General features: G+C 64.6%; 54 protein-coding genes. 21 read left to right on the top strand and 33 right to left on the bottom strand.

Features of this window, described 5'->3' with window-relative positions; genetic code table 11:
- Positions 1 to 22 precede the first annotated feature (22 nt).
- Entirely contained in the window at positions 23 to 736 is a 714-nt protein-coding gene (locus NKH49_RS08345; RefSeq protein ID WP_352925906.1) for a haloacid dehalogenase type II, read from the top strand.
- A 16-nt stretch (positions 737 to 752) separates the two neighbouring features.
- Here the strand turns inward: NKH49_RS08345 and NKH49_RS08340 are convergent, their stop codons facing one another.
- From NKH49_RS08340 to NKH49_RS08310, 7 genes are all read right to left on the bottom strand, one after another.
- The gene (locus tag NKH49_RS08340) at positions 753 to 1,721 is read right to left on the bottom strand and encodes an ABC transporter ATP-binding protein (protein ID WP_352470733.1); all 969 of its coding nucleotides are present in this window, start codon (positions 1,719 to 1,721) and stop codon (positions 753 to 755) included.
- On the bottom strand, positions 1,721 to 2,731 hold the full coding sequence (locus NKH49_RS08335) for an ABC transporter ATP-binding protein (protein ID WP_352613542.1): 1,011 nt from the start codon (positions 2,729 to 2,731) through the stop codon (positions 1,721 to 1,723). Before NKH49_RS08335 ends, NKH49_RS08340 begins: the two co-directional genes overlap by 1 nt.
- The gene (locus NKH49_RS08330) at positions 2,728 to 3,645 is read right to left on the bottom strand and encodes a dihydrodipicolinate synthase family protein (RefSeq protein ID WP_352470734.1); all 918 of its coding nucleotides are present in this window, start codon (positions 3,643 to 3,645) and stop codon (positions 2,728 to 2,730) included. Before NKH49_RS08330 ends, NKH49_RS08335 begins: the two co-directional genes overlap by 4 nt.
- 18 nt (positions 3,646 to 3,663) lie before the next feature.
- Complete coding sequence (locus tag NKH49_RS08325) at positions 3,664 to 4,569, bottom strand: ABC transporter permease (protein WP_502907855.1); 906 nt, start codon at positions 4,567 to 4,569, stop codon at positions 3,664 to 3,666.
- Entirely contained in the window at positions 4,566 to 5,525 is a 960-nt protein-coding gene (locus NKH49_RS08320) for an ABC transporter permease (protein ID WP_023678169.1), read from the bottom strand. Before NKH49_RS08320 ends, NKH49_RS08325 begins: the two co-directional genes overlap by 4 nt.
- A gap of 66 nt (positions 5,526 to 5,591) precedes the next feature.
- Positions 5,592 to 7,172 (bottom strand): ABC transporter substrate-binding protein, encoded by a 1,581-nt coding sequence (locus tag NKH49_RS08315; protein WP_352470737.1) that lies wholly within the window; start codon positions 7,170 to 7,172, stop codon positions 5,592 to 5,594.
- 32 nt (positions 7,173 to 7,204) lie between these two features.
- On the bottom strand, positions 7,205 to 7,918 hold the full coding sequence (locus NKH49_RS08310; protein ID WP_352470738.1) for a FadR/GntR family transcriptional regulator: 714 nt from the start codon (positions 7,916 to 7,918) through the stop codon (positions 7,205 to 7,207).
- A 96-nt stretch (positions 7,919 to 8,014) separates the two neighbouring features.
- On the opposite strand from NKH49_RS08310, the gene NKH49_RS08305 reads away from it, so the two are divergent.
- Genes NKH49_RS08305 through NKH49_RS08295 form a run of 3 tightly spaced genes read left to right on the top strand, consistent with a single transcriptional unit; the run spans position 8,015 to position 10,918 of the window.
- A complete protein-coding gene (locus tag NKH49_RS08305; protein ID WP_352613206.1) occupies positions 8,015 to 8,986 on the top strand; it encodes a Gfo/Idh/MocA family protein in 972 nt (323 codons plus the stop codon).
- Entirely contained in the window at positions 8,983 to 9,978 is a 996-nt protein-coding gene (locus NKH49_RS08300) for a Gfo/Idh/MocA family protein (protein WP_352613204.1), read from the top strand. The genes NKH49_RS08305 and NKH49_RS08300 overlap by 4 nt, the downstream gene beginning before the upstream one ends.
- The gene (locus NKH49_RS08295; protein ID WP_352613202.1) at positions 9,968 to 10,918 is read left to right on the top strand and encodes a dihydrodipicolinate synthase family protein; all 951 of its coding nucleotides are present in this window, start codon (positions 9,968 to 9,970) and stop codon (positions 10,916 to 10,918) included. Before NKH49_RS08300 ends, NKH49_RS08295 begins: the two co-directional genes overlap by 11 nt.
- 34 nt (positions 10,919 to 10,952) lie before the next feature.
- On the opposite strand, the gene NKH49_RS08290 is transcribed toward NKH49_RS08295, so the two are convergent.
- Positions 10,953 to 11,900, bottom strand: a complete 948-nt coding sequence (locus tag NKH49_RS08290) for an LLM class flavin-dependent oxidoreductase (RefSeq protein WP_352613200.1) — start codon at positions 11,898 to 11,900, stop codon at positions 10,953 to 10,955.
- Positions 11,901 to 12,030: 130 nt separating this feature from the next.
- On the bottom strand, positions 12,031 to 12,186 hold the full coding sequence (locus tag NKH49_RS08285; protein ID WP_023678176.1) for a hypothetical protein: 156 nt from the start codon (positions 12,184 to 12,186) through the stop codon (positions 12,031 to 12,033).
- A gap of 264 nt (positions 12,187 to 12,450) precedes the next feature.
- On the opposite strand from NKH49_RS08285, the gene NKH49_RS08280 reads away from it, so the two are divergent.
- Entirely contained in the window at positions 12,451 to 13,218 is a 768-nt protein-coding gene (locus tag NKH49_RS08280) for an SDR family NAD(P)-dependent oxidoreductase (protein WP_352925900.1), read from the top strand.
- 14 nt (positions 13,219 to 13,232) lie between these two features.
- Here NKH49_RS08280 and NKH49_RS08275 read toward each other — a convergent pair whose 3' ends face one another.
- The 10 genes from NKH49_RS08275 to NKH49_RS08230 form a co-directional block, all read right to left on the bottom strand.
- Positions 13,233 to 14,177 (bottom strand): ABC transporter permease, encoded by a 945-nt coding sequence (locus NKH49_RS08275; protein WP_023678177.1) that lies wholly within the window; start codon positions 14,175 to 14,177, stop codon positions 13,233 to 13,235.
- Complete coding sequence (locus tag NKH49_RS08270; protein ID WP_352540873.1) at positions 14,174 to 15,229, bottom strand: ABC transporter permease; 1,056 nt, start codon at positions 15,227 to 15,229, stop codon at positions 14,174 to 14,176. Before NKH49_RS08270 ends, NKH49_RS08275 begins: the two co-directional genes overlap by 4 nt.
- Entirely contained in the window at positions 15,229 to 16,719 is a 1,491-nt protein-coding gene (locus tag NKH49_RS08265) for an ABC transporter ATP-binding protein (RefSeq protein WP_502907861.1), read from the bottom strand. Before NKH49_RS08265 ends, NKH49_RS08270 begins: the two co-directional genes overlap by 1 nt.
- A gap of 211 nt (positions 16,720 to 16,930) precedes the next feature.
- Entirely contained in the window at positions 16,931 to 17,962 is a 1,032-nt protein-coding gene (locus NKH49_RS08260; RefSeq protein WP_352613194.1) for a BMP family protein, read from the bottom strand.
- Positions 17,963 to 18,114: 152 nt separating this feature from the next.
- Positions 18,115 to 19,320 carry a 3-oxoadipyl-CoA thiolase gene (gene pcaF, locus NKH49_RS08255; RefSeq protein WP_352613192.1) on the bottom strand — a complete coding sequence of 402 codons (1,206 nt, stop codon included), beginning with the start codon at positions 19,318 to 19,320 and terminating at the stop codon, positions 18,115 to 18,117.
- A gap of 140 nt (positions 19,321 to 19,460) precedes the next feature.
- On the bottom strand, positions 19,461 to 20,222 hold the full coding sequence (locus NKH49_RS08250; RefSeq protein ID WP_023678183.1) for an SDR family NAD(P)-dependent oxidoreductase: 762 nt from the start codon (positions 20,220 to 20,222) through the stop codon (positions 19,461 to 19,463).
- A gap of 12 nt (positions 20,223 to 20,234) precedes the next feature.
- The gene (locus tag NKH49_RS08245) at positions 20,235 to 21,047 is read right to left on the bottom strand and encodes an ABC transporter permease (protein ID WP_352540869.1); all 813 of its coding nucleotides are present in this window, start codon (positions 21,045 to 21,047) and stop codon (positions 20,235 to 20,237) included.
- On the bottom strand, positions 21,047 to 21,910 hold the full coding sequence (locus NKH49_RS08240) for an ABC transporter permease (RefSeq protein WP_352613189.1): 864 nt from the start codon (positions 21,908 to 21,910) through the stop codon (positions 21,047 to 21,049). The genes NKH49_RS08245 and NKH49_RS08240 overlap by 1 nt, the downstream gene beginning before the upstream one ends.
- Positions 21,911 to 21,986: 76 nt before the next feature.
- On the bottom strand, positions 21,987 to 23,150 hold the full coding sequence (locus NKH49_RS08235; protein WP_352470751.1) for an ABC transporter substrate-binding protein: 1,164 nt from the start codon (positions 23,148 to 23,150) through the stop codon (positions 21,987 to 21,989).
- Positions 23,117 to 24,262 (bottom strand): ABC transporter ATP-binding protein, encoded by a 1,146-nt coding sequence (locus NKH49_RS08230; protein ID WP_352925897.1) that lies wholly within the window; start codon positions 24,260 to 24,262, stop codon positions 23,117 to 23,119. The genes NKH49_RS08235 and NKH49_RS08230 overlap by 34 nt, the downstream gene beginning before the upstream one ends.
- Before the next feature lie 114 nt (positions 24,263 to 24,376).
- On the opposite strand from NKH49_RS08230, the gene NKH49_RS08225 reads away from it, so the two are divergent.
- The gene (locus tag NKH49_RS08225) at positions 24,377 to 25,189 is read left to right on the top strand and encodes a helix-turn-helix domain-containing protein (protein ID WP_352925895.1); all 813 of its coding nucleotides are present in this window, start codon (positions 24,377 to 24,379) and stop codon (positions 25,187 to 25,189) included.
- 8 nt (positions 25,190 to 25,197) lie between these two features.
- Here the strand turns inward: NKH49_RS08225 and NKH49_RS08220 are convergent, their stop codons facing one another.
- The 5 genes from NKH49_RS08220 to NKH49_RS08200 all read right to left on the bottom strand — a co-directional run bounded on the left by NKH49_RS08220 (position 25,198) and on the right by NKH49_RS08200 (position 31,896).
- Positions 25,198 to 27,267: a 3-hydroxyacyl-CoA dehydrogenase NAD-binding domain-containing protein gene (locus NKH49_RS08220; protein ID WP_352613185.1), complete on the bottom strand. Its 2,070-nt coding sequence runs from the start codon at positions 27,265 to 27,267 to the stop codon at positions 25,198 to 25,200.
- A 121-nt stretch (positions 27,268 to 27,388) separates the two neighbouring features.
- Positions 27,389 to 28,336 (bottom strand): ABC transporter permease, encoded by a 948-nt coding sequence (locus NKH49_RS08215; RefSeq protein ID WP_352613183.1) that lies wholly within the window; start codon positions 28,334 to 28,336, stop codon positions 27,389 to 27,391.
- 2 nt (positions 28,337 to 28,338) lie between these two features.
- Entirely contained in the window at positions 28,339 to 29,313 is a 975-nt protein-coding gene (locus NKH49_RS08210) for an ABC transporter permease (protein ID WP_023678190.1), read from the bottom strand.
- A 1-nt stretch (position 29,314) separates the two neighbouring features.
- The gene (locus tag NKH49_RS08205) at positions 29,315 to 30,808 is read right to left on the bottom strand and encodes a sugar ABC transporter ATP-binding protein (RefSeq protein WP_352925957.1); all 1,494 of its coding nucleotides are present in this window, start codon (positions 30,806 to 30,808) and stop codon (positions 29,315 to 29,317) included.
- A gap of 74 nt (positions 30,809 to 30,882) precedes the next feature.
- Positions 30,883 to 31,896, bottom strand: coding sequence for an ABC transporter substrate-binding protein (locus NKH49_RS08200; protein ID WP_352481006.1), 1,014 nt, complete (start codon positions 31,894 to 31,896; stop codon positions 30,883 to 30,885).
- 218 nt (positions 31,897 to 32,114) lie between these two features.
- Between NKH49_RS08200 and NKH49_RS08195 the strand changes: the two genes are divergently transcribed.
- The 6 genes from NKH49_RS08195 (at position 32,115) to NKH49_RS08170 (ending at position 40,095) form a co-directional block, all read left to right on the top strand.
- Positions 32,115 to 34,526, top strand: a complete 2,412-nt coding sequence (locus NKH49_RS08195) for a glucan 1,4-alpha-glucosidase (RefSeq protein ID WP_352683744.1) — start codon at positions 32,115 to 32,117, stop codon at positions 34,524 to 34,526.
- Between the two features lie 100 nt (positions 34,527 to 34,626).
- Positions 34,627 to 35,643 (top strand): phosphogluconate dehydrogenase (NAD(+)-dependent, decarboxylating), encoded by a 1,017-nt coding sequence (gene gnd / locus NKH49_RS08190; protein ID WP_352470756.1) that lies wholly within the window; start codon positions 34,627 to 34,629, stop codon positions 35,641 to 35,643.
- A gap of 22 nt (positions 35,644 to 35,665) precedes the next feature.
- A complete protein-coding gene (gene zwf, locus NKH49_RS08185; RefSeq protein ID WP_352481008.1) occupies positions 35,666 to 37,042 on the top strand; it encodes a glucose-6-phosphate dehydrogenase in 1,377 nt (458 codons plus the stop codon).
- 19 nt (positions 37,043 to 37,061) lie between these two features.
- Positions 37,062 to 37,766: an ROK family protein gene (locus tag NKH49_RS08180; RefSeq protein WP_352481009.1), complete on the top strand. Its 705-nt coding sequence runs from the start codon at positions 37,062 to 37,064 to the stop codon at positions 37,764 to 37,766.
- A 164-nt stretch (positions 37,767 to 37,930) separates the two neighbouring features.
- Positions 37,931 to 38,395, top strand: a complete 465-nt coding sequence (locus tag NKH49_RS08175; RefSeq protein ID WP_352481010.1) for a Ros/MucR family transcriptional regulator — start codon at positions 37,931 to 37,933, stop codon at positions 38,393 to 38,395.
- 458 nt (positions 38,396 to 38,853) lie between these two features.
- The gene (locus NKH49_RS08170) at positions 38,854 to 40,095 is read left to right on the top strand and encodes an MFS transporter (RefSeq protein ID WP_352481011.1); all 1,242 of its coding nucleotides are present in this window, start codon (positions 38,854 to 38,856) and stop codon (positions 40,093 to 40,095) included.
- On the opposite strand, the gene NKH49_RS08165 is transcribed toward NKH49_RS08170, so the two are convergent.
- From NKH49_RS08165 to hemC, 6 genes are all read right to left on the bottom strand, one after another.
- Positions 40,096 to 40,812: a glutamine amidotransferase gene (locus tag NKH49_RS08165; RefSeq protein WP_292657163.1), complete on the bottom strand. Its 717-nt coding sequence runs from the start codon at positions 40,810 to 40,812 to the stop codon at positions 40,096 to 40,098.
- An 18-nt stretch (positions 40,813 to 40,830) separates the two neighbouring features.
- The gene (locus tag NKH49_RS08160) at positions 40,831 to 41,310 is read right to left on the bottom strand and encodes a tellurite resistance TerB family protein (RefSeq protein ID WP_352470762.1); all 480 of its coding nucleotides are present in this window, start codon (positions 41,308 to 41,310) and stop codon (positions 40,831 to 40,833) included.
- A 39-nt stretch (positions 41,311 to 41,349) separates the two neighbouring features.
- Positions 41,350 to 42,960 carry a heme biosynthesis protein HemY gene (locus NKH49_RS08155; protein ID WP_352925892.1) on the bottom strand — a complete coding sequence of 537 codons (1,611 nt, stop codon included), beginning with the start codon at positions 42,958 to 42,960 and terminating at the stop codon, positions 41,350 to 41,352.
- Positions 42,961 to 42,968: 8 nt separating this feature from the next.
- Positions 42,969 to 44,459, bottom strand: a complete 1,491-nt coding sequence (locus NKH49_RS08150) for a COG4223 family protein (RefSeq protein WP_352613167.1) — start codon at positions 44,457 to 44,459, stop codon at positions 42,969 to 42,971.
- Positions 44,460 to 44,783: 324 nt separating this feature from the next.
- Positions 44,784 to 45,491, bottom strand: coding sequence for a uroporphyrinogen-III synthase (locus tag NKH49_RS08145; protein WP_352767423.1), 708 nt, complete (start codon positions 45,489 to 45,491; stop codon positions 44,784 to 44,786).
- Position 45,492: 1 nt separating this feature from the next.
- A complete protein-coding gene (gene hemC / locus NKH49_RS08140; RefSeq protein WP_352817356.1) occupies positions 45,493 to 46,419 on the bottom strand; it encodes a hydroxymethylbilane synthase in 927 nt (308 codons plus the stop codon).
- A 94-nt stretch (positions 46,420 to 46,513) separates the two neighbouring features.
- Here hemC and tsaD point away from each other — a divergent pair, with 94 nt between their 5' ends.
- The 6 genes from tsaD to NKH49_RS08110 all read left to right on the top strand — a co-directional run bounded on the left by tsaD (position 46,514) and on the right by NKH49_RS08110 (position 50,654).
- Positions 46,514 to 47,599 (top strand): tRNA (adenosine(37)-N6)-threonylcarbamoyltransferase complex transferase subunit TsaD, encoded by a 1,086-nt coding sequence (gene tsaD / locus NKH49_RS08135; protein WP_352540951.1) that lies wholly within the window; start codon positions 46,514 to 46,516, stop codon positions 47,597 to 47,599.
- Positions 47,596 to 48,606, top strand: a complete 1,011-nt coding sequence (locus NKH49_RS08130; protein WP_352920499.1) for an NAD(P)H-dependent glycerol-3-phosphate dehydrogenase — start codon at positions 47,596 to 47,598, stop codon at positions 48,604 to 48,606. Before tsaD ends, NKH49_RS08130 begins: the two co-directional genes overlap by 4 nt.
- Before the next feature lie 26 nt (positions 48,607 to 48,632).
- Positions 48,633 to 48,929 (top strand): YciI-like protein, encoded by a 297-nt coding sequence (locus NKH49_RS08125; RefSeq protein WP_352470768.1) that lies wholly within the window; start codon positions 48,633 to 48,635, stop codon positions 48,927 to 48,929.
- Between the two features lie 181 nt (positions 48,930 to 49,110).
- Entirely contained in the window at positions 49,111 to 49,536 is a 426-nt protein-coding gene (locus tag NKH49_RS08120; protein WP_023680473.1) for an EVE domain-containing protein, read from the top strand.
- Positions 49,491 to 50,189: a class I SAM-dependent methyltransferase gene (locus NKH49_RS08115; protein WP_502907853.1), complete on the top strand. Its 699-nt coding sequence runs from the start codon at positions 49,491 to 49,493 to the stop codon at positions 50,187 to 50,189. The genes NKH49_RS08120 and NKH49_RS08115 overlap by 46 nt, the downstream gene beginning before the upstream one ends.
- Positions 50,190 to 50,237: 48 nt before the next feature.
- Positions 50,238 to 50,654, top strand: a complete 417-nt coding sequence (locus tag NKH49_RS08110) for a DUF1761 domain-containing protein (RefSeq protein ID WP_352817345.1) — start codon at positions 50,238 to 50,240, stop codon at positions 50,652 to 50,654.
- 3 nt (positions 50,655 to 50,657) lie between these two features.
- Here the strand turns inward: NKH49_RS08110 and gcvA are convergent, their stop codons facing one another.
- The gene (gene gcvA / locus NKH49_RS08105) at positions 50,658 to 51,578 is read right to left on the bottom strand and encodes a transcriptional regulator GcvA (RefSeq protein ID WP_352925889.1); all 921 of its coding nucleotides are present in this window, start codon (positions 51,576 to 51,578) and stop codon (positions 50,658 to 50,660) included.
- Positions 51,579 to 51,743: 165 nt separating this feature from the next.
- Here gcvA and NKH49_RS08100 point away from each other — a divergent pair, with 165 nt between their 5' ends.
- Positions 51,744 to 51,989: a hypothetical protein gene (locus NKH49_RS08100; RefSeq protein WP_352925887.1), complete on the top strand. Its 246-nt coding sequence runs from the start codon at positions 51,744 to 51,746 to the stop codon at positions 51,987 to 51,989.
- An 84-nt stretch (positions 51,990 to 52,073) separates the two neighbouring features.
- Here NKH49_RS08100 and NKH49_RS08095 read toward each other — a convergent pair whose 3' ends face one another.
- The gene (locus tag NKH49_RS08095) at positions 52,074 to 52,610 is read right to left on the bottom strand and encodes a L,D-transpeptidase family protein (RefSeq protein WP_352925953.1); all 537 of its coding nucleotides are present in this window, start codon (positions 52,608 to 52,610) and stop codon (positions 52,074 to 52,076) included.
- Positions 52,611 to 52,754: 144 nt separating this feature from the next.
- Between NKH49_RS08095 and NKH49_RS08090 the strand changes: the two genes are divergently transcribed.
- Both NKH49_RS08090 and NKH49_RS08085 read left to right on the top strand, forming a co-directional pair.
- Entirely contained in the window at positions 52,755 to 53,438 is a 684-nt protein-coding gene (locus NKH49_RS08090; protein ID WP_023680479.1) for a response regulator transcription factor, read from the top strand.
- Positions 53,439 to 53,563: 125 nt separating this feature from the next.
- Positions 53,564 to 54,019: a Crp/Fnr family transcriptional regulator gene (locus NKH49_RS08085; RefSeq protein WP_352925885.1), complete on the top strand. Its 456-nt coding sequence runs from the start codon at positions 53,564 to 53,566 to the stop codon at positions 54,017 to 54,019.
- Between the two features lie 40 nt (positions 54,020 to 54,059).
- Here NKH49_RS08085 and NKH49_RS08080 read toward each other — a convergent pair whose 3' ends face one another.
- Positions 54,060 to 54,953 (bottom strand): sugar phosphate isomerase/epimerase family protein, encoded by an 894-nt coding sequence (locus tag NKH49_RS08080; RefSeq protein WP_352925884.1) that lies wholly within the window; start codon positions 54,951 to 54,953, stop codon positions 54,060 to 54,062.
- Positions 54,954 to 55,114 lie beyond the last annotated feature (161 nt).

The raw sequence follows: 55,114 nt of genomic DNA, 5'->3' as shown, positions 1-55,114 counted from the left end.
AATGAGGTCGGAGGAAAGCTCAATGACCACTACTCGAGTTCTATTCTTCGATGTTCTGGGAACCGTCGTTGACTGGCGCAGCGGTATCGCAAGAGAGGCCGGCGCCTTCCTCGCGCGAGTTGGTGCAGAGCAGGTCGATCCCGGTGAATTCGCCGATGCGTGGGCGTCGCGCTATGACGCCTCGACCGAGGCGGTGCGGACGGGGCACCGGCCTTTCGTGTCACTTGACGTGATCAACAGGGAGAATCTGGACGCCACCCTCGTCCAGTTCGGGCTGGCCCCGTCCGAGCTGCCGACCGCCGAACTTGAGGAACTCAACCTCGCCTGGCACCGGCTGGAGCCGTGGCCCGATTCGCTGAAAGGCCTTGCGAGGCTAAGGGAGCGCTTCATCATCGCGCCCTTGTCGGGAGGCAATACCCGGCTGTTGCTGGATATGGCCAAGCGCGCCGACCTGCCTTGGGACACCGTCCTTGGCTCGGATGTGTTCGGCACCTACAAGCCTGCGCCGCAGGCTTATCTCCGCGCAGTGGAGATCCTGGGGGTGCGACCTGCGGAGGCCGTGTTAATCGCCGCGCACAATGACGACCTGGCCGCGGCACGAAAATGCGGTATCGGAACCGCCTTTGTTGCTCGGCCAAAAGAGCATGGCCCGGCGCAGACGACCGATCTCTCGCCTCTTGAGAGCTGGGACTTTGTGGCCGACGACCTTGTCCATCTCGCCCAAGTTCTCCCGTAGGCCGAGGGCAGAAAACCTAAGCGATGTCGTCGCGAATGCAGGCCTTCAGATGGCCCTCGGCTGTCGCCCTCAGCGGCGGTACAGCCCCGGCGCAAGCTTCCAGCGCGAACGGGCAACGGGTTCGGAAAACGCAGCCCGACGGCGGGTTTGCCGGGCTTGGAATATCGCCTTTGAGCACCTGCCGGCTTTGCCTGGCCAGCGGATCGAGCGACGGAATGGCTGACAGCAGCGCGCGCGTGTAGGGATGCTGCGGCCGGGCATAAAGCTCGGCCGCCGGCGCAACCTCCATGATGCGCCCGAGATAGAGCACGATGACCATGTCGCAGATGTACTCGACGACAGCCAGATCGTGCGAAATGAACAGCATGGTCAGGCCGAGCCGGAGCTGCAGGTCGCGCAACAAATTGATGATTTGCGCCTGGATCGAGACGTCGAGTGCCGAGACCGGCTCGTCGGCAACGATGAATTCCGGCTCGAGCGTCAGCGCCCGGGCGATGCCGATGCGCTGGCGCTGGCCGCCCGAAAATTCATGGGCGTAACGGTCATAGGCGTCGACCGGCAATTCGACCGCGGCAAGTGCCTTCTCGGCCTTCGCCCGCCGCTCGGACTTCTTGCCGATGCCTTGAATGTCCAGGCCCTCGGTGAGGATCTGCCCGATCGTCATGCGCGGCGACAGGCTGGCGAAGGGATCCTGGAAAATATACTGCATCTTGCGGCGCTGGCGGCGCAACTGAGCGGCACCCAGCCTGGTGATGTCGGTGCCGTCATAGTTGATTTGGCCGGATGTCGGCTCGATCAGACGCAGCACCGAGCGGCCGATCGTCGTCTTGCCGGAGCCGGATTCGCCGACCAGGCCGACCACCTGGCCACGCCCGATATCGAAAGAAATATCCTCCAACGCCCTTACGACGGGTCCGCGCGAGAACGCTGTCGGCGCAAAATGCTTGGTCAGGTTTTTGACAGCGAGGAAAGGGGCGTCGGCCATCAGAGCTCCTCCCAGCGCAGGCAGCGGCTTTGCTGGGTCGGCGTCGCCGCAAACAATGGAGGGACCGCGGCGCGGCAGGCAGGGATAGCCATCGGGCAACGCGGCGCGAAGGAACAGCCCATGGGCAGCAAGGCAAGCGACGGAACATTTCCGGCAATGGTCGGCAGCGGCGTTCCCGCCGCCTTCAGCGCCGTGGCCTGGCCGAGCCGCGGCACCGAGCGCATCAACCCTGCCGTATAGGGATGACGCGGACGGGTGAACACTTCGCTCACCGGACCTGTTTCGACGATACGCCCGGCATACATCACCGCCACCCGGTCGGCGATTTCGGCGACGACGCCGAGATTGTGGGTGACGAACAGGATGCCCATGCCGCGCTGCGCCTGCAGGTCGGCCAAAAGATCGAGGATCTGGGCCTGGATGGTGACGTCCAATGCGGTTGTCGGCTCGTCGGCGATCAGCAAACCAGGATCGCAGGACAGGGCCATGGCAATGGTGGCACGCTGGCGCATCCCGCCCGAAAGTTCGTGTGGATATTGCCGCGCCCGCCGCTTCGGATCGGGAATGCCGACCTGTTCCAGCAGCCGCACCGCGTCTGCTTCTGCCTCGCGGTGCGATTTGCCGAGATGGATGCGGATCGGTTCGGCGATCTGCTCGCCGATCGTGTAGACCGGGTTGAGGCTGGTCATCGGCTCCTGGAACACCATGCCGATCTCATTGCCGCGTATCTTGCGCAGCGACTCGGCATCGAGGCTGGTCAGCTCGGTAACCGTGCCGTTCTTGCGCCGCAGCGCGATCGACCCCTCGGCGATATGTCCGACCCTCTTTGGCAACAGGCCGATGATCGACAGGCTGGTGACAGATTTGCCGGACCCGGATTCGCCGACAAGCGCCACCGTCTCGCCGGAGCCGATCGTCAGGTCGACATCCCTTACCGCCGCGATGTCGCGCCCCGCGATGCGGAACACCGCGCGCAGGCCGGAAATCGAGAGGATCGGCATGGCGCTCAGCGGAGCAGCCCCACATCGCGAAGGATCATGTCGATCTTTGCGGTTTCCTCGTCGTTCAGGCTGCGCTGCGGCCGCGCCATGGTGTTCGACGCGATGATGCCGAGGCTCTTCATCGCCGCCTTGAAGGCGCCGACGCCGGCCGAGCCGGCGCTGGTCCTGCCGAGCGAGATCCAGACGATCTCGAACAGTTTCAGCAACCGCTCCTGCTCCACGCGGGCTTCGGCATGCTGGCCCGCCTGCGTCAGCTTCCACAGCCTGACATAACCATGCGGGTCGACATTGGCGAGCCCCGGCACGACGCCATGCGCACCCATCGCCAGCACGCTGTCGACCAGGATCTCGGAGCCGGTCATGCCGAAGAAGCCGGGGTCGTCGGCCATGTCCTTGAGCACGTAACGCAGATTGCCGTCATCGCCGCTGGAATCCTTGATGCCCGCGATGGCGCCTTCCCTGGCGAGGCCGACCGTGGTCTTTCGCTCCAGCTTGACGTGGACACAGACCGGGATGTCGTAGGCGATGACCGGAATGTCGAGCGCATCCTTGATATAGCGGAAGTGGTCGCCGATCTCCGGCTGGCTGGTGCGGGTATAAAACGGCGCGGTGACGACGATGGCGTCGGCGCCGGCCGATCTGGCGATGCGGGCGTGGTTGATGACGCGGTCGGTCGTCGGGTCGATGACCCCGGCGAAGATCGGAACCCGGCCGTTATTGACCTTGACCGCGTGCTCGAGGACGGCCCTGCGGCCCGCCTCGTCGTGGAAGACCACCTCGCTGGTCGAGCCGAGCACGAACAGCCCGTGAACGCCGCCGTCGAGCAGGTTCTCGATGGTGCGGGTGAACGACGGAAAGTCGATGCTGAAATCGGCATTGAGCGGGGTGACGACAGGTGGCACGACGCCGGTAAACAGGGGCATTTTGATAAACCTTTGAGGTCAGTTGAGATCGGAGCGGGGGTCGAATGCGTCGCGCAGGCCGTCGCCGATGAAATTGATGGCGAGCACGGTGAGCACCAGTGCGGCGCCCGGGAACATCCATTGCCAGGGGTAATTTTCAAGCACCACGGTGGAGCGGGCGAGATTGAGCATGTTGCCCCAGCTGGCTTCGGGCGGTGCGATGCCGAGGCCGAGGAATGACAGGCCGGCCTCGAGCAGGATGGCGTTGGCGATCTGCAAGGTGGCGTAGACGACCAGGATATCGATGCAATTGGGCAGGCCATGCCGGAACAGCAGATGCGGCAGCCCCGCGCCCATGCCGCGGGCGGCAACGACGAAATCGCGCTCGCGCAGTTCGAGCAGCCGGGCGCGCACCATGCGCGACAGCACCGGCCAGGAGAGCAGCGAGATCACCAGGATGGTCGGGGCGATGCCGGTGCCGGCGATCGAAGCCAGCCCCAGCAGGAAGATCACCGGCGGCAGCGTCATCGCCAGGTCGACCAGGCGCATCACCGTGCCGTCGACAAGACGCCCGCCAAAGCTGGCGACGGCGCCGACCAGGAAGCCGATGACGGTCGATATGGCGACCGAGCAGACGGCGACCAGCAGTGAGATCCGTCCGCCTTGCAGCAGCCGGGCCATGACGTCGCGCCCGACGCCGTCGCTGCCCAGCCAATGAATGGCCGACGGCGCCTTGTTCATTGCTCGGAGGTCGATGGTGTTAGGACCGAACGGCCACCACAAAGGATACGTCGAAACCGCCAGCAGGATCGGGATGACGATCAAAAGCCCGGCACGCGCCGCGCGGTTTTCAAAAAAGCGGTCGAGCGCGCGGCGAAGCGGGCCTTTGGTTTGCGGCACGGCTGTCGGGTCAACTGTAGGATCTGGCGCCGTGATTGCCATCATGCCACCTGAATGCGCGGGTCGACGACGGCATAGACGACGTCGGTCAAGAGGTTGACCAGGATGACGCAAACGCCGATCACCAGGGTAGCGCCCATGATCACCGGGTAATCGCGGGTGCCGACGGCGTTGACCAGAAGCAGTCCCATGCCCGGCCAGTTGAACACGCTTTCCAGGAAGATAGCGCCGCCGATGGCGATGCCGACAGTAGAGCCGATCAAAGTAATGACCGGCAAGAGCGCATTGCGGGTCGCGTGCTTGATGATCACCCAGAACTCGCGCACGCCCTTGGCGCGCGCCGTCCGCACGTAATCCTGGTTGAGCACTTCCAGCAGCGAGGCGCGCATGTAACGCATGATCAGCGCGGCATGGCCGACGGACAGCAGGCAGGCGGGCAGGACGAGGTGCGCAAGCACATCCGTCGCCGAGAACGGCGCACCCGCGGTCTGCATGCCGCCGGACGGCGCCCAGCGCAGCAGCACCGAGAAGAAATAGAGACCGAGCAGCGCTGTCAGAAAAGCCGGGCTGGAGATACCGATAAACGACAGCACCGACAGCGCGATGTCGGATGGTTCGTTACGGCGCACCGCGCTGAAAATGCCGGCGGAAATGCCGAGCACGATGGCGATCGCCAGGCCCGTACCCATCAGCAGCGCCGTCGGGCCGATGCGTTCCATGACCAGTGGCAGCACGGCAACGCCGCTGCGCTGGATCGAATAGCCGAAGTCACCGCTCAGCGCCGCGCGCAGCCAGGCGAGATATTGCACGGGAAGCGGCCGATCGAGTCCGAGCCGTTCGCGCAGGCCCTCGAGGTCGGAAGCCGACATGGGGACCGATGGGTTGATATAGGCGTCGATCGGATCGCCCGGCGCCAGCCGCAACAGGATGAAGATGAGGACGCTGAGCGCGACCAGCATCAGCAATCCTGTGGCGCTGCGGCGGGCAATGAAGCTCAACATCGGCTATCCGTGGCGGTGGCAGGCGGCGCCAAAGTGGTCCCGCCTGCTCGCTTGCTTGCGGGTTTCTTACTGGATGTCCCAGCGCTCGGGGTGAGCTGCGTAGGGGCCGCCGCCCGGCGCCGGCGTCCAGACGAAGTCATGCAGCTTGGTCGACGCCACGCCATAGCGGTTGGCCACCCACAACGTCGCCCAGGGCAGGTCCTTGTTCATGACCTTGCAGACCTCCTGCCAGGATTGATCGAGCTTGGCCGGATCGGTCTGGCCTAGCGCGGCGTCCAATGCAGCGCTCAGATCGTCGAACCCGATGCGCATGGTGTTGAAGCCTGCCGGCGGGATCTGCGACTTGTTGAGGCCGGGATTGAGGCCGGCCGGGTTGGGGCCATTCTGCAGGCCGGCATAGACCATCGGAAAGGCGTTCCAGTCCGGCGTGCCTTGCTTGTAGACGATGCCATTGTAGGTCGGCGTATCGACGACCCGCGGCACCACATTGATGCCGACTTCGGCCAGCATCGACTGGATGGCGGCCATCACGTTGGCCGCTTGCGGCGAGCCGTAATAGGTCAGCAGGGTGATCGGTTTGTCGCCGTTGATCTTGTCCCAGCCCGCCTCGCTCAGCAGCGCCTTGGCCTTTGCCGGATCGTAGGCATAGGGTTCGAGGCCTGCGGGAACAAGGTGCGGCGCGACATAGCCGCAATTGGCTGGCTCGGCGGCACCGCCGTAGAGGCTGTCGATGATGGCGTTGCGATCGATCGCGTACATGATCGCCTGGCGGACACGGATATCCCTAAACAGGTCGACCTTCTGGTTCAGGCCGATATAGTTGACCACGTACGAGGCACCTCCGATCACCTTGAAATTGCTGTCGCTCTTGAACGATGCCGCATCGTCGGGCTCGACATAGGTGAACTGGATTTCGCCGGCACGGAGCGCGGCAACGGCCGCCGCCGGCGACTCGAAATAGCGGTTGATGAGCACGTCTACCTTCGGCTTGCCGCCGCGATAATCGTCATCGGCTGCCAGCTCGACATATTGGTCGCTCACGTAGCGCTTGAACTTGAACGGGCCGGTGCCGACCGGAGTGGTCGACCACCAGGTGCTGGTCGCCAGCGATTCCGGCGACAGTGCGGCCAGGGCATGCTCCGGCAGGATCATCAGCTGCGACAGGATCGATAGAAACGATCCGTTCGGTTTCGATAGCTTCACCACTGCGGTGTGGTCATCCGGCGCATCGATCGAGGCGATGTCGGCGAGGCGGGCGGCAAACAGGCTGCCGGAGGCCTTGTTCCTGGCAAGCTCGAGGGTGAACTTGACGTCCTTCGAGGTGAACGGCTTGCCGTCGTGCCAGGTCTCGTTGACCAGGTTGAACGTATAGCTCAGCTGGTCGTCGCTGATCTTGTAGTCCTTGGCGAGGTCGCCTTCGATCTCGGTCAGCCCGGCATTGTAGATGACCAGCGGTTCAAAATAGGTGCTGAGCCAGGTGTAGCCGCCGGTCGCGACCAGCGGGTTGAAGTTCTTGGGAAAACCGCCGGGGCCGACGTCGAAGCCGCCCGCAATGGTCTTGGCGCTTTGTGCCTGGACACTGGTCAATGGGGCAATGCTGGCGAGCAGCAGCCCGGCGACTGAGAATGCGATGGTCCTGATGCGCATGGTTTCCTCCCTTGGCATAGTCAGGTTGTTCTTCAGCTTGCTCGGTTTTTGGCGATAACCTGCTGGATCCCCCGGTAATGGTCATCGAGCCGCCGACGCGCCTGGTCGACATCCTTGGCGGCGACAGCCTCGACGATCTCGTGATGGTCGCGCCATGTCGCCAGCGGCGTCGGATTGTCGAGATTGGTGAAATTCGAGGCCTTGTTGAACGCCATCCAGAAGATGTCGATCAGCGCGCTCAGCATGCGATTGTTCTGGCAGCGGAACAGCAGCTGATGGAATTGCTGGTCCTCTTCGGCGAAGCTCTCATGGCGCTCGGCACGTTGCCGCATGCGCTCGGTCAACTGGCGCAGCGCTTCGATATCTTCGGCGCTGATCATCTCGATCGTCTTGGCGATGAGGCCGGTTTCCAGCACGCGGCGGATTTCGCGCAGCTCTTCGACGTCGCGCAGCGAATCCTGCAAACCGTAGGCCAGGTTGTCCAGCAGCGGCTTGAACGAGAACTCCTTGACGAACACGCCGATGCCGCGCCGTGTCTCCAGGATGCCAATCGATTCCAGCGCCTTGATGGCCTCCCGCACGGAGTTGCGGCCGACGCCGAGCCGCTGCGCCAGGAACGTCTCCGGCGGCAAGGGATCGCCGGCCTTGAGCTGGTTGCTTTCGATATAGGCCCTGAGGCTTTCCTGCACGGTGACGTGCAGCAGCGGTGGTCTGCTCAACGGTTCGATCGACTTCAGTTCCGCCATCCCACTGCTTTCATCATCCGCTGAAGCTTGCCCGCTGCTTGTCGTATAGCTACTTGTAGGATATCCTGCAAGCCCATAGCAACGTGTTACTCCCGAATGAAGATAATCCTCGCCGGCTCGAGCCACTGGCACGCCGAAATGCACCTCGACGCCGCACGCTTTTCCGGTGCGGAGATCGCCGGTATCTGGGACGAGAATCCTGGCCAAGCGCATGCGTTCGCCGCGCACCACGACCTGCCGTTTATCGAAGATTTCAAGGAGATACTCTCCAGCCCGCCGGATGTGATCCTGTTGATGGGGCAGCCTTCGATGGTGCCGGCGCGGGCACGTGCGATCATCGCGGCAAGGATACCGCTGATCCTGGAGAAGCCGGCGGCCAGCCATACGAGGGAACTGATGGCGCTGCGCGACCTTGCCAGGCAGTACCAGGCTTTTGTCGCTGTTCCCCTGCCCAACCGTTTCGGGCCGGCCGTTGCCGGCCTTGAACGGCTGCGCCGGCAAGGTCGCGCCGGCCCCGTGGCGCATTGCCAGTTCCGGCTGGTCAACGGCCCGCCTGGGCGCTACATCGCCGACGGTGTCGCCTGGGTGCTCGACCCGGCGGTTGGTGGCGGGGGTGCGTTGAGGAATCTCGGCATACACGGCGTCGACGCGGCACTCAGCCTCGCAACCGGCAAGCTCGGCCTGAAAAGCGTTTCGATCGCGAACCGCATCCATCCCGGCCCGGTCGAGGATCACGCACTTCTGGTGCTGGAAGACGAGGCCGGCGCGCTGTTCATCGTCGAGGCCGGTTACACCTTTGCTTCGATGCGCCCTGGCGGTGACTTCGAGTGGCGCATCGTCAGTGCCAATGCCACCCTCATCGATCATGGCGACCATGTTATCTGCGCAGCGCTCGACGACGCGGCAATCGTCGACTTGCCGGTCGAACTGCCGGCGACGCGCTATCGTCTGTTCATGCGCGATACGCTTGACCGGCTGGCCAGAAAGGCGCCTCCGCCGGTGTCCATCGAAGATTATGTTGCGGCGATGTCGCTGATCGACGCCGCCTATCAAAAGGCAGGACCATGATTGGAATAGGAATTATCGGCGCCGGCGATTTCGGCGCAGCCCATGCGCGGGCAATCCCTGAGGCTGGCGGCATTCGCCTCGTCGCCGCCTCTCGAGGAAATGCCGACGCACTGCAGCAATTCACCGCTGAACATGGCGGCCGCGGCTACGCGGACTGGCGAAGGCTGCTGGACGACAAGGAGGTCGATGCGGTCCTCATTGCCAGCCCGCACCATCTCCATGCCGAAATGGCCATCGGCGCGGCAAAGGCCGGCAAGCATATTCTGCTCGAAAAACCGATGGCGCCGACGGTGGCTGCCTGCGATGCGATCAACGCCGCCGTGGCCAAGGGCGGCGTCAAGCTGATGGTCGCCCACCTCATGCATTTCGCCCCGCCCTGCATGGCGGCCAGGCAAATTCTGGAGGAAGGCGAGCTCGGCCGGCCGCTCGCCGGATCGAGCTGGATCATCAAGCTGTGGATGGAGCACAATCGCCGCGACTGGCATCTGCGCAAGGCGACCGGCGGCGGCATGCTGTTGACGGCCGGCATCCACGCGGTCGATCGCCTGGTCTGGCTGATGGATGACGATGTCGTGTCGGTGAGCGGCATGCTCGGCGCCAAGTTCCATGACCAGGAAGCAGACGACAGCGCTCTGCTCGGATTGCGCTTCGCCGGCGGCGGCGTCGGCCAGGTGCAGAGCGTCGGCTATCGCACCGGCGCCACCACCTATGCCATGGATCTGGTCTGCGAGCGGGGAACGCTGCGCATCGACATGGACCGCGGCACCATGCTTGGCCGCGAGACGGTCTGGACCGAGCTGCCCGGGTCCTTTGAGCCGAACTGGATGCATAACGCGCTGGTGCGCGAATGGAGCGCAATGCGCGATGCCATTGCCGATGACACGCCGGTGCCGGTCGACGGCATCTATGCGCGCAAGATCATCGCCATTATCGAGGCTGCCTTCGCGTCGAACGAAACCCGCCGCGAACACGAGATCGCCGGTGGACGCTGACCTCGACGACCATCTGGCCCGCTTGCCCGCACACGCACCGCGCGGCATCTGGGGCGCGGTGATGCTGGCCATCGACGATCGCGGAGCGATCGACTGGCAGGCGACGGAAGAGACGATCGCCCGGCTCTGCGCCTCAGGCGTCGACGGCGTCTATTCCAATGGCACGGCCTGCGAATTCCATTGCCAGACCGAGCCCGAATTCGACCGGCTTTGTGAGTTGGTCGCAACCATAGCCGGCCGCGCGCGCCTTCCTTTCCAGATCGGCATCAGCCAGTCCAATCCGCGCGTCGCGCTGGAGCGACTGACGCGGGTCGCCGGACTTCGCCCGGCAGCGGTGCAGTTCACGCTGCCCGACTGGTGGCCGCCCAGCGACGACGAGGTCATGCGCTTTGCCGGCGGCCTGTGCGACGCCGCGCCTGAAACACCGCTGGTGCTCTACAATCCGCCGCACGCCAAGCGCCGCCTGACGCTCGACGGCATCGTCAGTCTGCGTGCGGCCGTGCCATCGCTGGTCGGCGCCAAGCTGCCGGGCGGCGACGCCGGCTGGTATGCCGACACGCGCCGCAGACTGGACGGATTTTCCGTCTTCGTCCCCGGCCACACGCTGGCAACAGGCTATGCCGGGGGAGCCCATGGCAGCTACTCCAACGTTGCCTGCCTCAACCCGAAGGGCGCGGTGCAGTGGTGGCAGATGATCCGCACCGACATGGCCGCAGCTGCCGAATTCGAGGCCCGCATACAGGCCTTCCTTGCCGTACATGTCCTACCGTTTCGCACCCGTTACAATGTCGGTGATGCAGCACTCGATAAGGCGATGGCGGCGGCTGGCGGCTGGGCGCCGCTTGGGCCGCGATTGCTCTGGCCCTACAGCTCCGTTCCCGATCAGGAAATACCGACGCTGGCCAGGGCGGCTCACGCGGCTTTCCCGGAATGGTGGTAGACCCGTCACCAAGGCGCGGGACGACGGTGGCTCTTCAGCAGCCGGCGCGTGCTCCCTGCGTCGCGCGTGACACAAACGCCCCCGGCTGAGGGACATCGGCCTCGCGCCGTGCCAGTGAATTGCGCAACAGCGCGATCGCCTCGCGGCCGGCGGTCGCAATCTCGCGTGGCCTGTCGACGCCGACGATCATGAACTCCTTGATCCCCAAAGCGGCGTAGGAAAGCAGCGACAGCGCGACCTGCGCCGGCGGCCCGGCAAGTTCGAGCGCCTTCTGGCAGGAAGCGGCCGATTTGTCTTCCGAACGGATTCGGACGGGAAGCGCGAAACGCAGCTTGCCGGCCCGGCCGTGTTCGGCAGCAGCGCCGCGTACGCGCTCCATTGACTGGTGAATTTCTGCAAGCGAGCCAGGCGCCAGCTCGAACACGTCCGCATGCCTGCCCGCGACCCTGAGCGCAGTGCCCGACTGCCCGCCCATGCGGATGGTCACATCGGCACCATGCGGCCCCTTGCGCGGCACATAGCCGCCTTTGATGCTGTAAAAGGTGCCTTCATGGTCGAACGGCCTGTCGTTCGACCACAACCGCTTCAGCAGCACCAGATATTCATCAATGCGTTGCCAGACCACTGTGTGGCCGGCCGGACGTGCCTCGGCATCGTCGTCGCTCAGCGGCTCGCTGAGCATCCTGAGCGACAGCCGGCCACCGCTTCTCGCGTCGAGGGCAGCGAACTGCCGCGCCGCCACGGTTGGTTCGATCACGCCTGCCCAATGCGTGAGCACGACCTCCAGGGACGAGGTCCGGTCCAGCGTCTGGGCGGCAAGGTCCATATTGGTCAGCAGCCCGGCCTGGTCGTCGATGACGATCCTCTGGAATCCAGCATCCTCGATCAGTGACAGCTTCGTCGCGGTCTCGACAAAGTCATAGAAAAAGCTGGCGTCGGCAGCGTGGATCTTACCGGGAACATGCGTGAACTCGATCGGCATTGCCATCTCCTCCATCACGGTGGAATCAGGGCGCGCAAATGCGCACCGGCATTCGGTTCATCAACTCCGGAATTTCTGCAAACGGCAGGTCGCTATCCCGAGGTAGCCTCGATGATCAGAGCCTTGACAATCAGGGGATCAGCCCCAGTACCACTGCCCCGGTGAATACAAACGCAAGGGCAAAGACGAGATAGGCGAAAGCACCGGCATAGGCCGGCCGCCACACCTGGTCGGAACCCAGCCTTTGGCCTTTGCGGGCAGTCTGAGCGTTCTGGCTATAGGACATATCGACCTCCGTCTCGGCGCTTAATCTATAAAATCAGTAGACTTTGTCGAGTGCTATTTTCGCGCGATCCTTAGAACAATTTTCTCCAAACGGCGGACAAGTTAGTGCTTTTACTGCTTAGCACTGCCTTTTGCGGCATGCCGGGGTGACGGCAGGAAACGTCAGGTCCACGTGTCTGTGGCTCCTTGGCCATCCAATGGATGAGGGATAGCATCGCTTTAGCGGAAAGCCGCGACGTCACGACAAGGCAGCAGGGAGCAAACCATGGGGACAAGACTGGCCGGCAAGGTCGCCATCATTTCGGGCGGCGCGACGGGAATGGGCGGTGCGGCCTCGGAGCTTTTCGCGGCCGAGGGCGCTAAGGTGGCGATCGTCGACCGCAACGGCGAAGCGGCGGCGGCCACCGCAGCGGCAATCAGGCAACGCGGCCATGTCGCCGAACACTGGGTCGCCGACGTATCGGATGAGGCGCAGGTCGAAGCGGCGGTGAAGGGCGCGACGGAAAAATTCGGCCCGGTCACGGTTCTGTTCAACCACGCCGGCACCCTCGTCATCAAACCCTTCCTGGAGACCACGCGGCAGGAATGGGACTGGCTGCATGCCATCAATGTGCGTTCGATGTTCCTGATGACGCGTGCTGTGTTGCCCGGCATGATCGCCGCCGGCGGCGGGTCCATCGTCTGCACCTCGTCGATCCCGGCGGTGGCGGCGACGCCGATGGAGGTGCTTTACGACACCACCAAGGGCGCCTGCCATATGTTCGCGCGTGCCATCGCCGTCGAGTTCCGCGACCGCAACATCCGCTGCAATGCGGTCTGTCCAGGCTTCATCAGGACACCGCATGGCCTGCGCGAGGTCGCCGATCTCGACAAACTCGGCGTCGATGTCTCCGACGCGGCAATGGCGGCGCAGCAAGGGCGGATCGGCGAGCCGGAAGAGGTCGCGAAGGCAGCCCTGTTCCTGGCCAGCGACGAGGCCAGCTTCGTCAACGGCGCCCATCTGTTCGTCGATAACGGCTTCACCGCGATGTGAAAGGCGAAGCGCCGCTACCGCTCTTCGCGCCGGAACGGCTTGAGCAGCGCCGACGGGGCCACCGCATTGCGCGACATCACCGCCATAGCGACGATGGTGAAGATGAACGGCAGCATCAGGAAGGCCTCGTAGGGGATATGGCCAAGCCCGCTCGCCTGCATACGCAACTGCAAGGCGTCAACGAAGGCAAACAGCAGTGCCGCGCCTGCCGATCGCCACGGATCCCAGCGGCCGAAAACGACGAGCGCGATTGCCACCCAGCCACGCCCCGAAACCACGCCGAAGGTGAAGGCGTTGAATTGCGCCATCGACAGGAAGGCACCGGCCAGTCCCATCAAGGCACCGCCGAGGATCACCGCCTGGAAGCGTGTTGCAATGACGCTGACGCCGGCAGAATCGGCGGCACGCGGGTTTTCGCCGACCATGCGCACCGCTAGGCCCCAAGGCGTGCGGTAGAGCACGAAGGCGGCCAGCGGTATGGCCAGCATCGCCATGTAGACCAGCGAAAACTGATTGAACACCGCCGGCCCAAGCACCGGTATGTCGGACAGGATCGGGATCGGCAGCGTCTCGAACCCCTTGATGTTCGGTGGCACCGATTGCTGTCCGAAGATCAGCCGGTAGAGGAAATAGGCAAGGCCCGACGAGAACAGCGTCACGCCGATGCCGCAGACATGCTGGCTGAGGCCGAGCGCTACAGTGAACAGCGCGTGCACGGCGCCCATCAGCGCCCCGGTCAGCACCGCCGCGAGCACGCCAAGCCAAAGGCTGCCGCTGAGGCTCGCCGCGGTGAAGCCGGTCATCGCCGACAAAAGCATGATGCCTTCGATGCCGAGATTGAGCACCCCGGCGCGCTCGGAGAACATCTCGCCCAGCGTCGCAAAGGCCAACGGCGTGGCGATGCGGATGATGGCGGCCAGGAAGCCGACTTGGAATATCTGCTCCAGCACCACGCTCATTTGGCTATTCCCACGCGACGGAGGCGATAGGCGGTGAACAGCAGCGCCACCAGCATGGCAAGCAATGCGGTTCCCTGAATAACATCGCTGAGGAAGGCCGGAACGCCGGTCGCCCGCGACATCGCCTCGGCGCCGGTCATGACGGCGGCAAGGAAGATCGCCGCCGGCACGACGCCGAGCGGATTGAGCCTCGCCAGCATGGCGACGACGATGCCGGAATAGCCATAGCCCGGCGAGATGTCGCTCATCACCTGGAAATGCACGCCGCCGACCTCGCCGACGCCGGCAAGGCCGGCCAATGCGCCAGACAGCAGCGCCGTCGAAATCAGCACCCGCTCGACATTGATGCCGCCATAGCGCGCCGCCTCGGGGTTTTCGCCGGTGACCCTGATGCGGAAGCCGAGCGTGGTGCGCGCGACCACGAACCAGATGACCGGTGCCGCGACCAGCGCCGCGACGACGCCGAGATGCAGCCGTGTGCCTTCGAGCAGCACCGGAAAATTGGCCGTATCCTCGATCGGCGGCGAGATCGGGTAGCCGCTGAAACTGTCCTTCCATGGCCCCTCGATCAGCGCCATCAGTGCATAGAAAATGACCGAGTTGAGCAGCAGTGAGCTGACCACGTCATCGACCCTGAATTTTACCCTCAGCGTGGCGGGGATCAGGGCGACGGCCGCGCCGGCGGCAGCGCCCGCCAGCGCCATCAGCAGCATGGCGAGCGGCCCCGGCATCGGGATTGCACCGACGGCACAGCTCGCCGCCGCACCAGCCAGCAATTGCCCTTCGGCGCCGATGTTCCAGAATTTGGCGCGGAAGGCGACCGCCACGGCCAGTCCGGTGAAGATCATCGGCGCGGCACGCACCAGCGTTTCGGTGATGGCGTAGCTGTCGCCCAAAGACGCCGAAAACATAACGCCATAAGCCTCGACGACGCCGGCGCCGGCCAGTGCGATGAGGCCGCTGCACAGGATCAGCGTCGCGCCGATAGCGAGCAGCGGCAGCGCCAGATTGAACCAGGCGGGCGTTGAGGTGCGGGCCTCGAGACGGAACATCAGGCATGGCCCTCCGCTCCGGTCATCATCAACCCGAGTCTGGCGATGCTGGCGTCGGCGCTGTTCAGCGTGCCGACGATGCGGCCTTCATACATCACCGCGATACGATCCGAGAGCATCAGCAACTCTTCCAGATCCTCGCCGATGACGATGATGCCGCAGCCCTTGGCGCGCATGTCGAGGAATTTTTCGTGGATGAAGCGCGCGGCGCCGATATCGAGGCCGCGAGTCGGCTGCGAAACGATCAGCACCTTCGGATCGAAAGCGAGTTCGCGCGCCAGAAGCGCCTTTTGCAGATTGCCGCCGGAAAGCGCCCCGGCGCGCGTCATCGGCCCCGGGCAACGTATATCGTAGGCCTTGATCTGCGCTTCGGCGAAGGCGCGGATCGCATCCGGCTTGAGCAGGCCGTTGCGGCTGAACGCCGCCGTGCCGATGCGCGGCAGCACCATCGAATCGGCGAGCGGCAGATTGGTGACCAGCCCTGTCGTCATACGGTCTTCCGGGATGCGGCCGAGGCCGAGCGCCTGCACTGTGCTCGGCGAGAACCGCGAAACCGTTTTGCCGGCTATGGTCATCTTCCCGGCATCGGGCGCACGCACGCCGGAGATGACCTCGGCAAGCGCTCGCTGGCCATTGCCGGAGACGCCGGCGATGCCGAGGATCTCGCCGCCACGAACCGACAGCGAAACATCGCGCAGCGCCATGCCGGAATGATGCGATGTCGAGATACCGTCGAGGGTCAGCACGGCCGCACCCGGCATCGACGGTCCTCTGGCCGGAGGCACGATCTCGTGGCCGCACATCAGCCGCGCCATCTCCGAGGACGTGGTGCTGGCCGGCGCATCGACGCGGCCGGCAACGCGCCCATGCCGGAGCACGACGCAGCGATGCGTCAGCGCTCGCACCTCGTTGAGCTTATGCGAGATGAAGATGATGCCGAGCCCTTGTGCCGCCATCGAGCGCAGCGCCGAAAACAGCCCGTCGACCTCGGTTGGTGCCAACACCGCCGTCGGCTCGTCGAGGATCAGCAGCCTTGCGCCGCGAAACAGCGCCTTGACGATTTCGAGCCGCTGTTGCTCGCCGACCGACAGCGCCGAGACGGGGAGGTCCGGGTCGAGCATCAGCCCGTGCTGGCGGCCGATCTCGGCGAGCCGCGCCAGCCCGCCGGCGCGGTTGATCCGGCCCGATCTGCCGGGAATGCCGATCAAGAGGTTCTCCAGCACCGAAAGCTGCGGTGCGAGATGAAAATGCTGGTGCACCATGCCGATGCCGACGGCCAGCGCATCGGCCGAACTGTTGATCGCCACCGACCGGCCCTGCACCAGGATCTCGCCGGCATCGGGCGCATAGGCGCCGAACAGCACGTTCATCAGCGTCGTCTTGCCGGCGCCGTTTTCGCCGAGCAGCCCGAGGATTTCGCCCGGCGCCACGCTGAGATCGACGGCCTCGTTCGCCTTGACGGCGCCAAAGCTCTTGGAGATGCCGCGCATTTCGATGAGAGGGGCAGGCGTTGACAAGGCGGGATCCTGGTGGCGTTGACGCCGATATCCCTCCCCCTTGAGGGGAGGGTGCCGAGCGAAGCGAGGCGGGGGGGTCCCCTCAGCTGCCTCGACGTTTAGACCGAAAAAGATGGCGCGCGTCGCCGAGGACCCCACCCGGCCCTGCGGGCCACCCTCCCCTCAAGGGGGAGGGATGCGCCGCTCAGTCCGAGACCGGCGTATTCTCATCGACGTCGACGCGGAAATTGCCATCGAGGATCTCGGCCTTCTTCTTCTCGACCAGTTCCTTGACCTCGGCCGGCAGCGTCTTGTCGAACTTGTGGTAGGGCGCGAGATAGGAGCCGCCCTTGGCCATGCGCGAGAAATCGCCGTAATCCTGCGCGGTGAAGACGCCGGCCTTGACCAGCTTGATCGCCTGCTCGACGGTCGGATACATGTCCCAGACCGGCCCGGTGATCACGGTGTCGGGGCCGAGGCTCGACTGGTCCGACATGTTGGAGATAGCGAGGATCTTCTTCTCCGCCGCCGCTTCGATGACGCCGAAGCGCTCGGCATAGATGACGTCGACGCCGGCGTCGATCTGGGCGACCGCCGCTTCCTTTGCCTTTGGCGGATCGAAGAACGAGCCGATGAAGGCGACCTTCTTCTTGATGTCGGGATTGACCTCCCTGGCGCCGGCAAAGAAGGCGTTGACCAGCCGGTTCACTTCCGGAATGCCCATCGCCGCGACGGCGCCGATCGTGCCCGATTTCGACATCTTTCCGGCGATCATCCCGGACAGATAGGCCGGCTCGTGAATCCAGTTGTCGAAAACGCCGAAATTCGGCTCGGCCGGCCCGGCGCCGGAGCCGAACAGGAAGGCAGTCTTCGGGAACTGCTTGGCGGTCCTGCGCGATTCGCGCTCGGCGGCGAAGGCATCCCCCAGCACCAGCTCATAGCCGCCCTGCGCATATTCGCGCATGACGCGGCTGAAATCGGCCGTCTGCACCTTCTCCGACCATTTGTATTCGATGCCGAGTTCCTTCTCGGCCTTCTGCAGGGCAACATGGATCTGGTTGTCCCACGGCTCCTCGATCGGCGTGGCGAAGATAGCCGCCACTTTCAGCTTCTTGGTCTTGGCAAAGGCGCTGCCCGGCAGCATCGCCGCCGCCAGGCCGAGCGCGCCCAGCTCCAGCACGTTGCGGCGCGAAAGCTCTGCGCGTTTCGATTGGATTCTGCTCTTCCCGTTGTCCATTGCATGCCCCTCTGATTGGCGCCGTGTCGAGCCGGCTCTCTTCTCTGGAATATCAGCGAAGGAACTATGGAACGGTGCCCGGCTTTTGTCCACATGGTCAAATTTGAGTGGGCGGAACGCGCCATTAAATGGTCCGGCAAATCGACGCTTGCTCACAATCTCTCCAGCGCCACCGCGATCCCCTGGCCGACCCCGATGCACATGGTGGCAAGTGCATAGCGGGCGCTGCGTTCGCGCAGCTCCAGCGCCGCCGTGCCTGATATGCGCGCGCCGGACATGCCGAGCGGATGGCCGAGCGCGATGGCACCGCCATTCGGGTTGACGTGCTCCGCATCCTCGGCAATGCCGAGCTGGCGCAGCACGGCGATGCCTTGCGAGGCGAAGGCCTCGTTGAGCTCGACGACATCGAACTGTTGTGGCTTCAGGCCGAGCCGGGCACACAGCTTCTGCGTGGCCGGCACCGGACCGATGCCCATGATGCGCGGAGCGACGCCGGCGGTGGCACCGCCGAGGATACGGGCGATCGGCGTCAACCCGTATCTTTTCGCGGCTGCTTCCGAGGCGACGATCAGCGCCGCGGCGCCGTCATTGACGCCCGAGGCATTGCCGGCCGTAACCGTGCCGCCTTGCCGGAACGGCGTCGGCAACTTGGCCAACGCTTCGATCGACGTGCCGCCGCGGGGATGCTCATCTCTGTCGACAACGACCGGATCGCCCTTGCGCTGCGCGATCGTCACCGGCGTGATTTCCTTTGCCAGCCGGCCATTGGCTTGTGCGGCTACAGCCTTGTCCTGGCTGCGCACGGCAAATGCGTCCTGGTCGGCGCGGGAGACAGCGAACTCTTCCGCCACGTTCTCGCCGGTCTCCGGCATCGAATCGACGCCGTATTGCTTCTTCATCAGCGGATTGATGAAGCGCCAGCCGATCGTGGTATCGTAAATCTCGGCATTGCGCGAAAAGGCGGTCTCTGCCTTCGGCAGCACGAACGGAGCGCGGCTCATCGATTCGACGCCGCCTGATATCATCAACTCCGCCTCGCCGGCCTTGATGGCGCGGGCAGCAATCATCACCGCATCCATGCCCGAACCGCAGAGACGGTTGACGGTCGAGCCCGAAACCTCCTTGGGCAGGCCGGCCAGCAGCAGCGCCATGCGCGCCACATTGCGGTTGTCCTCGCCGGCCTGGTTGGCGCAGCCATAGACGACATCGTCGATGGCGGCCCAGTCGATGCCCGAATTACGCTCGACCAGCGCCCTCAGAGGGATAGCGCCGAGATCGTCGGCACGGACCGCCGACAACGAACCGCCGAAGCGCCCGATCGGCGTGCGGATGTAGTCGCAGATATACGCCTCGGCCATTATGCCGCCTCTCTCTTGCACTGACGATTTCTTCTCCCGGCCCGCCATCTTGGCCGCATTCTCCTTGAGACGAAAGCACATCTCGCTGCCGGCCGTTAGGCCAAAGAGAATTTCAGCTGCCGCCCACCGGGAGCGGCGGATCAGCCGATGCTTTCTCCACCGTCGATCACCAGCGCCTGACCGGTCATGAAGGACGAGCGGTCGGAGACGAGGAACAGGATCGCTTCCGCGATTTCCTCTGCGCTGGCCCAGCGCTGCATGGGAATTTTGGTGCGGACATAGTTCTCGATCGCCGCCCGCCCGCCCATCTGCGCGATGAACGGCTCGTTGAAGGGCGTATCGACCCAGCCGGGGCACAGCGCGTTGATGCGGACATTGTGTTTGGCATAGTCGAGCGACATCTGCCGGGTCATCGCCACCACTGCATGTTTTGACGTTGCGTAGGCGATCATTTCGCGGTCGTAGAACACACCCGAATTCGAGGCGGTATTCAGGATCACCCCGCCGCCTTGCGCGATCATCGACGGCATGACCAGCCTGGCCGCGAGGAACTGCGCCCGCACATTGATCCGCCAGGAGGCATCCATGCCGTCGGCGCCGACTTCGGTCAGCGTGCCGCCGACCTGGATCCCGGCATGGTTGTGCAGGATGTCGATCCGCCGATGCCGGCCCAGCGTTCCCGCAATGAGCTGCTCGACCGCCGCATCCTCGCCGACGTCGGTGGCGACGGCCTCGGCCCGACCGCCGGCCGCACGAATGTCGGAAGCGGTTGCTTCCCCCGCCGCCTGGTCCCTGTCGGCGATCACCACGAGCGCGCCTTCCCTGGCCATCATCATGGCGCCGGCACGCCCGATCCCCGACCCGGCACCCGTCACCACGGCGATGCGATCTCTCAGAATCATGTTTTTTATCTTTCAGTGTGATGGTTTTCGTTGCCGCAGTTGCCATTGGGCAAGCACCACGAGCAGAACGGAGGCGACGAGCACGATCGTCGCGATGGCATTGATCTCCGGCGTGACCCCGCGCCGGATCGAGGCGAAGACATAGATCGGCAACGTCGTCTGTGCGCCGGCGACGAAGAACGCGACGATGAAATCGTCGAAGGAGAATGTGAAGGCGAGCAGGAAGCCGGCGATCACCGCCGGCATGATCTGCGGCAACACGATGCTGCGGAACGTCGTCAGCGGGGTGGCGTAAAGATCGCTCGAGGCCTCGACCAGATTGCGGTCGAGGCTGCCGAGGCGCGTGCCGACAATCATCGCCACCAGCGCCATCGAAAACAGCCCGTGCGCGGCGATGATCGAGCCATAGCCGAGCGCCAGGCGCGGTGGCTGGTCGTTCGGCCACAGCGAAGCGACAAACGGGTTGACCACCCCGAATAGCTGGACCAGCGCGACCAGCGTCGAGATGCCGATGACGACACCAGGAACGACGATCGCAGCACCCAAAAGCGCATCGAACACGGCTCGCGTCCGCGCCCCGACACGCGCCAGGCCAACCGCGGCGGCCGTGCCGCACAGCGCCGCCAGCAAGGCGCTGGTCGTGGCGATGAACAGGCTGTTCTTCAGCGCTTCGACCAGGAACGGGTTTGCTAGTGCCTTGCCGTACCATTGCACCGAGAAGCCAGTGAACTCGCTGGCGTGGTGGCCGGCGTTGAACGAAAACAGCACTACCAGCGCGATCGGCAGGTAGAGAAAGGCAAAGACCGCAACGACGAAGGCACGCATCAGATCAGGTCCACCCGGCGGGCACCCGAAAGCCGGATCGAAATGCGGTTCGCGGCAAGCAGCACGACCACTGAAACCGCCACAAGTGTGATGGCGATTGCCGATCCGAATGGCCAATTGCGCGATTGCAGGAACAGATCGACCAGCGCGTTGCCGATGAAGAAGACCTTGCCGCCGCCGAGTAGCGTCGGGATCAGATATTCGCCGAGCAGCAGGATCATGACCAGCGAGAAGCCGGTCATCACACCTGGCAGCGACAGCCGCAGCGTCACGCCGAGGAATGTCGAGATCGGCGTCGCGCCGAGATCGGCGGAGGCCTCCAGCAGCCGGCGGTCGAGCCGCTCGAGGCTGACATAGATCGGCAGGATCATCAGCGGCAGATAACCATAGACGATGCCGAGCAGAACCGCTCCCGGCGTGTTGATCAGCCGCACGTCCTCCATCCCGACATAGGCTAGGAGAGCTGGGATGCCGCGCCCGCCAAGCACATACATCCAGGCATAGGTTCGCATCAGCAGGCTGGTCCAGAACGGGATGACGACAAGCGCCAGCAGGATCAGCCGCCACCGTTCCGGCGCGCGCAAAGCGAGGTAATAGGCGACCGGATAGGCCACGAGAAGACAGGCCAGTGCGCCCGCCGGCGCCAGCACCATGGTGTTCCAGAAGGCGGTCGCCCGCGCCGGAAGATTGGCAAACTGCGCCAAGGTGAAAGCGGCCTGATAGCCGCCTTCCGGCGCCCGCTCGCCGACGCTGAAAACGGCAATCGCCACGAACGGCAAAACTAAAAACACCACCAGCCACGCAGTTGCTGGACCGAGCAGCAGGGCGGTCAGGAGATTGTGACGAAGGACATTGCTGCGCATTGAAAAAACCGCCCCCGTGCCGGCGGACATCTGTCCGCCGGGGAGTTGCCTGCATCGAGCCTGTAGCCTGCCAGGTTCAAGCCGACTTGAAGCGTGCCATCAATTCGGCCCGGCCCGGATCGGTTAGCGTTGCGGCCGCACCGAATTCGAGCGGCTTCAGCAGATCCGCCGCCGGATAGAGGATCGGATTGTCCAGCACCTCCTTGGGCAGCAGCGCATTGACCCGCGCATCGGTGGAAGGCGCGCCGTTGGCCAGGTGCTCCTTGACCGCGACTTTCGGGTTCATCAAATAGTTGAGCAAGGCATAGCCGGCAGGCTTGTTCGGCGCATCCTTGGGTATTGCGTAGAAGTCGGTCCAGATCTCGCCGCCTTCCTTGCCAAGCACGTAGGCGATTTCGGGGATGTCGCGGTGGAGCTGCGCCCCGTCATTGGTCCAGCACATCGTCATCCAGGCGTCGCCGGCACGCATCGACGGCTGGTAGTCGCTGGAGACCGCGAACAGATGCGGCTTGACCTTCAGCAGCAATTCCTCCGCCTTGGCGAGTTCGTCCGGCTTCAGCGAGTTGAACGAGAAGCCGAAATATTTCAGCGCGTTGCCGATCGTGGTCAGCTGGTAATCATGAACCATGGTCCGGCCGTCGCCCTCCGCCATGGCCGTGTCCCAGAATTCCTTCCAGCTTGTCATCGGCTTGGTCAGTTTCTTGGTGTTGACGGCAAAGCCGGTGGTGCCCCAATTCTTCGGCACCGCGTAGGTCACGCCATCGATCGTGCCTTCCCCAGTGAAGCGCGGGTCTTCTTGCGAGCCGTCATAATTGGCAAGCTTGGCCATATCCAGCGCCTCGATGATGCCAAGCTTCTTGTAAGTCGAGATCGTGTAGTTGGTCGGAACGAAAAGGCTCCAGCCCGAGGCGCCGGCCTGCAGCTTGGCCAGCATCTCCTCGTTTGACCCGAACACGTTCACCTCGACGGCAACGCCGGTTTCGGCCTTGAAATTCTCGAACGTCGCCGGGTCGTGATAATTGGGCCAGGTGGCAATCGACATGCGGTCGCCAAGCCCCTCCTGGGCGAAGGCTGGCGACGGCATGATGCCGAGTTCGCGGGCCATTACTGCCGTTGCGATGCCTAGGCCGGTGAGGCCAAGGAACTCGCGGCGGCCGATGGAACCGCGCTTGAGGCGCATCAACTGGTCGACGAATTTTTCAGGGCTTATCGGCAGTCCGTCACGATACGATTTCGACATTTTTGTTTTTCCCTCTGGTTGGTCCCGTTATTCTCCGGAAACGCCAGCGGCGTTCCGGCTGTAAAGCCGACGGCGACGGGTTCACCCGGCTTGAAGAGATTTCCACCGCCAACCAGATGATCGGCCTTGGCGAGCAGTGTCCCGATGCCTTGGACCTCGATTGCATATTCCGCGGTGGAACCGAGAAAGATCCGGTTGCGGACAAGCCCGTTCAGCCGGCCGCTTCCGGGCGCGCCGAGACTTAAGGATTCAGGACGCAGGCTGACCGAGACGGCTTCGCCCTGGGCTAGCGAAGTGCGCTTGCGCGCGGCGATGACGGTGCCGTCGGCAAGCGCTATCTCGACGAGCTTGCCCGAGAGCCCGACGACCTTGCCGCTCAAGAGATTGGTCTTGCCGACGAAATCGGCGACGAAGAGGTCGGCGGGTTCGTCGTAGATTTCGCTCGGCTGCCCAAGCTGGACGATGCGCCCGCCATTCATGACGCAGACGAAATCGCTCATCGACAGTGCCTCTTCCTGATCGTGGGTGACCAGGACGAAGGTGATGCCGATCTCGCGCTGCAGGTTCTGCAGCTCTATCTGCATGTCGGTGCGCAGCTTCTTGTCGAGCGCCGCCAGGGGCTCGTCGAGCAGCAGCACCGCCGGCTTGTTGACCAGCGCCCGCGCCAGGGCGACACGCTGCTGCTGGCCGCCGGAAAGCTCATGGATCTTGCGGCGTCCATAGCCCGCAAGCCGAACCATGGCGAGCGCCTCGCCTGCCTTCAGGCTGATCTCCCGCGACGACAGGCGCGGCCGCGCCTGGCGTAGGCCATAGGCGACGTTGTCCGCCACATCCAGATGCGGAAACAACGCATATTGCTGGAACACCATGTTGACCGGCCGCCGATAGGGCGGCGTGCCGGCCATGTCGCGGCCACGGATGAATACCACACCTTCGCTTGGCTGTTCGAAACCGCCGATCATGCGCAAACAGGTTGTCTTGCCGCAGCCGGACGGCCCGAGCAACGCGACAAAGGCAGACGGCGGGATGGCAAGATCGATGCCGCTGACCGCGATCACGCTGCCGTAGCGTTTGGTGACCCCGCGAAACTCGATGTCGGGCACTGCGGTCAAAGCTGCGGGCTCCAGCGGCTGGTTGGTCTCGAAACGCTATCAGAGCCAATGGCGGCTAGTATATACCTCCCAGGTGGTATATTTCGTCTATTTTCTCGTCTGAAGGGGTATGAATTGGGCGTTTCACGCAGCGATGAATACAGCCGGCTCGCTGCGCTCATCGCAGCGACGCGGGAGACGAGCGGCGAGCTTTTCGGCAAGGCGATCGTCGCCTGGCTCCGCCAGCATGTCAGCTTCGATCATTGCGTGATCTTCGGCTATCGCGGCGCCTCACGCCCGCCGCTGCTGTTCGAGACATTCTCGCCGGCCGAAAGCCACGTCTTCGTTGCGCTCTATCAGGAAGGGCCTTATCTGCTCGATCCGTTCCACCATGCGGCAGTCGAGCGCAAGGAAGGCTTTTGGCGCATGCGCGAATTGGCGCCGGATCGCTTCTATGCCAGCGAATATTACCGCTCCTATTACAGCCAGACCAGGCTTGCGGAGGAGGTCGGCTTTTTCGTGCCGCTGCCGGGAAAGGACGCGCTGGTGGTCTCGCTAATGCGATTGCGCGCTTCGGGGCCGTTCGGAACCGCCGATGCCAGGTTGCTGCGCGACATGGCGCCTGCGGTGATCAGCCTCGTCAGGCTGCGCTGGCCTACCCTTCCGGCTGACGGACCGGTTGGGACGAAGCAAGACGAGGCGATTGCTCCGGTCAGTGAGTTCGAACGTGCTCACATCTGGAAGAGCCTTTCGCTCACGCCGCGCGAACAGCATGTCGTCGATCTGGTGCTTCAGGGCCATTCCACGGAATCGATTGCCAGGGCGATGCGCATCGTGCCGGGAACCGTAAAAGTTCATCGCCGCAACATTTACCGCAAGCTCAAGATAAAGTCGCAGGCGGGTCTGTTCGCGCGTTTTGTCGAGATCATGGACGCACGGATTCGGTAGTCCCAAGTTCAGCCGGCAGCGCCGTCCCAGGAACCGGTTTCGGCCATTTGCCTGAGCCGGGGTGCCACTCGAAAGACATCCTTGCCGGTCTGCTGGTGCCAGTGATCCAGCCGCTGGATGATCTTGTCCACGCCTTCGAGGCTCGCCCAGAACATCGGCCCGCCCTTGCCGACCGGGAAGCCGTAGCCGTTGACCCAGACGACGTCGATATCGGAGGCGCGGGCGGCAATCTTTTCCTTGAGGATTTTGGCGCCCTCGTTGATCATCGGATAGAGCGTCCGCTCGATGATCTCCTCGGCGCCGATCGCGCGCGGTGCAACACCGCGCTCGGCAGCCTTGTTGCGGATCAGCGCCTCGACATCGGGATCGGGCAGCGGCGTGCGCGAACCGCCTTCATAGCGATAGAAGCCGCTGCCGGTCTTCTGGCCGAAATGTCCCTGTTCGCACAACGCATCGGCGATCACGGCCGTCTGGCCACGCGCCTTGCGGTTGCGCCAGCCTATGTCGAGGCCGGCGAGATCGCTCATCTCGAACGGCCCCATCGGCCAGCCGAAATCGGTGAACACCTGGTCGACCTGGCGCGGCATTGCGCCTTCGAGCAGAAGCGTCTCCAGTTCCGCACCGCGCGCCGCCAGCATGCGGTTGCCGACGAAGCCGTGGCAGACGCCGACAACGACCGGCACCTTGCCGATCCGCCGTGCCAGATCGACGATGGTCGCCAGCACGTCGGTCGAAGTCTTGTCGGCGCGGACGATTTCCAAAAGCTTCATGACGTTAGCCGGCGAAAAGAAATGCATGCCGAGGAGATCTTGCGGCCGCGACGTCGAAGCGGCGATTTCGTTGACGTCGAGATAGGAGGTGTTGGTGGCGAGGATCGCGTCCGGTTTGGCCACGGCATCGAGCCTGCCGAAGACCTCCTTCTTGACCGCCATCTCCTCGAACACGGCCTCGACGATCAGGTCGCAATCGGCAAGATCGGCATAGTCGGTGGAAGCCTTGAACAACCCAAGCCGTTGGCGCTTGGCGTCTTCGCTCAGCGAGCCGCGGATGACGGAAACGGCATAATTCTTGTTGATCGTCGCCAGCCCGCGCTGCAAGGCCTCGTGTGTCGCTTCCAGCAAGGTCACGGGGACGCCGCCGTTGGCGAACGCCATGGCGATGCCGCCGCCCATTGTGCCGGCGCCGATGACGCCGACCCGGGCGATCTTGCGCCTGGCGACGTCCTTGCCGGCAATCTTTGCCGCCTCACGTTCAGCGAAGAACAGATGCCGCTGCGCGCGTGATTGGTCCCCGGCGACAAGCTTGACGAACAGGTCGCGCTCCGCCGCCAGCGCTTCGTCGAAGGGCAGCGTCAGGGCGTTGCGGACCGACTGCGCACAGGCGATCGGCGCCTCGAGGCCGCGTGCTTTGCCGGCAAGCACTGCCGCTTCCTTGTCGAACGCCGGCAAGTCGGCCTGGTCGAGGCGATCATTGCGGTCGCGCACCGGCGTGAACGGACCGCCTTTCGCGGCCGTTTCGTTGGCGAAACTCACCGCTTGCGCGGTCAGGTCGCCATCGAAGACGGCATCCACCAGGCCGGCGGCGAGCGCCTCGGCCGCACCGATCGGCGTTCCCGAAACGATCATGCTGAGTGCCTTCAGCGGACCAACCAGGCGCGGCAGGCGAACCGTGCCGCCGCCGCCCGGCAGCAGGCCGAGCTTGACTTCCGGCAGGCCGAGCCTTGCCGTTCGGTCGGCAACACGGAAATGGCAGCCGAGTGCCAGTTCCAGGCCGCCGCCGAGCGCAGTGCCGTGAATGGCCGCGACCGTCGGCTTGGCGATGGTTTCCAGCATGGCGACTAGGGCGCCCAGGTCCGGTTGCCGCGCCGGCTTGCCGAATTCGGTGATGTCGGCGCCGGCGACGAAGGTCCGCCCGGCGCATGCTATCACGATTGCTCCGACCGACGGCTCGTCGCGCAGGGAAACGAGCGCCTGCATCAGCGGCTCGCGCACATGGAAGCTCAGCGCGTTGACCGGCGGATTGTCGATGCTCACCACCGCGACGTTGCCGTGCCTTGTAGTGCTGACGAAATCGGACACGCAAACCTCACGCAATGATGTTGGCCGATAGCGCGACGGGATTTACAGCGCTGGCATGCGGATGGGAACCACGTGTTTTGCAGGCCGGATCGATATCCCTTCGCCGCCGGGTGGCCTTGCTTTAGCGCAGCGCCTTCTGCCCGCCCGCGGCGGTGATGACGCCGACGATGATCAGCCCTGTCAGCACCAGGCGGACGCCGACGCTGACGCCGAACGTGTTGAGCATGGTCAACAGCAGCACCAGGAACAGCGCCGCGCCCCAGACCCCCGGCACATTGGCCTTGCCGCCCGCCACCGACGTGCCGCCGATGACGACGACCGCGATCGAGGCCAGCAGATACTCATTGCCGATATCGACATTGGCGCCGCGGAAATAGCCGGCGAGCAGTGCGCCGTCGAGGCCGCCGAGCGCGCCCGACAGCGTGTAGGTGAGGAAGCGGGTGCGGCCGACATTGACGCCGGCCAGCCAGGCAGCGCGGATGTTCTGGCCGATCGCCAGCACCGAGCGTCCGTAGATCATGCGCTGCAAAACGATGCCGGCGCCGACGGTGAACAGCACGGTGAGGATCGCCAGCACCGGGATGCCGAACACCTGCCAGTTGGTGAAGTCGGCAAAGCCCGGCGGCGGCTTGATCTGCAGGCCCCGCCCATAGCTGATATCGACCGACTGGATGACGAAGCTGGCCGACAGCGTCGCGATGATCGGTGGAATGCGCAGCGCCCATATCAGAAGGTAGTTGACGGCGCCGATCGCCATGCCGCAGGCAAGCGCTGCCAGCAGCCCGACCGCGATCATCGCATCATTGCCGTCCATGACCTTCATGGCGACGGCGCTGGCAAGGCCGATATTGGCCGGCAGCGACAGGTCGACATTGCCCGGCCCGAGCGTGATGACGAACATCTGCCCGACGCCGACGATGACCGTGAAGACGGCGAGCGACAGCGCCGCCGTGATCATGCCGCCGCCGCCATAGCCGCCGGTGAAGGCGATGGTTGCCAGCCACACCAGCAGCGCCCCGAAGAACGACCAGATCCAAGGTCTGGCGAGCAGTGTCCGCAGCGATGCCATGCTCACCTCTCCCTGCGGCTGATCAGCACCCGCGCCGCCAGCACGATGATCAGGATGGCGCCGTTGGCGGCGACCTGCCAGTCGGGCGGAATGTGCATGAACGTCAAGAGGGGCGATGCCGCCAGCGCCAGCGTCAGCGCGCCGATGACGGCGCCGATCGGCGACACCCGGCCGCCGACGAACTCGCCGCCGCCGAGGATGACGCCGGCGATCGAAAGCAGCGTGTAGCCATTGCCGATATTGGCATCGGCCGAGGTGGTGATGCCGATCAGCGCCATGCCGGACAAAACGCCGAACAGGCCGGTCAGCGCAAACAGCGCGATCTTGGTGCGCAGCAGCGACCAGCCGGCGCGCTTGAGTGCGGCTGAATTGCCGCCCGATCCACGCAGGATGACGCCGTAGGAGGTACGCATCAGGCCAAAGTGGACGACGGCTGCGATCAGCAATGCCGCGATGATCGGGAACGGAATGAAGGGTGGCTTGAAGGCCATCAGCGCCAGCAGCCAGTCCGGCGCCTTGCCGCCGGGCTTGGGCAGGATGAGGATGGCCATGCCCTGCCAGACAAAACTCATGCCGAGCGTCACCACGATAGAGGGCAGGTTGCGCAGATGGATCAGCGCGCCGAGCAGCGCGTAGACGCCGATCGACCCGAGCAGGATCACGACGCCGAGCAGCGGCGCGTCCTTCAGCCATGTCGCCGTCACGCAGCCGACGAAGCCGACAAAGGTGCCGATCGACAGATCGAGCTCGTTGCCGGCGATGACGAACATCTGCGCGATCGTCGCCAGAGCGATCGGGATCGCCAGATTGAGCATCAGGCTGAAACCGAAATAGCTGATGGCGCGCGGGTTGAGCCAGGCGATGGCGATGAGCACCAGCGCCAGCGACAGTGCCGGCAGCAGGCTGCGCAGCATGCGCGCCCGCCTCGTGGCGCGAGCCGAAGATTTTAGCCCATTCTCGACGGATACCGCTGTCATCTCAGGCCGCATCGCCGAACGACGACTGGATGATCTTTTCCTCCGTCAGTTCGTCGCGACGAAGGTTGGCGACGATCCGGCCGTTCTTGAACACATAGATGTGGTCGCAATTGTCGAGCTCTTCGGTTTCGGTGGTGTACCAGAGGAAAGTGCGGCCATGGCGAGCCTCCTCGCGCACCAGGTCGTAGACTTCGAGCTTGGTGCCGATGTCGACGCCGCGCATCGGATCGTCCATCAGCACGATCTTGGCGTCGGAGCCGAGCGCCCGCGCGAACAGCGCCTTCTGCTGGTTGCCGCCGGACAGCGAGAAGATGTTGTTGGTCATGTCGGGCGTACGGATGCCGATTTTCCGCTGCCACAACTCGGCGAGCTCGGCTTCGCGCTGCGGCGAGATCAAGAGGCCGTTGCGCAATCGCGCCAGCGAACGGATGCCGATGTTCTCGGCAATCGACCATTGCGGAAAAATCCCGTCCGACTGGCGGTCGCCGGCAACCAGCGCCACCGGCGCGGTGACCTCGATGCCGGTCTTGGCACGGGAAGCCGCAGCAAAGATAGCCAGCAAAAGATCGGTCTGCCCATGCCCGGCAAGTCCGGCAAGGCCGATGATCTCACCGGCACGGGCGACGAGCTCGTTGCCGTCCTGCTGTCGCGCCGGGCGCGCCCGGACCCGCAGCGGGCCGGGCTCCGGCTTGCCGCTCGCAATCTCTGCGGCGGTCTTCTCGCGCGCCTCCGCTCCGCCCATCGCCGTCACCAGCCTGTCGCGGTCGAAGGCGTCGGCCTGCCCGGCGGCGACCACCTTGCCGTCGCGCATCACCACGATCCGGTCGGCATTTCCGAGCACTTCGCCCAACACATGCGAGATCAGGATGCAGCTCTTGCCGGCGGCGATGAAGCGGCGCACGAACGCCAGCAGCTGGCCGGCGGTATGCGCGTCGAGCGAGGATGTCGGCTCGTCGAGGATAACCAGCTCAAGCGGCTCCTGCGTGACCGTGAAGGCGCGCGCCACCTCCACCATCTGCCGGCTGGTGATGGAAAGATCACCGACGATGTCGGATGCCGAGATGCTGTGGCCGGGGAAGATCTCGTCGAGCTTGGCAGCGATCAGATCGGCCGCCTTGCGCCGCCAGCCGAAGCCATGCAGCGACGCGTGGTTGATCCGCGTGTTCTCGGCGACGCTGAGGTTCGGGCAGAGCGACAGCTCCTGGAACACACAGCGTATGCCGAGCTGCTGCGCGCGCGGCACCGAATAACTTGCCTCGACACCGCCGCGGACCGCGATCTGCCCGCTGTCGGGGGCAAGCGTGCCCGCCACCATATGCATGAGCGTCGATTTTCCGGCGCCGTTATGGCCGACGAGACCGACGCATTCTCCGGCACGAACGCTGAAATCGACACCGGCGAGCGCCCTGACGGCGCCGAAATGTTTTTCGGCTCCGCCCAGTCTTATGATGTCCAAACTGACGGCGCCGAAAAGCTTTTCGGCGCCGTCCGGCATGATGATGTCTGCATCGGCCTCCGGCATCCCTCAACGATACCCGGTTATCCGTGGCGGCAACAATAGTGCCATGCTCACTTGATGTTGGCCTTGATCGCCGCGATGGCGTCTTCCTGCGTGTATTCGTGGCTGGCGACGCCGCCCTTCGGAATCTTCGGCAGCGCGGCCTCGAAATCGTCCTGGGTGAAGGCAAGATAGGGCACCAGCAGGTCGTGCGGCACGTCGGTGCGGCCGTCGAGCACCTGCTGCGCCACCCAGAAGGCAAGCGTCGATACGCCCGGTGCGATCGATGCCGACCAGGTCTTGTAACCGTCCTTTTCCTTCTGCTCCTTCCACCACTGCAACTCGTCCTGGCGATTGCCCATGATGATGGTCGGGCGTGGCTTGCCGGCGGCGGCGAAAGCCTGCGCCGCGCCGTAGCCGTCACCGCCCTGGTCGACGACCCCGACAACATCCGGCAGCGAAGGCAGGATCGTCGCTACGGCTTTCTGTGCCGTGGTCTGGTCCCAGTCGCCGGTCACCGAGCCGACGATCTTGAACTCGGGATGGGCAGCGACGCCTTCGAGGATGCCGGCATGGATGGCATCGTCGATCGAAGTGCCGGCGAGGCCGCGGATTTCCAGCAGGTTGCCGCCCTTGGGCTGGAACTTGGCCATCTGCTCGACTTCCTGCTTGCCCATGTCCTTGAAGTCGACGACGACGCGGTAGGCGCAGGGTTCGGTGACGATACCGTCGAAGGAGACGACGACGATGCCGGCGTCGCAGGCCTGCTTGATGGCGCCGTTGAGCGCATCCGGAGATGCCGCGTTGATGACGATGGCGTCATAGCCCTGCAGGATCAGGTTCTGTACCTGGGCTGCCTGCGTCGGCACTTCCTTGTCGGCCGTCGTGAAGACGTCCGCGGCGCCGACCACCTTGTCGGCAACCGCCTTCTTGGTAACGATGGCGTAGCTGTCCAGCATCGCCTGCCGCCAGGAATTGCCGGCGTAATTGTTGGAGAAAGCGATTTTCTTGCCGCTGGTGTCGGCAAGAGCGGTACCTGCGGCGAGCATCGCCGCAAGAGCTCCTAAAGCGAATATTTTCCTCATGTCATACTCCTCCCGTGAGTTGCTGTCTTACTGGTGGTTAATGGCTGGCTGGTGGGTATTGGCTGATACGCTCACAATCTTGTTTTTTATCTATTATCAGACAAATGCAGATAGGCGGCAAGCTGTCAACATCAAACCATGGCCGGCGATCAACTTGCGGTGCAATCATTGAAACCGGTTCGACTCCTGGTCTAGGGATGGCACTGGAGACCGATTGAATGGCGACGAACCTTGCCCCGGGTGCACCCGGCATTCCGGCACGCTGGACCTCGAGCGCCAAGAGCGGCGTCGGCACCGCGCTCTCGCCGGCCTGCCCGATCTGGTTCACCATCAGCCACGGTATCCTCAACGAGATCTACTACCCGCGCCTCGATAGCGCATGCACCCGCGATCTGGGGCTGATCGTCACCGGACCCGACGGCTATTTCTCGGAAGAAAAACGCGACGCCGAACACAGTATCGAACCCCTGGCGGACGGGGTGCCTGCCTACCGGCTGGTCAACACCGCAAGCGATGGAACCTACAGGATCGAAAAGCGCATCCTGACGGATCCGGAACGTCCCGTCTTGCTGCAGGAGATCATGTTCACGCCGCTCAAAGGCGCGGCCGCCGACTACCGCGTCTACGCGCTGCTGGCACCGCACCTCGTCAACGCCGGCATGGGCAACACCGCCTGGATCGACGACCATGAAGGACAGCCTGTCCTGTTTGCATCGGGACGCGGCACCTGCCTGGCGCTCGCCTCGTCGGTGCCGTGGAAGGCGTGCTCGGCCGGCTATGTCGGCGTCTCCGACGGCTGGCAGCAGCTTGGTCAAGGCGGCCGGCTCGATCCGGCCTGCCGCAGGGCCGAGGACGGCAATGTCGCGCTGACCGGCGAGATCGCCTTTTCGGCTGCGAACCCAAAAATATTGCTGGCGCTGGGCTTCGGCACGACGCCGCAACAGGCGGCGGAAACCGCTTTCGCCAGCCTGAGGCAAGGTTTTGAGCCCGCAGCCGGATCCTACGTCGACAAATGGCGCAAATGGCAGGCCGGATTGCTGCCGCTGGACCGGCATGCGGCGTCCGGCCTCAACAGCTACCGCCTCAGCACGGCGGTGCTGGCGACACACCGGTCGTCCGCCGGAGCAGCCGTTGCCAGCCTGTCGATCCCGTGGGGCTTCAACAAGGGCGACGACGATCTCGGCGGCTATCACCTGGTCTGGCCGCGCGATCTGGTCGAAACCGCCGGCGGCTTCCTCGCTGCCGGCGACCCGGCGGAAGCCTTGCGCATCCTTGGCTATCTGCGCTCGATCCAGCAGCCGGACGGCCATTGGCCGCAGAACGCCTGGCTCGACGGATCGGCCTATTGGCCGGGCATCCAGATGGACGAATGCGCCTTCCCGCTGCTGCTTGCCGACGCACTGCGCCGCGCCGGCCATTTGCCGCCTGCCGCACTCTCCTCCTTCATGCCGATGATCGAGCGCGCTGCCGCCTATGTCGTGCGCAACGGCCCGGTCACCGGCGAGGACCGCTGGGAAGAAGACGCCGGCTACAGCCCGTTCACACTTGCGGTCGAGATCGCCGCATTGCTTGCGGCTGCGGACATCTTCGATGCCGCCGGCAAAACAGAGCCGGCAAACTATCTGCGCGAAACCGCCGACGTCTGGAACGATCAGATCGAGCGCTGGACCTACGTGGCCGGCACCGCCGCATGCGAGCAAGCCAGCGTCGAAGGCTACTATGTCCGCATTGCGCCGCCCGACAAAGCCGGCGCGGCATCGCCGAAAGACGGCTACGTCCCGATCAAGAACCGCCCGCCGGCCGATACGGACCGGCCGGCCAAGGCGATCGTCAGCCCGGATGCGCTGGCGCTGGTCCGCTTCGGCCTCAGGGCGGCCGACGATCCGCGCATCCTCGACACGGTCAAGGTCATCGACGCGCAATTGCGCTGCGAACTGCCGCAGGGCCCGCTCTGGTACCGCTACAATGGCGACGGCTATGGCGAGCATGCCGACGGCGCGCCCTTCGATGGAACCGGCCGGGGCCGGCCCTGGCCGCTGCTGGTCGGCGAGCGCGCTCATTACGAGCTGGCGGCAGGCCGCAGGGATAGTGCGGCAAGCCTGCTCAGGACGTTCGAGAACTCTGCCGGACCGGGCGGCCTGCTACCGGAGCAGGTCTGGGACGGTCCCGACATGCCGGAGCGCGAATTGCGGCATGGCGGGCCCTCCGGCAGCGCCAAGCCGCTGGTCTGGGCGCATTCCGAGCACATCAAGCTGCTGCGGTCGCTGCGCGACGGCACGGTGTTCGACATGCCGCCGCAAGGCGTCAAGCGCTATATCGAGGGCAGGACGGTGTCGCGCTTCAGGGCATGGCGCTTCAACCACAAGATCCGTACCATCCCGGCAGGCAAGGCGCTGCGCATCGAACTTCTGGCCCGGGCGGTGGTTCATTGGAGCAGCGACAATTGGGCAACCGTCCATGACACCGAGACCACCGCGAATGCTTTCGGCATCCATCTTGCGGAATTGCAGGTTGCCGAGATTGCTCCAGGCAATAGCCCGGGCAATAGCATTGTCTTCACTTTCTTCTGGCCCGATAGCGGCCATTGGGAGAATGCTGACTTTTCTGTCGGCATCGGCGATACAGGATAGAGCATGACCCCGCAAAGTGGAGACCGGTTTTCGGACAAGATCATGCTTCAATCACGGCGCCACTAGATCATCGATCCCTCAAGTAAGGCAGGACGAGACCATGCAGATAGGAATGATGGGACTGGGCCGGATGGGCGCCAACATGGTTCGGCGCCTGCTGCGCGATGGCCACGAATGCGTCGTCTACGATATTAACCCGGCGAGCGTCGCCGCGCTTGTGAGCGCCGGCGCGGTCGGAGCCGCCTCGATGGAGGAGTTCGTCGGCAAGCTGGCGAAGCCGCGCAGCGCCTGGCTGATGCTGCCTGCGGCGATCACCGGCAAGATCGTCGACCAGGTGGCTGCCCTGATGGAGCCGGGCGACATCATCATAGACGGCGGCAATTCCTATTATCACGAGGCCGTCGACCACGCCGCGCGCCTCGCCTTGAAAGGCTTGAGCTATGTCGATGTCGGCACCAGCGGCGGCGTCTGGGGCCTCGAGCGCGGCTACTGCCTGATGATCGGCGGCCCCGACAGCGCGGTCCGGCATCTCGATCCGGTCTTCGCAACGCTGGCGCCAGGCGCCGACGCCGCTTCGCCCGCCCCTGCCAAGGATGCCGGAACCTCGCCCTTCGGCTATCTCCACTGCGGACCAAGCGGCGCCGGCCATTTCGTCAAGATGGTCCATAACGGCATCGAATATGGCGTCATGGCCGCCTATGCCGAAGGCATGAACATCCTGAAATCGGCGAATGCCGGCAAACGGCAGCGCACCGCCGATGCGGAAACCAGCCCGCTGGAAAACCCGCAATATTACCAGTTCGACATCGACATCGCTGAAGTGGCCGAGGTCTGGCGGCACGGCAGCGTCATCGGCTCGTGGCTGCTCGACCTGACGGCCGGCGTACTGAAGGCCGATTCGTCGTTGACGCAGTTCGGCGGGCGGGTCTCGGATTCCGGCGAAGGCCGCTGGACGCTGAAGGCGGCGATCGACACCGGCGTGCCGGCGCCGGTGCTGTCCTCGGCGCTGTTCGACAGGTTCTCCTCGCAAGGCGAATCCGAATTCGCCGACAAGCTTCTGTCCGCCATGCGCTATGCCTTTGGCGGCCATGTCGAAAAACCCAAGGCCGGTTCGTGACGGGCGACAGGGAGGCACGCCCATGAGCCAGGAACGATCGGACACGCTGGTGCTTTTCGGCGCCACCGGCGATCTCGCCCACAAGAAGATCTTCCCCGCCCTTTACGCCATGGTGGCCAAAGGGACGCTGAACGAGCCGGTGATCGGCGTCGCCTTCGATCCCTGGGACCCCGCCAAGCTGCAGGCGCGCGCCCGCGACGGCATCGTCAACGCCTTGGGCAGCATCGACGACAAGATCTTTGCCAGGCTTGCATCGCTGCTGCGCTATGTCAGCGGCGACTATCGGGCGCCTGCGACCTTCGAGAAGCTGAAGACCGCGCTCGGCAGCGCTGAGCGGCCGCTGCACTATCTGGCGGTGCCGCCGGCGATGTTCGAGGTGGTCGTCCAGGGGCTGGAGCAGTCGGGCGCCGCCCAGGGCGCGCGCCTGATGGTGGAAAAGCCATTCGGCCACGATCTGCAATCGGCGCGCTGGCTGAACCGGGTGCTGCATCTGGTCTTCGACGAAAAGTCGATCTTCCGCATCGACCATTATCTCGGCAAGGAGGCGATCCAGAACCTGCTCTATTTCCGCTTCGCCAATTCCTTCCTCGAGCCGATCTGGAACCGCAATTACGTCGAGAGCGTGCAGATCACCATGGCCGAGGATTTCGGCGTCGAGGGCCGCGGCCGCTTCTATGACGAGGTCGGCTGCATTCGCGACGTCGTCGAAAACCATCTGCTCAACATCCTCTTGCTGCTCGCCATGGAACCGCCGGTCGGCCGCTCGGCCGACGATCTCATCGACGAGAAGGTGCAGGTCCTGCGGGCGATCCGGACGCTGACCAGGGACGATGTGGTGCGCGGCCAGTTCGACGGCTATCTCAACGAGCCGGGCGTGGCGCCGAACTCGCCGGTCGAGACCTTCGCGGCGGTGCGCTTTTTCGTCGATACCTGGCGCTGGCAGGATGTGCCGTTCTTCATTCGCGCCGGCAAATCCCTGCCGGTGCACGCCACCGAGGTCATCGTGCAACTGAAGCGACCGCCGCTCGACGTCTTCGATCCGATCAAGCCCGGCGACTGCAATCACGTGCGCTTCCGCATCGATCCTCAGGTGGCGATCTCGATCGGCGCCCGTCGCAAGGCGCCCGGCGATGACATGGTCGGTGAGCAGGTCGAGCTCACCGCGCTGGACGATTCGAAGGGCGACATGCCGCCGTACGAGCGGTTGATCGGCGACGCCATGAACGGCAACGGCCAGCTTTTCACCCGCCAGGACGCCAGCGAGCTCGCCTGGCGCATCGTCGGCCCGGTGCTCGGCGACACCACGCCGCCCCCTGTCTACGCGCCAAAGACGTGGGGGCCGGCCGAAGCCATGGCTGGATTCGGGCCGCCGAACGGCTGGATCAATCCAGCGAAATGATTTCTGGAAGGTGAAAGCGATGGCCAAGGCGGTGAAGCAACCGGCATCGGAGGAAGAAAAGATCGTGCTTGCGATCGATATCGGCGGCTCGCACGTCAAGATCCGCACCAGTGCCGGCGGCGACGAGCGCAAGACCGCTTCCGGACCGGAGCTTACGCCGCAGCAGATGGTCGCGGCGGTGAAGACGCTCGCCGAAGGGCTGCGCTACGATGTCGTCTCGATGGGCTATCCGGGCCCGGTGCACCACAACCGGCCGCTGACCGAACCCGCCAATCTCGGCAAGGGCTGGGTCGGCTGCGATTTCGCCGCCGAGTTCGGCAAACCGGTCAAGGTCGTTAACGATGCGCTCATGCAGGCCATCGGCAGTTATGAGGGCGGCCGCATGCTGTTCCTTGGCCTCGGCACCGGCCTTGGGGCCGCGATGATCGTCGATAACGTTGCCCAGCCGATGGAGCTTGCCCATCTTCCCTACAAGAAGCGCGGCAGTTTCGAAGACTATGTCGGCGAACGCGGCCTGCAAAAGCGCGGCAAGAAGAAATGGCGCAAACACGTCTTCGACGTGGTCGACCGGCTTCGCGCCGCCATGCAGCCGGACTACGTGGTCATCGGCGGCGGCAATGTCGACGAACTCACCGACTTGCCCGCCGATTGCAGACGCGGCGACAACACACGCGCCTTCGAGGGCGGATTTCGACTATGGCGCGACAAATCCCTGATTATTTGATATTGCTGATTGTCTGATATTATCGAGCACCGGCTCAGGGTTGTTAATCCCGCGCTGCCGTTAGTATTATTATTCAAAATAATGTGTGACGTGGTGCGGCGTCATTGCATTGCGCAGATTTGCCGACTAGGAATTTCTGCGACCCCCATGGACGGAGAGATAGATTGACCGACGACAACAACAACGCTCGCAAAAATATCGACCTGCTCGAGCTGACCGCCCATATCGTGTCCGCCTATGTCGAGAAGAACCGCTTGCCGGCTTCCGGCCTCGGCGATCTCATCGCCAGCGTCAGCGCTTCCATAGGCGGCCTCGGGCAACCGGCTGTGCCGGTCGCCGCGCCGCTGACGCCTGCCGTCAATCCCAAGAAATCGGTGACGCCGGACTACATCATCTGTCTCGAGGACGGCAAGAAGTTCAAATCCTTGAAGCGCCATATCGGCGTTCATTTCGGGCTGACGCCCGACGCCTATCGCGCCAAATGGGGCCTGCCGTCGGACTACCCGATGGTCGCCCCCAACTACGCGGCCTCGCGTTCGCAGCTGGCCAAGGCGATCGGTCTCGGCCGCAAAGCCCCCCCGCCCGCGCCCGTCAAGGGCAGGGGCAGGAAGGCCAAGGCGACGGCCTAAAGCATCGTTCGAAGCCCTGCAAACGCAAGCCTCGAAGATTGGCGGGACAGCGCCCCCCTCTGTCCTGCCGGACATCTCCCCCTCAAGGGGGGAGATCAGCTGCCTCGCCGATGGCGCTACGCTTTAAACGTACAAATCTTTGAACGTACAAATTGCCTTCGAAGCCGGAGACTGGCGAAGGACGTCGCGACGTCCAATCTCCCCCCTTGAGGGGGAGATGTCCGGCAGGACAGAGGGGGGGCGCGAAGGAACTCGACCTGCGCGCCAAATAACCCTCTCCATCTCCGCCGAGCGTGGTTGCCGCCTGCAATTGGTATGGCAGCCTGAAAAAAGCTGGAGCCACGCCGGATTTTTGCGCGCGCCCTGCGCCGAACTGCGCTAAAGGCTTTTTTGGCCGGACCAGCGCCCATCGAGGAAGTGCCCCGCCGGCCGACATAGCCGCCACGGGGCCTTATTCCATGACCACAGAATCCCAAGTACCATCCGACCAGCGCTATGCCGCCTTTCGCCATCGGCCGTTCCTGAGCTACTGGGCGGCCCGCTTCCTCTCGACATTCTCCACCCAGATCGTGTCGGTCGCCGTCGGCTGGCAGATCTACGATCTCACCCGCGACCCGTTCGACCTCGGCCTTGTCGGCATCGTCCAGTTCCTGCCTTCTCTGCTGCTGGTGCTGGTCACCGGCGACGTTGCCGATCGTTTCGGGCGCCGGCTGATCATGGCGCTGGCGGTGCTGGTCGAGGCGGGCTGCGCCTTGGCCCTGCTGCTGCTGACGCTACGCGGCCTCTCCGGGCCGATGCCGGTCTTCATCGTGCTCGCCATGTTCGGCATCGCGCGCGCCTTCTTCGGGCCGGCCTCCTCATCGCTGTTCGCCAATCTGGTGCCGCCCGAGGATTTTGCCAACGCCATCGCCTGGAACTCGTCCGCCTGGCAGACGGCAACCATCGTCGGGCCGGTCGCCGGCGGCCTGCTCTACGGGCTTTCAGCCGAAGCCGCCTACACCACCGCCGCTGTGCTGATGCTGGTTGCCGCCGTGCTGATCTTCACCATCCCGAAGCCTGCCCAGCGCAGCCGGACCGACAGGCCGACGGTACAGACCCTGTTCGCCGGCTTCGGCTATATCTGGAGCGAAAAGATCGTGCTCGGTGCGATTTCGCTCGATCTGTTTGCGGTGCTCCTGTCCGGCGCCTCGGCGCTGCTGCCGGTCTACGCGCGCGATATCCTCGAACTCGGCCCATGGGGGCTCGGCCTGTTGCGCTCGGCGCCCGGCGTCGGCGCCATCTGCGTCGCCATCTGGCTGGCCGGACACCCGATCCGCAACCATGCCGGCCTTGTCATGCTCGGCTTCGTCGCGCTGTTCGGCGCGTTCACGGTTCTGTTCGGCCTCTCGACCATCACCTGGCTGTCGATTGCGGCCCTTGCGCTGCTCGGCGCCACTGACATGTTCAGCGTCTATATCCGCGAGACGCTGATCCAGCTGTGGACGCCGGACGCCGTTCGCGGCCGCGTCAACGCCGTCAACCAGGTGTTTGTCGGCGCTTCCAATGAGCTCGGCGAATTCCGCGCCGGTACCATGGCGGCGTTGATCGGCACGGTTCCGGCCGTGGTGGTCGGGGGTGTCGGGGCGATCGCTGTTGCCGGCCTATGGGCGGTGCTGTTCCCGCAGCTGCGCAAGGTGCGTCATCTCAGGGGGCGAAACTGATTACCGCAGCGCCGGCTTGCCGAAAATCATCGGCAGGAACTCGCCGAGCCAGCGCTTGAGGTGCATGTCCCAGATCAGCCGGCCGCCGAGATGATCGCGGCCGGGCTGCGCGCCGGGCAGTTCGAAGCGGTGCGCGCCGCGCACCACCCAGCGCTGCATCATCGCCCGGGTCAATTCGCCATGGAACTGAATGCCCCAGGCATTGTCGCCATAGCGGAAGGCCTGGTTGGGATAGGTTTCGGCCGTCGCCAAAAGCGTCGCGTCCTTCGGCAGCGAAAACCCTTCGCGATGGAACTGATAGACCATCTCCGGCCAATGCATCAGCCTGCTGCCCGCTTCGGTCGCCTTCAGCGGATACCAGCCGATTTCGACGAGGCCCTCGCCATGGCCCTCGACCCTGCCGCCAAGATGCTTGACCAGCATTTGCGCGCCGAGGCAGATGCCAAGCAGCGGCCGGTTCTCGTTGAGCGGAATTTTGAGCCAGTCGGTCTCGCGGCGGACGAACTCGTCGCCGTCATTGGCGCTCATCGGCCCTCCGAACACCACGGCGCCGGCATGGCCATCCAGCGTCTGCGGCAAGGCCTCGCCGAGCGGCGGTCGGCGGATGTCGAGGTCGAAGCCTTCCTCGATAAGCATATGGCCGACCCGTCCGGGGCTCGAATGCTCCTGATGCAGCACGATCAGGATCTTTGGTCTCGGACTTGGCTTGGGCGGCATTGGAAGGCGGGATCCTGTCTATTCGTCGCTTGAGGTTCCGGCAGCACCAGGCGCCGCGGCGGCCGCCTTGAGACGCGCCTCGACACGGTCGCGACGTTCGACGCCGATCAGCTCGGCGACCCGCCACACGGTATTGTCCTCGAGCTCGTGCAGCTCGCCATCGGCATAGACGATCTCCCACATCAGGCCGATGAAGGCCTTTCGCGCCTCGGCGTCGAGATGGCGCTTGAGCACGCTGGTGAAGGCGTAGAGGTCGATCGCCTCATTGTCGGCCCGCTCGCCGGCAGCCGCCAACGCGTCGAGTTCGTCACCGCTGATCGAGTAGCTTTCCGCCAGCACCTTCTTGAACCGTTCCCATTCGCTATCCTGGCGCACCCCGTCGGCGTTCATCACGTGGAAAAGCAGGGCGGACGCGGCAATGCGCGGATCGTCGGCGCTGGGGCTGGCGCCACCACCGGACGGCAGATCCCTTAGAAACGACAAAACGCGTTCGAACATCAAATCATTCCCAATAAGCCGGGGTCCACTTGACCCTGATCAGAATAAACGAAACCGGCGCGTCGATTTATCCGCCGCGTCGTCTGGATCGACGCCGGGGTCGTCGGGCAGCCGCGTCAGCTCCTGCGCCGGCTCGACGGCCTCGGCATCTTCCGGCACTTGGGCAAACGCCGCCGCGGTGATTGGTGTCACATGATCCTCGCCGGCGCGGTCGTCCGTCTTCTCCTCGGTCGCTGTGCCCGGTGTCTCCGCCGTGTGCTCGATCGACCCGGCCCTTTCCTGTACCGGCCTGGCTGGAGCCGCCGCGATGGCCGGCACCTGCACCTCCGGCGTATCCTCATGACCGTCGATCAACTGCCCGAGCCGCTCCATCGGCGCCCGCCATTCGAATGCATCGAGCCTGCCGGTGATCGGCGATACCGGAGCCCAGCGGTCGGAGACGACGCCGTCGGCAACCCAGGCCGGGTCGCGCGGCGCTCTCACCGCCTTCGACAGCAACTGCCGCACCTTGCCCTGGTCGCCGGTCTCGGCCTCCTCGATATCGGCCAGCAGCAGATAGGCGCCTTCGCGGCGATCGATGCGGATGGCGGCTTCCGCCTCGCGGCGGGCGGTTGAAAAATCCTGCGCATCTAGCGCGGCGCGCGCCACGGCAAGCGAGGACTCGGCATGGTTCTTCTTCAGCTCCTGCAGCTTCTTTGCCCGGTTCAGCCGGTCGAGCACGGCATCGCCCGGCCTGGCATGGGTGTAGAGCTCGGCGATCTCCGGATGGGGCTCGGCCTTCCACGCCGCCTCGAGGATTTTCGAGCCTTTGCGCACGTCGTTCTGTCTAAACAGCAATTTCGCCGCGACGACCGCCGCCGGTGCAAAATCCGGCCGCAGCCGATTGGCTTCGAGCGCCGCCGTCCTTGCGGCATTGGCATCGCTGTCGATCAGCGCCTGCGCCTTGGCGGTCAGCAGCACGACGCGGCGCCGGTTGGCGGCGTCACGCTCGATCTGCCGGGTCGACTTCTGGGCGTCGACCAGTTTCAGCGCGCCATCCCAGTCGCCGCGTTCGGTCAGGTCTTCCAGCGTCGATTCGGCCGCCCAGGCCAGTTGCGGCGCTACCGCCGCGGCACGGCCGGCATAGTGGCGGGCTGCGTTGCGGTCGCCGAGCCGCTCGGCCTCGAGATAAAGCCCGCGCAGGCCGAGCAGCCGCATTTCGGGATCATCGAGCATGGTCTCGAACTTTTCGCGGGCGCCTTCATGGTCGCCTTCGAGCAGCGAGGCCTGCGCGTCGAGCAGCTGGATCAGTGGCTCCTGATCGGAGCGGATCAGCTTTGCCGCTTCCTTGGTCTTCTTGCGGGCGAGCGCGCCGTCACCGGCGCCGGCGGCGATCATCCCGGTCGACAGCGCCTGGTAGCCGCGGTCGCGGCGACGCACGCGGAAATAGCGCGAGATCGTATAGGGGCTGTTCCACAGCGCCTTGACCAGCCACCAGACGATCATTACCGCGGCAACCACGGCAACGACCGCCACCGCCGCGACCATCAGGCTGACCTGGTATTTATAGCCGTTGAAGGTGACGAGCATTTCGCCCGGCCGGTCGGCCAGCCAGGCGAAGCCGAGCCCGAGCGCAAAGACGACGGCAAGGAAGGCGAGGATGCGGATCATCGGGTTCCTCACGCCTTCATCGCGCCTGCGATGAGCGAATCGATCTGCGTCTCGACCTCCATCCGCGCTTTCAACTTGCCGGCAAAGTCGGCGCCGGCGGCCTTGGCCGCCTCAGGCAGGGTTTCATATTCGCTGAGCGCCTTGGCGTAGTCGCCCTGGCTGACCGCGACCTCCATGCGAGCGACGGTTTCCGGGACGCCGGTGCCTTCGACGGCGCCGATCGGCCTGACCTTGACCAGCGATTCGGCGCTGGACAGCAGCTTCTGCAGGATGCCGGCATTCTGGTCGATGGGCGTCGCGGCAGCGACCATCGCGTTGGCGGCGGCGTCCGCTTCGGCGGCGATCTCGGAGCGCATCGAGACGCCCTTTTCGGCATAGGTGCGCAACGTCGCGATCTCGGGTGCATCGGGTGAGATCGCGGCAAAGGTTTCCAGCTCGGCGGCGAACGGTGCACCACGGTCGAGCGCTGCCTTGAGCGCCGAAGCGGCAATGGCCAGTGCGATCTTCGGCTGCGAAGCCTGTGCATCGACCTTGCCGGAGATCTGTGAAACCGACTGTTCCAGGGCCGCAAGCCGGCTGTCCTGCGCCTTTGTCGTCTCGCCGGCCGATTTCACCAGCGCATCGAGCGCGGCCAGCCTTTCGTTGAGCGGGCCGAGATCGACCGGCGCCGTACCGCCGGCTTTGCCGAGGGCCGCAACCGCCGTCTCGATCTGCCTTACCTTGTCGCCAAGTGCTGCCAGGCCGGCATTGTCGCCGGCACCGCCTTGCTCGACCGCCGACTTCAACGCCGCGACGTCCGCCCTGACCTGATCCAGCGCCGACGACAGCCCGTCCACCTTGGCCGATGCGTCATTGTTGGCGCCGGCCTGTCTGAGGTCCGCGACCTCGCGTTTCAGCGAAACGATCTCACCATTGATCGCGTCGAGCGACACGCCGCCCGTCCCCGGCGCACCGAGCAGGCCGGCAAATTGCAGCCCGCCGGCCGCGGCGAGGGCGATGACGCCGCCGATAATACCGGCGGCGATGCCGTTGATGCCGCTTCGCTTCGGCTGCGCTGCCATATGGTCGTCCCTCGTCTCAGCTGTCTTCTCGCCGGAACCTGGGATCCTCGGTTCGTTGGCCCCGGTTCCGCTGGATGCATCTTCGAAGCTGTAATCGGAAACCGCGGAGCGCCCGGCCGGCGCATCCGAACCGGCGGGATAGGGGGTTTCCGCTTCCCTGGCAGAATCGTCGCCGGCGTCCGCCGGCTCTTGCGTGCCGGCCGGCGCGGCTGCGTCGGCATGTTCCCATGGCTCGAGATCGGTCTGGTCCGCATGCACCGGCTCTTCAGGTGGCTCCGGCTGCGAGGCGTTCGCCGCTTCCTCGGCCCGCGCCTCGTCGGTCTGCGAGGTCACGGCATCCTGTTTGTCGGCGACTCGGGAGACGGCGCCAGGCTCAAGCTCGATGGTCACCGGCTCACGGCGGCTCTTGGAATGCCGCATCTTCGGCGTCTTGACCATGCTCGGGCTCCGCAAAATTCGCTTCGGGATGGTTGAAAGGGTCTAGCACATCACCAAGCGGTGAAAAGGGGCGGCGTGATGACGCCACGGCTTGGAGTTCAGTTTTGGCAAAACGCCGCAGGGCCGAATCCACGTTTCAAGCCAAGGCCCATGCTCGGCACACAAAAAACCCGCCTCGGCGGGCGGGTCGTTGGAGCCAATTGGCACCATAGCCAAATTAGTAGCATAGCTGCCGGCACAAAGCAAGAACAAAATGTGCCCGAGAGCAATCGCCTGAGTTTGGCGCCGCCCCTCGAGGACGGCACAGAGCCGCCGCTAATGCCATCAGCGCGGCGCCTGCAAAAGTCCCAGCAGCGCGTCCTCGCTGGGCTCAGGCGCAATCCGGATCTCGGCTACATCGCCCAAGGCCGCGGCGATGCGCCCCGATAATCCGAAAAAGCGCGTTTTTTCAAAAACACCGCGCAGCACCGGCCGGCTAGCCAGGGCCTGCATAGCGGTGGCCGCCTTGGCCGAGTAGAGCAGCACCGCCTCGACCGGCCGGGCGGACAGGCGCGCAAGAACGGCCTCGTCGGAGTAATCCAGGACAACGGTGTCGTAGGTCTCGACGGCGCGGATCTGAACGCCCGACGCCAACAGCCCTTCCTCGAAGCCGGGAAATCTTACCCGCCCGCAGAGATAGACGATCGTCTGCCCCGCGTAACCGCCAGCAAGCGCATCGGCCAGCGCCTCGGCATTGCCCGGGCCTTCGCTGACCGACAGAAACCCGGCAGCGCGGGCGGCTTCCGCCGTCTTCCTGCCGACGGCGTGGCACGGCAAGCCGGCGAGCGCCGCGATGACCTCTTTCGGCGCATGGCGAACGGCATTGGCGCTGGTGACCGCGACCGCCGCGGCGTCAGCGAGCGCGCCGGCATCGACCGGCAGCGTCACGGTTCCGGTCAATGGCAGCAGGATCGGCTGAAAGCCGGCATCCGCAAGCCGGCGCCCCGTGCGCGACGCGCCCGGTTCGGGCCTCGTCACCAGGACGCGGAGCATGTCAGGTCCAGCCATCGAAGAATGTTTCGCCGGCCTTGGCCCGAACGGTCGCCGCGGCTTCCGCGCCAATGCGCGCCGCCTCCTGCGCCGGCCCTTGCAGCCTGACTTCATGCGACTGCGTGCCATCGGGCGAGATGATCAGCCCGGCAAAGGAAACCGTTCCGCCCGATATCGTCGCATGTCCGGCGATCGGCGTGCGGCAGGACCCGTCGAGCGCCGCCAGGAAGGCGCGCTCGCAGGCCAGCGCCTCGCCGGTCGGCCCGTCGTGGATCGCTGCCAGCATCTGTTCTACGTCGCGGTCTCCGATGCGGCTTTCGATGCAGATCGCGCCTTGCCCCGGCGCCGGCGGAAAGACCTCGAGCGGCATCAGGTCGGTGACGACGTCTTCGAGCCCGAGCCGCTTCAGCCCGGCATAGGCGAGGATGGTGCCGTCGGCGATGCCGTCGTCGAGCTTGCGCAGCCGCGTCTGCACATTGCCGCGAAACATCACCACTTCGACGTCCGGCCGCATCCGCCGGATCAGCGCCTGGCGCCGCAGCGACGACGAACCGACCCTGGCGCCTTGCGGCAGGCCTGCAATCGTTCGCGCCGCCTTGCCGATGAAGGCATCGCGCGCGTCCTCGCGCGGCAGGAACGCGGACAGTTCCAGCCCCTCGGGCAACAGCGTCGGCATGTCCTTCGACGAATGCACGGCGATGTCGATGCGGCGCGCCAGCAGCGCCTCCTCGATCTCCTTGGTGAACAGGCCCTTGCCGCCGGCTTCCGACAGCGGCCGGTCCTGGATGCGGTCGCCGGTGGTCGAGATGACAACCACCTCGAAAGCTTCCGCCGGCATGCCGTGCGCCGCCATCAGCCGCGCCTGCGTTTCATGCGCCTGCGCCAGCGCCAGCGGGCTGCCGCGTGTTCCGATTCTCAAGGTTGTTTGCATGACGCGTCGTCCGTGATAACCCCCGGCAGGTTTTCGGGCTTTCTCCTATCGGGGAAAGGCCGGTTGCACAATCATCGAGGACAGCGACGAATTGATCCGCGTTCTGGGCATCGAGACGAGTTGCGACGAGACCGCCGCCAGCGTGGTGGCGCTGGACGGTCGCAGCACGCCGCAAATCCTGTCGAACATCGTGCTCAGCCAGATCGAGGAGCATGCTGCTTTCGGCGGCGTCGTGCCGGAGATCGCCGCGCGCGCCCATGTCGAGGCGCTCGACGGCATCATCGAGGCAGCGCTGGCCGATTCCGGCGTCGAGCTCGCCGACATCGATGCGATTGCCGCCACCGCCGGCCCCGGTCTTGTCGGCGGGCTGATCGTCGGCCTGATGACGGCCAAAGCAATCGCCGCGGCAGCAAAAAAACCGCTGATCGCCATCAACCATCTCGAAGGCCATGCGCTGACGGCCAGATTGACCGACGGCCTCGACTTTCCCTACCTCTTGCTGCTGGTCTCCGGCGGCCATACCCAGATCGTCGCCGTGCGCGGCGTCGGCGACTACCAGCGCTGGGCGACGACGATCGACGACGCGCTTGGCGAGGCCTTCGACAAGACGGCCAAGATGCTCGGCCTGCCCTATCCGGGCGGACCGAATGTCGAGAAGGCGGCGGCAACCGGTGACGCGACGCGTTTCGCCTTTCCGCGCCCGATGAAGGGCTCCGTGCAGCCCGATTTTTCCTTCTCCGGCCTCAAGACCGCGGTGCGCCAAGCGGCAACCGCGATTGCCCCGCTGAGCGACCAGGATGTCGCCGATATCTGCGCCTCGTTCCAGGCGGCGGTCGCGGATGCGCTGGGCGACCGTGTTGCGCGGGCGCTGACCCGGTTCCGTCAGCAATTCCCGGACAAGGCCGAGCCTGCATTGGTTGTCGCCGGCGGCGTCGCCGCCAATCGGACCATCAAGGCGACATTGCAGGGCCTGTGCGAGCAGGCCGGGTTCAGCTTCGTCGCGCCGCCGCTCAACCTCTGCACCGACAATGCGGCGATGATCGCCTGGGCCGGCATCGAGCGCTTGCGCGCCGGCATATCAGGTGAAAACGCCGCCGATTTCGTGCCGCGCTCGCGCTGGCCGCTGGACAGCGTCTCGGCCCCGATGGTCGGCTCGGGCCGGCGTGGGGCCAAGGCATGACCGGCAGCGAGCACAAGGCGCCAAGCGGCTGGCGCGTCGCCGTGCTCGGCGGCGGCGCCTGGGGCACGGCGCTGGCGCTGGCCACGCTGCGCGCCGGTCATTTCGTCCGCCTCTATGCGCGCGACCCGGAGACCGTCGCGGCGGTCGACCGTGGCGAAAATCCGCGCTATCTGCCGGGCATTGCGCTCGATCCCGGCATCGTGGCGACGAGCGACATCGAGGCGGCGCTCGACGGTGCCGACTGCGTTCTGGCGGTAGCGCCGGCGCAATCGTTGCGGATTATGCTGACGGCCGCGTCCAGCCATATGCCGGAAGGCGTCCCGCTGGTCCTCTGCGCCAAGGGCATCGAGCGCGACACCGGCGCGCTGCTGTCGTCCATCACCGAGGAAATACTGCCGGCAAATCCGGTCGCCGCTTTGTCCGGCCCAAGCTTTGCCACCGATGTCGCCAGGGGCCTGCCGACGGCCGTCGTGGTCGCCGCCCGCGACGAGGCTCTGGCCACCGAGCTTGCCGCCCGCTTTTCGGCGGAAAATCTGCGCTGTTATTCGAGCGACGATCTGATCGGCGTCGAGATCGGCGGCGCGCTGAAGAACGTCTTTGCCATTGCCGCGGGTGCCGTCACCGGCGCCGGGCTCGGTGCCAGCGCCCAGGCGGCGATGGTGACGCGCGGCTTCGTCGAATTGCGCCGCATCGGCGCCGCCTTTGGCGCCAGGCCGGAGACGCTGATGGGGCTTTCCGGCCTCGGCGACCTGCTGCTCACCTGCTCGTCCGCGCAGTCGCGCAATTTCGCCTATGGGCTGGCGCTGGGGCAAGGCAAGCCGCTTGCCGGCTTGCCTTTGGCCGAAGGCGTGCCGACGGCTGCAATCGCCGCCCGCATCGCCGGCGAGCGCCGGATCGACGCGCCGATCATCGCCGCCGTCGCCGCCATACTGGACGGCACCATAACTATAGACCAGGCTGTGTCGGCGTTGATGACAAGGCCACTCAAGACCGAAACCGACATGTAATCGCGAACGATTGCGGAGATGGAAAGATGCTGTTTGCGTTGATTTGCAAGGACAAGCCAGGAAGCCTGCAGGTGCGGCTCGACACGCGGCCCGAGCACATTGCCTTTCTGGAAGGGCTGAACGGCGACAAGAAACTGGGTTTCGCCGGCCCTTTCCTCGACGCCGACGGCAAGCCGGACGGCAGCCTCGTCGTTGTCGAGGCGCCCGATCTGGCGGCGGCAAAAGCCCTGTCGGCGGCCGATCCCTATACCAAGGCAGGGCTGTTCGAAAGCGTCGAAATCCGGCAATGGAACTGGAGCTTCAACAAACCTGTGAGTGAATGATCGTTCGTTCGCGCTGCCCCTCATCCGCCTGCCGGCACCTTCTCCCCGTGAAGAACGGGGAGAAGGGAGAAGCTCCAGCGCTGGCGACCCCTCTCCCCGTCCTTACGGGGAGCGGGTAAGGGTGAGGGGCAGCGCCAACGCTGGATAGCGACAAACCGACAACGGCAACGGGACAACTGAGATGAACTACTGGCTGTTCAAATCCGAACCTTCGGTCTTCTCCTTCGAGGACCTCAAGGCCAAGGGCAAGGCCGGCACGCAGTGGGACGGCGTGCGCAATTATGCGGCGCGCAACAACATGAAGGCGATGCAGATCGGCGATCTCGGCTTCTTCTACCATTCCAATGACGGGCTGGACATCGTCGGCATCGCCGAAGTCTGCGCTCTGGCCCATCAGGACAGCACCACCGACGATCCCCGCTGGGAGTGCGTCGACATCCGCGCCTTCAAGGCCATGCCGAAGCCGGTGACGCTGGAGCAGGCCAAGGCCAATCCAAAGCTGGCCGACATGGCGCTGGTGCGGCTCGGGCGGCTGTCTGTGCAGCCGGTGACGCCGGCCGAATGGCAAGAGGTTTGCCGCATGGGCGGCCTGACGCCGGCGCCATGACGGCGCTGACGCCGGACAGCGCCAGGAAATTCATCCTCGACAACACGGCGCTGATGGCGCCGCCGCATGTGCCGGAGATCCGCCTGCACCTGGCCGACGAGGCGCACGAACTGTGGCAGCGGACCGAGGACGAGCTGACCGAAATCGGCCTGCCGCCACCCTTCTGGGCTTTTGCCTGGGCCGGCGGCCAAGGCCTTGCCCGCTACATCCTCGACAATCCGGCGGCGGTGCGCGGCAAGCGCGTGCTGGACTTCGCCTCCGGCTCCGGCCTTGTCGCCATTGCCGCGGTGAAGGCCGGAGCTGCCGAGGTGATCGCCGCCGATATCGACCCATTCTGCGCGACCGCGATCCGCCTCAATGCCGAGGCAAATGGGACCGAGATAAAATTCCTCATCGGTGACTGCATCGGCAGCGATGCCGGCTGGGACGTGGTGCTGGCCGGCGACGTCTTCTACGACAAAACTTTCGCCGACAGGCTGATGCCGTGGTTCGTCGCGCTGAAGGCGCGCGGCGGCGACATCCTCGTCGGTGATCCCGGCCGTTCCTATCTGCCGAGGGCGGGACTGGAATCGCTTGCCGTCTATGAAGTGGCGGTGACCCGGGCGCTGGAGGACGCCGAGGTCAAGCGCACCACCGTCTGGCGCCTTGCTTGACGGCATCGCCGAACAGGCGTTCCATCGCGCAATCGACCGGAGGGAACCATGGATTTTTCAGCAATCAATTGGCTGGCGGTAATCGTCGCCGCCGTCGTGGCGTGGCTGTTCGGCGGGGCCTGGTACATGGGCTTGAGCAAGCCGTGGCTGAAGGCCGCCAAGCTTGATCCGGCGACCATGAGCAAATCGATGCTGCCCTTCGTCGTCTCCTTCGTCGCGGAGCTCGTCATGGCGCTGGTCATGTCGCTGATCATTGGCGCCGTGACCGGCGGCGAACCGAGCCTGCTTGCCGGGGTGATCTTCGGCTTCGTTCTCTGGCTGGGGTTCGTCGCCACGACGCTTTCGGTCAACCATCGCTACGAAGGTTTCGGCTGGGATCTGACGCTGATCGATGTCGGTCACTGGCTCGGCGTGCTGCTTCTCATCGGCGCGGTGATCGGCTGGTTCGGCGCGGCGGCGGGCTGAACGTCAGGTCGGGGTCCTTGCGATTTCGTCGAGGAGCCAAGCGCGAAAGGCGACGATGCGCGCATCGTTCGCCGCAGTCTCCGGATAGACCAGGAAATAGGCGAATTCGGGCGCGACCTTGATGCCGAGTTCGAACGGCCGGATCAGCCTACCTTCCGAAAGGTCGTTCGCCACCATGGCGAAATCGGCGAGCGCGACCGCGTTGCCGTCGAGCGCGGCCTGGACGGCATCGGTCGAATTGCCGAACACGATGGTCCGGCTGTCGTCGAAATCGTCGACGCCCGCTGCCGCCATCCACATGCTCCAGTTCGGCCAGGTGACGCCCTGGCGCGACCACTCGATATGGGCCAGCGTATGGTGGAACAGGTCGCGCGGCTCCTTGAGCGGCGGCCCTGACCGCAGCAAGGCCGGGCTGCAGACGGGGATGATGACGTTTTCGAACAGCCGGTGCGAGCGAAGCCCCGGATATTTGCCGGTGCCGAAACGGATGCCGAGATCGACGTCGTCGCGATCGAAGTCGCGCACCTCGTAACTGATGTCGAAACGCAGCTCGATTGCCGGATGCTGCTTGCGAAAATCGTCGACGCGCCGCATCAGCCACTTCGTCGCGAATTGCGCATCGAGGGTGACCTTCAGCAGCGCCGATCCGCGCGCCGCCTTCTGCGCCCGTGAGACGGCCCGGCCAAGCAGGTCGAGCGCATCGGTCGAAGCTTCGAACAGCACCGCGCCCGCCTCGGTCAACCGGATCGTGCGGCTGGTGCGTGTGAACAGCACGATGCCGAGCTGATCCTCGATTTCCTTGATCTGATGGCTGACCGCTGCCGGCGTCAGGCCGAGCTCGTCGGCGGCGCGGGTGAAATTGAGGTGCCGGGCCGCTGCCTCCAGCGTCCGCAGCGCACGGGTTCCAGGCAGCAGGCGCGCCATCAGTGCCAGACGAGGAGGGTTCGGTCGAGCATTCCAATCATCATCAAACAAAACTTGAAGATGCAGAAAAAACTACTCGTTTCCCGTTTGAATTTCAATCCGCCATGCTCTGAGCATCGAAGAAACATCAAACCGGATTTGATGTCCGGAGAAGCGGATTGCACCATGTCTGACATCGCCTTGCGCTCGGTAACCCTCCGCCCGGCCTGGCTGCGCGCCGTGCTTGAATGGCTTCGGCACGCAAAAATCGCGGTCAGTCTTCCCTACGAAAATGTCGAGGATCTCTCCGATCGCCAGCTTCGCGACATCGGCGGCGAACGCAAGGACATCGCACGCGCCATGGACCGCGAACTCGGCCGGCTCGGCCTTCTCGACATCGGGTGGCAAAGGAGTAGGGGAGTAGGGGAGTAGGGGAGTAGGGGAGTAGGAAAGCTAAGCGGCGCGCCCGCCCTTGTCTCTACTCTTACTGCCCTACTCCCCTATTCCCCTATTCCCTCACCTCACCACCCTTACCACCGTCCGCTCTGACAGCAGCGGCAGCAGCCGTGCCATGGTGCGGGCCGTTACCGCGACGCAGCCTTGCGTCGGCGTGAAGCCGGGGCGCGCCAGGTGGAAGAAGATGGCGCTGCCGCGCCCGCGCCGGCGCGGCACAATGTTCCAGTCCAGCACCAGGCAGGCGTCATAGAGATCGTCGGTGCGCAGCATCCGCTCATGGCTGGCGCCATAGGGGATTTTGACCGGGCGGTTGTAGTTGCGGTCCCCAGGCACTTCGCACCAGCCGAGGTCGGGGCCGATCGGCGTCATCGCCAGCCGCGTCCGGCGGCCGCCGGCAAAACGGTCGCCGCGAAAATATCCCGACAATATCCGCATCGAGGCAAGCGGCGTGGCGCCGTCGCCCTCGCGCTTGCCGGCCGAGATGCCGCCATGCCCCAGCGCACATGGAAACACCAGTTTGCCGGCCTGCAGAAAGCCCTGGCTGGGTTGGCCGGGGCGCGCGCGCACGGTGAGCACGGTGAGCCCTTTAGGCAAAATTGCGCCGACTGCATTGCGATCGTGTTTTTTCTTGTATGATCGTGCCACGGAACAAATCACTGTGAACGGCTGTTGTGCCGGTCAGCTTCCGCATAAACAGGCAGCGGTCAACTGAAATCTCTTTTCAAAACAACGGATTGATCCATGACTTCACGCACCATTCTGATCGTCGACGACGATGACGACCTGCGCGGCACCCTTGTCGAGCAATTGTCGCTTTATGAGGAATTCGATGTCCTGCAGGAAGCGACCGCCGCCAAAGGCGTCGCCACGGCGCGTGGCGGGCTCATCGACCTGCTCATCATGGATGTCGGCCTGCCCGACATGGATGGCCGCGAGGCGGTAAAGATATTGCGCAAGGGCGGCTACAAGGCGCCGATCATCATGCTGACCGGCCATGATACCGATTCCGACACCATCCTTGGCCTCGAGGCCGGCGCCAACGACTATGTGACGAAGCCGTTCCGTTTTGCCGTGCTGCTGGCCCGCATCCGCGCGCAGTTGCGCCAGCACGAACAGAGCGAGGACGCCACTTTCTCGGTCGGCCCCTACACGTTCAAGCCCAGCCAGAAGCTTCTGATCGACCCGCGCGGCGCCAAGGTGCGGCTGACCGAAAAGGAAGCCTCGATCATCAAATATCTCTACCGTGCCGACCAGAAGGTGGTGACCCGCGACGTGCTGCTGGAGGAAGTCTGGGGCTACAATTCCGGCGTCACCACGCATACGCTCGAAACTCACGTCTACCGGCTGCGCCAGAAGATCGAGCGCGATCCTTCCAACGCGGAAATTCTCGTGACAGAAAGCGGCGGCTACAAGCTGGTTCCTTAAACATTTCATTATTCAAATAAGCGATCCGGGCGGGGCGCTTTTCGGGTACGGTCCTGAGGCTGGAGGTGGTTTTGGATCGGCCTCGTAGGGGAGGAGTCGGACTAACGGTTCGGGGACATAGCTAGATGGCGCTGGATGACGACATCCGCATCCTGTCCACCGTGAGGCTCTTCGAGGGCTTTACGCAGGAACAGCTGCGTCTGCTCGCCTTCGGCGCCGAAACCACCATGTTGAAAGCCGACCACAAGCTTTACCGCGAGGACGACGAGGCCGATTCAGCCTACATCGTCGTCGGCGGCCGCATCGTGCTCTACCGCGAGCACGACGGCGAGCGCATCCCGATCGGCACCGCCGGCCCCGGCACCATACTCAGCGAACTGGCGCTGATCGCCGACACCAACCGGCTGACCAGCGCCTCCGCCGAAATCGATTCGGAAGTGCTGCGGCTCAGCCGCAAGATGTTCCGCCGCATCCTCGAGGAATACCCGGAACTGGCGGTTCACTTGCACCAGCGCATTTTGGAGGATTTCCAGGCGATGATCCGCCGCATCGAGGAACTTGGGCCGCGTTTTGCCGGCTAATGTAGCGCCTTTGGCCTAGCCAGATTGGAACTGCGAGGGCTCAGGGCCGGTGCATTGCGGAAACAAGCTCGGCCTTGCGCCGTGCCGTCTCCAGTCCCAGCGCAATGAAGCGGCGCGCATGTTTGGCCAGCTCCATATTGTCGGTCCACAGATTGCGCCAGATCGCGGTTTTCCGCGACAGGTTCTCGTCGACGATTTCCGAGGAGAAGGACTCGAAGCTGAGGTCGTCGCTGTAGCCGATGGCGGTCAGCGCATCGAATATCGCGGCAAAATCGATATTGCCGGTGCCGAGGAAACCGCGATGGCTCTCGCCGATATGGACATAGCCGATCTTCCCGACCGCATTGCGAATGGCCAAGCCGACATCGGCCTCCTCGATGTTCATGTGGAAGCTGTCGAGATGCAGGAAGATATTGTCAGAGCCACTGTCCGCGATGAAGGCCATGCCTTGCGCGGCGGTGTTGAGCAGATTGCTTTCGAAGCGGTTGACGATTTCGAGGTTGAGGGTGACGCCGGCTGATTTTGCCGTGTCCGCCACCTTGGCCAGCGTGCCGGCGCTGCGGTCCCACTGGTCACGCGTCGGCGCCTCGTTTTGCAAGCCGTGGCTGGTGCTGAGGATGCCGGCAACCTTCTGGCCGCCGAGATCGCGGGTCAGCGCGATCGTACGTTCCAGGATTTCGACGCCGTGCGCGGCAATCGTTTTGTCGGCGCTCGAAATATCGCCGTCGGCCGGCAGTCCAATGCTGATCGCAACGCCGAGGCCGAGATCGGCGATCCGCTTGGCCAAGCCGTCAATGTCGACATTGGCGGGGTCGAGATAGGAGAATTCGATCAGGTCGAAGCCGGCTTCCCTGGTGTTGGCCAGCGTCCGCTCGAGGTCGCCCTGCGCCGAGCTCGCCGACCAGACGAATGAGTGGATTCCGATGCGCGACATGATCGTCTCCGGTTATTTCCAGCTGACCCAAGTCCAAAGCGGTTTTGGCAATCCAATGCTCGGACAAAAAGGTGGGGGCGGGGAGAACGGCCCCCCCAGCCTCGGGGGGGGTAGCGCGCGGCGGGGCGCGCCCTGTTAGGCTTTAAATTTTGGTGCGGTAT

Source organism: Mesorhizobium sp. M1088, from assembly GCF_040318575.1.
Lineage (GTDB): Bacteria > Pseudomonadota > Alphaproteobacteria > Rhizobiales > Rhizobiaceae > Mesorhizobium.
The sequence above is the reverse complement of the archived record's forward strand: the minus strand, read 5'-3'. Positions and strand labels throughout refer to the sequence as shown.

What these genes read in the sequence shown, in the direction of transcription:
- NKH49_RS08195 (WP_352683744.1), top strand. Translation starts at nt 32,115, where the DNA reads ATGGCGACGAACCTTGCCCCGGGTGCACCCGGCATTCCGGCACGCTGG.
- NKH49_RS08165 (WP_292657163.1), bottom strand. Translation starts at nt 40,812, where the DNA reads ATGCCGCCCAAGCCAAGTCCGAGACCAAAGATCCTGATCGTGCTGCAT.
- NKH49_RS08115 (WP_502907853.1), top strand. Translation starts at nt 49,491, where the DNA reads ATGGCAAGAGGTTTGCCGCATGGGCGGCCTGACGCCGGCGCCATGACG.
- NKH49_RS08250 (WP_023678183.1), bottom strand. Translation starts at nt 20,222, where the DNA reads ATGATTCTGAGAGATCGCATCGCCGTGGTGACGGGTGCCGGGTCGGGG.
- NKH49_RS08300 (WP_352613204.1), top strand. Translation starts at nt 8,983, where the DNA reads ATGATTGGAATAGGAATTATCGGCGCCGGCGATTTCGGCGCAGCCCAT.
- NKH49_RS08320 (WP_023678169.1), bottom strand. Translation starts at nt 5,525, where the DNA reads ATGTTGAGCTTCATTGCCCGCCGCAGCGCCACAGGATTGCTGATGCTG.
- NKH49_RS08345 (WP_352925906.1), top strand. Translation starts at nt 23, where the DNA reads ATGACCACTACTCGAGTTCTATTCTTCGATGTTCTGGGAACCGTCGTT.
- NKH49_RS08215 (WP_352613183.1), bottom strand. Translation starts at nt 28,336, where the DNA reads ATGGCATCGCTGCGGACACTGCTCGCCAGACCTTGGATCTGGTCGTTC.
- NKH49_RS08085 (WP_352925885.1), top strand. Translation starts at nt 53,564, where the DNA reads ATGGCGCTGGATGACGACATCCGCATCCTGTCCACCGTGAGGCTCTTC.
- NKH49_RS08330 (WP_352470734.1), bottom strand. Translation starts at nt 3,645, where the DNA reads ATGCCCCTGTTTACCGGCGTCGTGCCACCTGTCGTCACCCCGCTCAAT.
- NKH49_RS08150 (WP_352613167.1), bottom strand. Translation starts at nt 44,459, where the DNA reads ATGGTCAAGACGCCGAAGATGCGGCATTCCAAGAGCCGCCGTGAGCCG.
- NKH49_RS08145 (WP_352767423.1), bottom strand. Translation starts at nt 45,491, where the DNA reads ATGCTCCGCGTCCTGGTGACGAGGCCCGAACCGGGCGCGTCGCGCACG.
- NKH49_RS08325 (WP_502907855.1), bottom strand. Translation starts at nt 4,569, where the DNA reads ATGATGGCAATCACGGCGCCAGATCCTACAGTTGACCCGACAGCCGTG.
- NKH49_RS08285 (WP_023678176.1), bottom strand. Translation starts at nt 12,186, where the DNA reads ATGTCCTATAGCCAGAACGCTCAGACTGCCCGCAAAGGCCAAAGGCTG.
- NKH49_RS08125 (WP_352470768.1), top strand. Translation starts at nt 48,633, where the DNA reads ATGCTGTTTGCGTTGATTTGCAAGGACAAGCCAGGAAGCCTGCAGGTG.
- NKH49_RS08110 (WP_352817345.1), top strand. Translation starts at nt 50,238, where the DNA reads ATGGATTTTTCAGCAATCAATTGGCTGGCGGTAATCGTCGCCGCCGTC.
- NKH49_RS08130 (WP_352920499.1), top strand. Translation starts at nt 47,596, where the DNA reads ATGACCGGCAGCGAGCACAAGGCGCCAAGCGGCTGGCGCGTCGCCGTG.
- NKH49_RS08305 (WP_352613206.1), top strand. Translation starts at nt 8,015, where the DNA reads ATGAAGATAATCCTCGCCGGCTCGAGCCACTGGCACGCCGAAATGCAC.
- NKH49_RS08240 (WP_352613189.1), bottom strand. Translation starts at nt 21,910, where the DNA reads ATGCGCAGCAATGTCCTTCGTCACAATCTCCTGACCGCCCTGCTGCTC.
- NKH49_RS08120 (WP_023680473.1), top strand. Translation starts at nt 49,111, where the DNA reads ATGAACTACTGGCTGTTCAAATCCGAACCTTCGGTCTTCTCCTTCGAG.
- NKH49_RS08180 (WP_352481009.1), top strand. Translation starts at nt 37,062, where the DNA reads ATGGCCAAGGCGGTGAAGCAACCGGCATCGGAGGAAGAAAAGATCGTG.
- NKH49_RS08170 (WP_352481011.1), top strand. Translation starts at nt 38,854, where the DNA reads ATGACCACAGAATCCCAAGTACCATCCGACCAGCGCTATGCCGCCTTT.
- NKH49_RS08155 (WP_352925892.1), bottom strand. Translation starts at nt 42,960, where the DNA reads ATGATCCGCATCCTCGCCTTCCTTGCCGTCGTCTTTGCGCTCGGGCTC.
- hemC (WP_352817356.1), bottom strand. Translation starts at nt 46,419, where the DNA reads ATGCAAACAACCTTGAGAATCGGAACACGCGGCAGCCCGCTGGCGCTG.
- NKH49_RS08205 (WP_352925957.1), bottom strand. Translation starts at nt 30,808, where the DNA reads ATGCCGGACGGCGCCGAAAAGCTTTTCGGCGCCGTCAGTTTGGACATC.
- NKH49_RS08280 (WP_352925900.1), top strand. Translation starts at nt 12,451, where the DNA reads ATGGGGACAAGACTGGCCGGCAAGGTCGCCATCATTTCGGGCGGCGCG.
- NKH49_RS08275 (WP_023678177.1), bottom strand. Translation starts at nt 14,177, where the DNA reads ATGAGCGTGGTGCTGGAGCAGATATTCCAAGTCGGCTTCCTGGCCGCC.
- NKH49_RS08235 (WP_352470751.1), bottom strand. Translation starts at nt 23,150, where the DNA reads ATGTCGAAATCGTATCGTGACGGACTGCCGATAAGCCCTGAAAAATTC.
- NKH49_RS08245 (WP_352540869.1), bottom strand. Translation starts at nt 21,047, where the DNA reads ATGCGTGCCTTCGTCGTTGCGGTCTTTGCCTTTCTCTACCTGCCGATC.
- NKH49_RS08270 (WP_352540873.1), bottom strand. Translation starts at nt 15,229, where the DNA reads ATGTTCCGTCTCGAGGCCCGCACCTCAACGCCCGCCTGGTTCAATCTG.
- NKH49_RS08160 (WP_352470762.1), bottom strand. Translation starts at nt 41,310, where the DNA reads ATGTTCGAACGCGTTTTGTCGTTTCTAAGGGATCTGCCGTCCGGTGGT.
- NKH49_RS08290 (WP_352613200.1), bottom strand. Translation starts at nt 11,900, where the DNA reads ATGCCGATCGAGTTCACGCATGTTCCCGGTAAGATCCACGCTGCCGAC.
- NKH49_RS08265 (WP_502907861.1), bottom strand. Translation starts at nt 16,719, where the DNA reads ATGCGCGGCATCTCCAAGAGCTTTGGCGCCGTCAAGGCGAACGAGGCC.
- gcvA (WP_352925889.1), bottom strand. Translation starts at nt 51,578, where the DNA reads ATGGCGCGCCTGCTGCCTGGAACCCGTGCGCTGCGGACGCTGGAGGCA.
- NKH49_RS08260 (WP_352613194.1), bottom strand. Translation starts at nt 17,962, where the DNA reads ATGGACAACGGGAAGAGCAGAATCCAATCGAAACGCGCAGAGCTTTCG.
- NKH49_RS08100 (WP_352925887.1), top strand. Translation starts at nt 51,744, where the DNA reads ATGTCTGACATCGCCTTGCGCTCGGTAACCCTCCGCCCGGCCTGGCTG.
- gnd (WP_352470756.1), top strand. Translation starts at nt 34,627, where the DNA reads ATGCAGATAGGAATGATGGGACTGGGCCGGATGGGCGCCAACATGGTT.
- NKH49_RS08090 (WP_023680479.1), top strand. Translation starts at nt 52,755, where the DNA reads ATGACTTCACGCACCATTCTGATCGTCGACGACGATGACGACCTGCGC.
- pcaF (WP_352613192.1), bottom strand. Translation starts at nt 19,320, where the DNA reads ATGGCCGAGGCGTATATCTGCGACTACATCCGCACGCCGATCGGGCGC.
- NKH49_RS08340 (WP_352470733.1), bottom strand. Translation starts at nt 1,721, where the DNA reads ATGGCCGACGCCCCTTTCCTCGCTGTCAAAAACCTGACCAAGCATTTT.
- NKH49_RS08315 (WP_352470737.1), bottom strand. Translation starts at nt 7,172, where the DNA reads ATGCGCATCAGGACCATCGCATTCTCAGTCGCCGGGCTGCTGCTCGCC.
- NKH49_RS08310 (WP_352470738.1), bottom strand. Translation starts at nt 7,918, where the DNA reads ATGGCGGAACTGAAGTCGATCGAACCGTTGAGCAGACCACCGCTGCTG.
- zwf (WP_352481008.1), top strand. Translation starts at nt 35,666, where the DNA reads ATGAGCCAGGAACGATCGGACACGCTGGTGCTTTTCGGCGCCACCGGC.
- NKH49_RS08200 (WP_352481006.1), bottom strand. Translation starts at nt 31,896, where the DNA reads ATGAGGAAAATATTCGCTTTAGGAGCTCTTGCGGCGATGCTCGCCGCA.
- NKH49_RS08080 (WP_352925884.1), bottom strand. Translation starts at nt 54,953, where the DNA reads ATGTCGCGCATCGGAATCCACTCATTCGTCTGGTCGGCGAGCTCGGCG.
- NKH49_RS08210 (WP_023678190.1), bottom strand. Translation starts at nt 29,313, where the DNA reads ATGACAGCGGTATCCGTCGAGAATGGGCTAAAATCTTCGGCTCGCGCC.